Raw genomic sequence first — 57,671 nt, 5'->3', positions numbered from 1 at the left:
GGAGAAGCAGATTGATGAAACTGTACAAAAAGACGGCAACCGTTTTAACGGCCTTGGCACTAACAGCGTGCAACTCTACAACCGTGCCCTCGGCCACGATTAAAACCGTTACCGTTGCGGAAATCCCCCCCGTCTCTTCCGAGCTGCTGCTCGTTCACGAACGCCCCGAGCGTCTGAGTGGCGGCTCTCCCGAACAACTTTTAAACCACGCCGTCCGCTATGGCGAATACTGCCAAAAACTGGAAAAACAAATTTCTGGCTGGCAGACATGGTACAAGAAAGGCCGTCTGAAAAATGACTGATTTTGCCGACCGCGCATCCGAACGCGAAGCCATCTTTCTCGCAGCATCCCTGGCAAAGCATCAACCGCCGTCTGAAACCACCGCCAGCCTCAGTCATTGTGAAGATTGCGGTGCGCCGATACCAAAAGCAAGACAACAGGCAGTCAAAGGCTGTACGCGCTGCGTTGTCTGCCAAGAATATTTTGAACACGGATGGCCTTAAAAATGGAAAAAACCTTTATTCACATCGAGTTTTGGCAACTTGTCGGCTTTTTACTCTCATTCCTCGGCATCTGTTTCACCTTCGGCAAAATGCTGCTGGCTCAATTCCGCGAGCAGCAGGACGAACGCCAAAAACAGCAGGAACGCCTACAGGGGAAAGTCGAAATCATGGAAAACAAACTGGCGGAATTCAATGCCGGCCTGCCGCTCACATACGTCCTGCGCGAAGACTACATCCGTAATCAAGTCGTCCTCGAAGCCAAACTCGACAACGTCGCAGAAAAACTCACTGAAATCTATAAAATGGAAAGCGTAAAAAAATGATTAGCCAGGAACTGATCGCCAAACAACGGCGCGAGGGTATGCGTTGGAACATTATCAACACCCTTAATAAAGCCCGACCGCACACAACAAGCGAAACCTTCTTGTTGGACATCATGAACGCGATTTACCCGCAAACCACCGCACTGGAGCTGCGCCAACAACTTGATTATCTGGCTGACCGCAAAATGGTAGACCTCAATAAAGCCCCGCACGGCCTGTGGTTTGCCGACTTGACCAGTTTAGGTGTCGATATTGCCGAATATACGGTGGAGTGCCGTGCCGGTATTGCGCGGCCTGAGAAAGTATGGAGCTAGGCATGGCACAACGCAGCAGCATTGAAAAACTCCCCGAAGCCGTCCGACATGAATTTGAACGGAAGCTGGTAGAAAACGGTTTTTCAGACTACCAAGCCATTGCCGAATGGCTGCAAGACCAAGGCTATGAAATCAGCCGCTCAGCCGCCCATCGCTACGGCCAAAAAGTGCAACGTCGTTTTGCTGCCATCAAATCCAGCACCGAAGCCGCGCGACTGATTGCCGAAGGCGCAGCCGATGAAGGCGATACCCGTAGCGAAGCCCTGATGGCCATGCTGCAAACCGAACTGTTCGACGCATTGGTAGCCATAGGCGAGATGGACAGCGAAGAATTAAACGCGCTCGACCGTTTCGGCGTGATGGCCGAGGGTGCGAAGAAAATTAGCGGTCTGATTTCCGCCAGCACACGCCTGAAAGAGTATCAGGCCAAGGTCAAAGCCAAAGTACAGGCGGCCGCCGAAGATGTAGCCAAGCAGGCCAAGAAAGGTGGCTTGTCTGAAGAATCGGTCGAGGCCATCCGCAAGCATATTTTAGGGATTGCATCATGACGCCGTCTGAAATCCGAAATACCCGCCCATCAGAAGACCGTACCCCTACGGTCTTATTGCCGTATCAGCAGGCTTGGTGCGCCGACCAGTCGCCTGTGAAGCTGTGCGAAAAATCGCGCCGTATCGGTTTGAGCTGGGGAGAAGCTGCCGATACCGCCTTGCTGGCCGCATCCGCTAAAGGCATGGACGCATGGTACATCGGCTATAACAAAGACATGGCCTTGGAGTTTATCCGCGACTGTGCAGGCTGGGCGAAGCATTACCAGCTGGCGGCAGGCGAAATCGAAGAAACCGAGGAAGTGTTTGTCGAAGGCGACGACCGCCAGGCCGTGTTAGCCTTCGTTATCCGCTTTGCTTCCGGCTTTCGCATTACCGCCTTATCCAGCCGGCCGTCCAACCTACGCGGTAAACAAGGCCGCGTGATTATTGATGAGGCGGCGTTCCACGAGCAGCTCGGCGAATTGCTTAAAGCGGCAATGGCCTTGCTGATGTGGGGCGGCCAGGTGCATATCATCTCTACGCATGACGGCGTAGACAACCCGTTCAACGAGTTGATTAACGATGTGCGTGCAGGGAAAAAACCTTATTCCGTCCACCGCATTACCTTTGACGAAGCGGTCGAACAAGGCTTGTACCGCCGCATCTGTCTGCGTTTGGGCAAGGATTGGACACCCCAAGGCGAAGCCTCGTGGTGTAAGGAAATCCGCGATTTCTACGGCGAAGATGCCAGCGAAGAGTTGGACTGTATCCCGAAAAACGGCGGCGGCAAATGGCTGAACCGTGCCTTAATCGAAAGCCGTATGACCCCATACACGCCGGTTATCCGCTACGACCAGACCGACGACTTCGGCCTGCTGCCCGAACCGCGCCGTGCTGCCGAAGTAGCAGACTGGATAGCCGATACCCTGCAGCTGCTGCTTGACGGTTTGGACAAAACCCTCGTTTCTTTTGTAGGCGAAGACTTTGCCCGCTCGGGCGACCGCACCGTGATTGTGCCGCTCTTACAAAGCAAAGACCTGATTTTAAAACCGCCGTTTGTTTTGGAGCTGGGCAATATGCCGTTTGCCCAGCAGGAGCAAATTATGCAGCACCTGTTGGCCAAGCTACCCAATCTGCGCGGCGCGGCTTTGGATGCGCGAGGCAACGGTCAATCTTTGGCCGAAGCCATGCGCGATGCGTTCGGCGCAGAAGTGGTGGAAGCCGTGATGCTGTCGGAAAACTGGTACCGCACCCATACCGCTCCGTTCAAAGCCGCCCTCGAAGACGGCACACTCGACGGCCTGCCGCGAGATGAAGACATCCTCACCGATTTACGTGCGTTCGAATTAGTCAAAGGCGTGCCTCGTATTCCGGACACCCGAACCAAAGGTCAAGACGGCAAAAAACGCCACGGCGACGCAGCGATTGCCTTTGTCCTTGCCCATTACGCCAGCCGCGAACTCAATGCCGGACCGGTACGCGTGGCCAGCCGCCGCGTGCGCCGAATTAGCAGAACAACGCATGGCTTTTAGGCCGTCTGAAAAGAGAATCCCATGAAAAAACCGCATTTCAAACTCAAAACCAATCATGGCAACATCACCTTCAAACCCGATGACCTGACCGGCCATATCGCCGTCTCACATCAATTTTTAGGCGGTTTCGGCGGTTGGTTGCCTAATCCTGACCCGATTTTGCGCAAGATGGGCAAGCAAATCCATGTTTACCGCGAATTGTTGCGCGACGAGCTGGTCGGCAGCTTCGTGCGCCGCCGCAAAACCGCTGTGGCACGGCTGGATTGGAAACTCAGCGGCGATGAAGTCGAAGATCGTGTGTTGGATTTTGTCGAAAATTGGCTGGCCGCTGATGTCGATGTTTATAAGATCTGCAAAGACATCATGAATGCCGCATTTTTCGGCTATCAGCCTATCGAAATTATCTGGCAAAAAGGCAGTCAATGGCTGCCGTCTGAAATTGTGGCCAAGCCGCAGGAATGGTTCGGATTCAATGATGAGCGTGAGTTGGTTTTTACCGAAAACGGCTTGAGCCAAGAGCCGCTACCGCCTTATAAATTTCTGTGTCCGCGCCATGATGACGACTATCTTAACCCTTATGGCCTAGGTGATTTGGGTTTGGTGTTTTGGCTGGTAACTTTCAAACGCGGCGGCATGAAATTTTGGGTAAGTTTCACCGAAAAATACGGCGCACCTTGGCTTATTGGCAAAGAGCCTCGCTCCAATACCCATAGCGACACCGAAAAGCTGCTCGACGCATTAGAAGCCTTAATAAGCAATTCGGTCGGCACGATTCCGAATGATTCCAGTGTCGAAATCCACGAAGCCAGCGGCAAGTCATCATCAGTAGATGCATTCGACAAGCTGCTGAAAGAGTGCAAGTCCGGCATTAACATTGCCTTGCTTGGCCAAGACCAAACCACCGACAAAGAAACCAACCATGCCAGTGCCAGCGCGGGCTTGGAAATTGCCGACGATATCCGTGACGGCGACCGCCGTATTGTTGAAGCGGCGTTTAAAGAATTGATTGAATGGGTGGTGGAACTGAATTTCGGCGATGTGGCTTGTCCGAAATTCGAGCTGTTTGAAAACGAGGAGGCAGGCACGAAAGAGCGTGCCGAGCGCGACAGTATGCTGTCCGGCGCGGGTGTGAAATTCACTCCTCAATATTGGAAACGCACTTACGGTTTGGAAGACGGCGATATCGTTGAAGAAGATGCCATTATCCCGACCGCTGCTGACTTTGCCGAAGGTGGGGATGGCACAGAAACCGATGCAGGCTTGATTTTAGATACGCTTGCGCCCAATGCAGACCATCTGAACCAACAAGGCCGCGACCTGACTGCCTTATTGGTGCAGGATTTGCAGCGCGGCGAAACCGAAGACAATATTCTCGACCGCTTGGCCGAGCAGTTCCCGAATATGGATGACACCGCCTTGCAAAACGAGCTGGCGCGTGTGATTTTCCTGTCCGGTTTGGTCGGCCGCACTGAAGCGGCGCAGGAGATGAGCTGATGAATCCGGAAGACATCAAGGCAATTTTCGGCCTAGAGCCGGAAGCAGCGGTCGAATATTTGAAGCAGAAAGGTGTGGCCGTTTCGTGGGACTGGCAGGACATGCTGGACGATGCCCACGCCACCGCCTTTACCGTGGCCAAAACCGCTGGCATGGACGTGGCCAACGACATTTATCACGCAGTCGTCAAAGCTGCAGAGACCGGCCAAACACTGGAGCAGTTTCAGAAAACACTTACACCGGTATTGCAAAGCAAAGGTTGGTGGGGACGCACCCAAGCAACCAATCCGGACACCGGCGAAGCCCAAACTGTTCAGCTCGGTAGCCCGCACCGCCTGAAAACCATCTATCTGACCAATATGCAGTCAGCCTACATGGCTGGACGCTACGCTGAAATGATGGATTCTGTCGACACCCACCCGTATTGGCAATACGTCGCTATAAACGACAGCCGCACCCGTGACAGCCACCGTAGAATGCACGGCCGTGTCTATGCAGCAGCCGACCCGGTTTGGGACACCATGTATCCGCCGTTAGATTTCCGCTGCCGCTGCCGCGTGCGTCCATTATCACGCGCCGCAGGCGAAAGCCGTGCCTTACCCAGTCCGACACTTGAGACTCAAACCGTCGACATCGGTAGCAACGAATACACCGGAGAAGCCCGCTACGCCCAACGCACCGGCTTGCGGATTGACGGAAAGTTTGTCGCCCCTAGCGCAGGCTTCAATGCCAACCAAGGAAAAGCCATGCTCTCGCGAATGGCTTCCGTAGCCGTCCAGAAAGCACAATCCGTTCATCCCGATATTGCACGCGTAGCCTTAAAAACCATGATGACCAACAGCAAATTCAAATCCTCATTATCTGCTGTCGATTTGGCATGGGTATTAAAATTAATCAAAGGTTAGATATGCTTGAAATTAATCTTGATACTTCATCACTAGATCGCGGCTTGAGCCAGCTTCTACAAAACGTAAGCCATCCGCGCAAAATGATGAAAGCCATCGCGACCGAAATGACTTCATTAACCGAAGAAAACTTCGAAAGCGAAAGTTTCGGTGGCAACAGATGGAAACAAAGCCAACGCGCAGCTCAAGGCGGGCAGACTCTGCAACTGACCGGCCAACTTGCAGCCAGCATCTCCACACAAGTAGGCAACGACTTTGCACGTATCGGAAGCAACAAACCATATGCGGCAATCCACCACTTGGGTGGCTCCGCAGGCAGAAACCATAGCGTCCAACTTCCAGCCCGACCCTATCTACCAATCAACGGCAGTGGTCAACTTCAAAACGGAGCAGATAAACGCATCCTTGATATTGCAATCGAGTCACTCAGCTCAGGCCTGTAAACAAAAAAAGACGAGCAAATTATACTCGTCTTTTTATTGCACTCTATGAAACTACTTTTCACAAAACCAATCCCACCAAATCCCGCTCCATCCAAAATAATCCCAATTATCTCAGAGACTCTATATATTTATCTCATTGGGTTTCATCAGGCCGTCTGAAACGGTCTGTTTTTTAATTCATGTTTTATTGTGATAATTGTTGACGATTTTTGTATGTTTATGTAACTATTGCGCACCGCTATTTATTAGAGCAAAGAGGAGAATATGAGCATACTCGCCGCTATCCGCCCTAAAGAGCCTTTGCGCCATCTGCGCTGGTTTGACATGCTGATTGTGACTGCTATCCTGTTCGGTCAATTTGCCTACCGTTCTACCCAACTTTATATCGCCAGCCTGATGCCGCAAGTGGAAACAGCCGCTGTTGCCGAAGAAGTGCGCGATACTGCGGTAACCGGCGTGGCTTATTCGGAAAACATGAGCCTGCAGTTGACTCTGCTTGCTATTGCTCTGATCTACCTCATTATCCGCCGTTTCGACTTCAAACAGTTGCCGATTCGCTTTAATTTAGGCGTATTGTTTTGGACGCCTGTGATTTTTATCCTGATGGGTCTGACCGCCGATGCGGTAACTTCATTAAGTGGCGGCTACAATTACTTTACCACTGAAATCTTCCAATACATCAAACCATTATCCATTTTTGACAAATTCGCCGCCCTTGCGCCGATGGCCATCCTCTACGGCCTTTTAAACGGCTTTTATGAGGAATTCTGCTTCCTCGGCCTTTTAACCTGCGTGGAAGACAAATACAAATGGCAGGCATTGGCCTACTCGACCTTGGTGCGCATCTCCTTCCATACTTACCAAGGTATGCTTTGGGCGACCGTTATCGGAGTTGTTTTCGGCTTGATGTACTACTTCTTCTACAAATACAAAGTCAAAAACCTGCTGCCGTTTTTCCTGATTCACGCCTTGGCAGATATCTTCGGCTCCGGCTTCATCTATTTGATTTGCGCTTAATGGCAATGATTGACCGAATAAACAAGGCCGTCTGAAACATCATCTTCAGACGGCCTTTTATCATCTATCGGCTTACTTAATCAACGTAATTGCCACATCCGCATCTTCAGTTGCAACGGCCTCAATCACGACATCGCCGCCAAATCGCAACACCGATCCTGCGCCGACCGTATGTTTTTCAGTCTGATTCAGCGTCACGTCAAAGCTTCCTTTTCCAACGGCAAAAATCAACGTTTTAAAACCCGGATGATCGTGCGGCTTGATCTGCTCCCCTTTCTTCATGTCTTTCTTAACAACCATGTAATTTTCGCCGCTGAAAATCTTACCGTTTTCGGAAGAAACCTCTCCCAAAGGCGCGGCAGAAACGGCAACGGAAAACAAAGCGGACAGCAATACGGCAGAAATATTGGAAACTTTCATGACAAGCCTTTCTTAAAAACAGAACCCCCATTCTATAAAAAACCATTTCATTATTCAATAATAATTCTTATTTCTAATAAAAAGGCCGTCTGAAACCCAACGATATTGTTCAGACGGCCTGATTGACCTGTATAATATTTTCTTATTAATAAAACCGCTTTACACACCCATCAAATGGAAACCGTCAGAAAAGATCCGCTCGGCTCGGCATGGATGGTTATTGCCGCGCTCGGCTTTACCGTCATGAACCTCTCCGTCAAAGCCGCCTCTACACATTTCGGCTTTTCCAGCGGCGAGCTGGTCTTTTGGCGCATGCTGGTCTCCACCCTGTTCTTAGGCATCATGGCCAAAGCGCAAGGCAACACGTTTTCCACACCGCATTGGAAAACCCATCTCAACCGCAGCGTCATCGGCACGCTTGCCATGATGTGCACGTTTTATTCCGTCATGCACCTGCCGCTGGCAACAGGCGTCACGCTCAACTACACGTCCTCCATCTGGCTGGCCATTTTTTCATTTTTCATTTTAAAAGAAAGAATTACGCTTTATACCCAAGCCATTTTGGTTATGGGCTTTATCGGCGTTATCCTCTTACTCAACCCATCTTTTCAAGGCGGACAGGAATTTGCCGCACTGGTCAGTTTGGCAGGAGGCGCCATGTCGGGCTGGGCATATTTGCAGGTGCGCGAGCTCTCGCTTTTGGGCGAACCGGGCTGGCGCGTGGTGTTTTACCTCTCGCTTACCGGCCTGATTATGGGCGCAGTCTGGAGCACCATCACAGGCTGGCATCCGCTGACCATCTCTTCCCTACCCTATCTGGCCAGCATCGGCATCTCCGCCATGATTGCCCAACTAGCCATGACCCGCGCCTACAAGGTCGGCAAGAAATTTACCGTTGCCTCGCTTTCCTATCTGACCGTCGTTTTCTCCGCCCTATCCGGCATACTGCTTTTCGGCGATAAAATCACTTGGCAGGAAGCCGCCGGCATGGTTATCATTGTTGCAGGCGGCGTGTTCAGCAGTTTTACTCCGGCCTCAATCAAAAAATTTCTGATGAAGCAATAATTTAACAAGGAGAACACCATGATTTCCATCCGCGAACAATCTTACGGCTTAAACGTAGCGCTGTACAACGAGTTCACTTTGGACGATTTCCGCCAATTGGAAGAAGCCTTATTGGCCGCAAAACAAAAAATCCATCTGCCCGACATCCTGCTGGATTTATCCATGCTGAAAGACTTCACCATCGATATGGCGGTCGAACAAATCAAATTCCTCAACCAACATGAAACCGACTTTGGCCGCGTTGCCGTCATTACCGACGACATTTGGATCAAACTCGGCGCGCGCCTTTCCAGCCTCCTGACCAACCAACATCCCAAATATTTCAGCGACGCTGCCGAAGCACAGGCTTGGTTGTTGGCAAGCAATTTGAAATAAAGACAAGGCCGTCTGAACACATTACCTAAGCAAATTCAAAGCTGCTTAGGCTCAAAATCAACGGTATCACAATATTTTTCAAAGCATAAAAAAGGCCGTCTGAAACCTTGTAATCTACAAAGCTTCAGACGGCCTTTCATCGTTTTTATTCAAAAACTTACATAACACTCAATACATCAATGCCCAACAACTCCAAGCCTTGTTTCAGCGTGTCGCCGGTCAGCTTCGCCAGTTGCAGGCGGCTGTTACGAGTTGCACCTTCTGATTTCAGGATTGGGCAGGCCTCATAGAAGCGGCTGAACAAGGTAGCGATTTGATAGAGGTAGGCAGCGAGGTAGTGCGGATACGTGGTATCTGCCACGCTTTGCAATACGTCTTCAAATTTCAGCAACTCGGCGGCCAGTTGTTTTTCCAAAGGTTCGGTCAAAACAGTTGGCGCGGTTGCGTCCCATTCGCCTGCTTTGCGGAACACGCTTTGTACGCGTGTGTAGGCATATTGCAGATAGGGGGCGGTGTTGCCCTCAAACGAGAGCATGGCGTCCCAATCGAACACATAATCGCTGGTGCGGTTTTTGCTCAAATCAGCATATTTGACTGCGCCGATGCCGACGGTTTTGCCAATTTTTCCTGCTTCGTCTGTGCCCAATTCAGGATTTTTCTCTTTCACCAAAGCAGTGGCGCGTTCAACGGCTTCGGTCAGCAGGTCAACCAGTTTTACTGTGTCGCCACTGCGCGTTTTGAACGGTTTGCCGTCTTTGCCCATCATGGTGCCGAAGCCGATAAACTCGGCTTTTACATCTTCCGGCAGATAGCCTGCTTTGCGGGAAGTGGTAAAGAGTTGCTCAAAGTGCAGGGCTTGGCGGTGGTCGACGACGTACAGCAGGCGGTCGGCATGAAGCGTGCCGACGCGGTAGCGCAAACACGCCAAGTCGGTGGAAGCATAAAGGAAGCCGCCGCCTTGTTTTTGCACGATAAATGCGGCAGGTTCGCCGTCTTTGTTTTTGAACTCGTCCAAGAACACGACTTTCGCGCCGTCGTCTTCGACTGCCAAACCTTTTTCGACCAAATCATCGACCACAGGCTGCAAATCGTCGTTGTATTTAGATTCGCCTGCCACGTCTTCAGGGCGCAGTTTCAAGCCCAGCGTGTCATAAACGGCTTGGGCGTGCGAGAGCGAAATATCGACAAACTGTTTCCACAATGCCAATACGGTTTCATCGCCGCCTTGCAGCTTCACAACGTATTCGCGTGCGGTGTCGGCGAAGGCAGGATCTTCGTCAAAGCGCACTTTGGCGGCGCGGTAAAACTGCTCCAAATCCGCCAGCTCAAACGCGGCATTGTCTTTTTGCTGCTCAACCAAATAAGCGACCAACATGCCAAACTGCGTACCCCAGTCGCCGACGTGGTTTTGACGGACGACAGTGTTGCCCATAAATTCCAACACACGCGAAATGCTGTCGCCGATGATGCTGGAACGCAGGTGGCCGACGTGCATTTCTTTGGCCAGATTAGGCGAAGAATAGTCGATGACGACGGTTTGCGGTTTGTCGGTTTTTGCTATGCCGAAACGCGCGTCGTTCAAGGCCGTCTGAATGTTTTGGACGAGGAATTCAGGACGTAGGCGCAGGTTGATAAAGCCCGGGCCAGCGACTTCCGCGCTTTCAATCACGGCATTGTCAGCCAATGCTTCGGCCACTTTTTGCGCCAACTCGCGCGGATTTTGTTTGGCTTTTTTCGCCGCACCCATTACGCCGTTGATTTGGAAATCGCCGAAGTCGGGATTTTTCGCCGCCTGCAATACGACGGGGCTGTCGGACAAACCGGCAGCGGCAAAGGCTGCTTGGGCTTCACGTTCGACGGTTTGGTATAAATTCATGTTGTCGGTCTCTATCAATTCAAATCAGGCGGTATTTTAAAAGAATTTCAGGCTTTAAAACAGGGCAAGCTGCAATACTTTTCCAGCAGCTTGTTATATGATTGCATTCTGATTCAACGATTTTGCTGTAAAGGCCGTCTGAAAGGAAAAGCCATGAACCCCAAAAATACGCTTTGTCTGATTGTCGATATTCAAGAACGCCTGCTGCCCGCCCTCTCAGGCGCGGACGAAATGTTGGAACGCTGCCGCCTGCTGATTCAAGGCTTGACGGCTTTGGACGTACCCTTTGCCGTAACCGAACAATATCCGAAAGGTTTGGGCAACACCGTATCCGCCGTATCGCTGCTGTTGCCCGAAGGCACGCCTGTTGTCGAGAAAACCCGATTCTCGGCGTTTTTACCTGAAATTCAGGAAATCTTACGCAAAAACGACATCAAAAACGTTATTTTAATTGGAGCGGAAGCGCATATCTGTATGCTTCAGACGGCCTTGGATTTGAAAGCGCAAGGTTACGCCGTATCCCTGCCTTTTGAATGCACCGCCTCGCGCACAACGGCCAACCGCGACAATGGTTTGGCGCAACTGAGCCGTCAGGGCATTACCGTTTCCAATGTCGAAAGTATTTTGTTCCAACTGCTCGGCGATGCCAAACATCCGGCCTTTAAGACTATCTCCAAACTGATTCAATAACAGGCCGTCTGAAATGCAATACACCATCCGCCCTGCCCTGCGCCAAGACTTGCCCGCCATCGTCGATATTTACAACAACACCGTGGCCACGCGCCAATCCACCGCCGATTTGTCGCCGACCACGGTTGCCGAACGCGAAATGTGGTTTGCCGCACACACGGACAAACGCCCGATCTACGCCCTTTACGATACCGACGGCACCGTATTGGCCTGGGGCAGTTTCAGCGACTACCATCCGCGCTACGCCTACCACATCAGCGCGGAAGTCAGCATTTATGTCCGCCACGATATGCGCGGCGCAGGCGTGGGCAAAATCCTGTTGCGGCATATGCTCGAACGCGCGCCGTCCTTAGGCATCCACAACGTCATCGCGCTTGTGTTCGGCCACAACTATCCGAGCCTAAACCTGTTTCACCGTTTCGGATTTGAAGAATGGGGGCGGCTGCCGCAAGTCTGCGATTTGGACACCATGTTGGCAGACGTCGTGATTTTGGGCAAAAGGATTGTCGATTGATGACGACAAAGGCCGTCTGAAAACTGAATTCAGACGGCCTTTTGACGGCAAAACCTTTATTGCGGTTTCTTCGCCAGCATGGTGACGAATTTAAACTGAATCGGATTGCCGAATTCGTCTTTCGCGTGCATCGATCCCAGCTCTTCCTTGTATTCCACCAATTCCCAATCCTTATAGTATTCGCGCAACTCGCCCTTGCCAAACTTGAACGGGAATGGCATCGGGCAAGGGAAATCTTCCGTATCCATCGCAGACACGATCAGGTTGTAGCCGCCGGGGTTGGTATGTTCCTTCATGTTGGCAATCACGTCAGGAACGTAACGCGGCATCAAGAACATAAACACCACGGTCGCCACCATATAATCGAAGTTTTCCTGAATATTGGCGGCGTTGAGGTCGTATTCAAACGCGCGGACATTCAACTCTTCGATACGCGCCAGCTCTTCCACGTTTTGAACCGCATGGGGATTATTATCGACAGCGGTAACGTCAAAACCTTTCAAACCTAAATACAGCGCATTACGGCCCTGACCGCAGCCCATATCCAAAACCTTGCCGACGGGCACGATGCCTTCGGCGGCACGGACGGCCGAATGTGTCGCACTCATGCCGTATTTCTTATTGAAATAGTCCGCCGCCTCGCAGTAAAACGACAGTTGGATTTCCGTATCTTGCGTTTGCGGCGCGATAAAGTGCCATGCTTGCGGATGGATAATCCAATCATCGCTTTCAGGCGTCAGCTCGTGCGTGGCCGTAACATTGCCCGCCTCGTCCACTTCATTGAAGTTCAGACGGCCTTGGAGGACATTGAGGCAGCCCCAAGTACCGGCGGCGGTATTGTGTTTGGACAACAAGGCTTCGGGAATTTCGTCCGCCGTCCACACCGGCATCTGTTTGTAACAAAACAATTCTTGCTGTTCGCTCATCATATTTCCTTTCTATTTTGACGGTTTCAACACGGCTTCTGCCAAGGCTTTCTGAATGGCAATAAAGTGCAGGCAATTTTGAGATATTTTAAAACTCTTTGATAATTGACCATCTTTCCAATCTAGAACTCTAAGCGCTGTATTAAGCCTTCTTCAGGTTCTTGGCTTCGGAAAATCAGCCATAACCTTAACACATCAACCATAACTCCACGAGGCAAAGTGAGATAAAGTGATTCCTCTTCTTGAGCAAAGAGAAAATAAAAATTCACTTGATCGTTCATCACCTCAACACCCCAAGTATTGGAAGAAATATCCGCTTCTTGAATCGTCTCATCTGTTAAGATTGACAATGAATGATCCAAAAAAGAGAAATAATTTGGACCACCCATTGGATCATTCAAATAGCCGGTTAATGGATTTAATTGGTGATTTTCTTCCAAATAGCAAGCCGGAATAATATGCCCTTTATGTTGAATATACGTAAAAATAAGTTTCATCTTTACTCCTGTTCAGCACTTGGGAAAGCCGTGACGACAGGATAGGTATAACCTTCTACACGTACGCCTGAATTTGAAATGCCAACCCACATACCTTCAGCTTTACGAATAGAATCTAAATCATCTACTTGATTCATATAAGCAGAATTAATTTCCACTTTGATACGATCTGCCGTCCACGTTTGAGGAAACATCAAGGTCTCCCCATTATTGTTAGTTTTAGTCATATATTGATTAGTTTCACTATCAAAAGCGGAAATTTGTGCAAGATATACGCCATTTGGATAAGTATATAATATCCGATCAACACGTATATTGCCTAAGGCGGAATGGCCACCGATCATGACTGTCATAAAATACCTCTAATCTACACTGAAAAATAAACTTCATTACTTATATTGGGTTCAGATATTAAGAAATTATACCAATTAGTTAAAATGGTTTTAAATTGCTCAAACTCAAGATAATCATCAGGGTACTCTTCATCACCCCAATAAATAGTTACTTTATCTAACAAAATTAGTGCGCCTAAAGTTTGCCCCCACATATCATATTCAAGAATTTCTTTTTTAGATATTTTATCAATCTCTTCAAGACCATTTTTTATCCACTTTTGCAAATGGCTTATACCTAATCCTTCATCATCAATCAAAAAATTAACTATATTTAAAGCCTCATCTACATTCAACATTGAGCAACGAGGTCTCAAAACCCCATCCTTCCATGCAGACGATATATACCAATAAAACTTAAAATCCATAATTAGCTCATATTTCATTAGCGGGTAAACTGTTACTTTAGGTCCCTTATAATCTATCACTAGGTGTAGTCAATTCCCACATGACCTTTCCATTTTTCGAATTCGTATTTATTTGCTTGCTCGTTGATGTAATGATCTTTTTGGCGATTAGAAATCCTTTCATTCAATCCTTTATTTCGATCTCCTCCTAGATTAGCCATATCTTCCGATTAATTAACCGCATTTATAGTTTTGGATTTCGATATTCCTCTAGCCTTAACTAACGCTAATCCTGCACCACTTAACGAGTAATAAGTACAGGGTATTTTACACGCGCAAACCGTATTTGCCGATATTTCAGACGGCCTTATGTTATGATACCGCCTTATTCGACAAAGACATGCCCATGGATAAACCCGTTTACCTCTACACAGACGGCGCATGCAAAGGCAACCCCGGCGCAGGCGGCTGGGGGGTATTTATGCGCTACGGCACACACGAAAAAGAACTGTTCGGCGGCGAAGCCGAAACCACCAACAACCGCATGGAGCTGACCGCCGTCATCGAAGGCCTGAAGTCCCTAAAACGACGCTGCCAAGTCGTCATCTGCACCGACTCGCAATATGTCAAAAACGGCATGGAAAGCTGGATACACGGCTGGAAAAAAAACGGCTGGAAAACCGCCGCCAAAAAACCGGTCAAAAACGACGATTTATGGAAAGAGCTGGATAGTTTGGTTCAACAGCACGATGTCCACTGGACGTGGGTAAAAGGCCATGCCGGACACCCTGAAAACGAAAAAGCCGACGAGCTCGCCAATCAAGGGGTGGCAAAATTTGCATAACACTTCACCCATGACTGTACTCAAATATCTCAAACCATTCTTTTGGATTGCTATCATTGCATTGATTTGTGTGACGCCAAGAGCACTTATGTTCGCCTATTCGCCCTTTCATGATGTCTATGATTATTTTAACTTTGGATTGTGCGATCACATTGAGAGTGCCGAAGAATGTGACGACTTAATCACGCCCGCCTATTTATTTTGGTGGTTTATACCTAAACCGTGGTTTTTCACATTCATCACACTGACTGCCATTTACCTCGTTCTAAAAATCCTGATTGAAATCATCCGATTCCTATTCAGACTGAGAAAGAAAAACCCATGACCTGCCCCATCTGCACTGCCGACAACGAAGATATTTTGCTGCAAACGCCAAACCTGCGCGTTATCGCCGTTCACAACGAAGCCGGCGCACCGGCATTCTGCCGCGTTATTTGGAATGACCATGTTTCCGAGATGACCGACCTTTCCCCTGCCGAACGCAACGAAATCATGGAAATGGTGTATCAGGTTGAAGCCGCAATGCGCCAAGTCTTCCGCCCGGCCAAAATCAATCTGGCCAGCCTCGGCAATGTTGTGCCCCATCTGCATTGGCACGTCATCGCCCGCTTTGAAAACGACGCCAACTTTCCTGCGCCGATTTGGGCCGCGTCCGTACGCGAACACGGCATGACCCTGCCCGAAAATTGGCCGCAACAAATCAAAAACTTAATCGCTTAAACTTTCAGACGGCCTGTAAGGTCCGACACGCCAAGTTCAGGCCGTCTGAACATATAACGAAAGGAAAACCTCAATGACTTCCACCACGCGCCGCCATTTCCTGCGCACCTGCTCTGCCGCGGCAGGCGCAGGGTTGTTGCAAGCCTGCGGTACAGGCACGACCACCACGCCGCAAACCAAAACCACTTCCACCACCGCGAAAGCCCAAACCGTGCAACCTAAGCAACCCCATCCGCCACGTTCCGGCGACAACCTCCTGCGCGTTGTTGCGCCGTCAGGCTTCGCCGAAGACCCCAACCGCGTGACCACCGGCCTGACCCGCCTCTACAATGCAGGCTTTACCGTGACCAACCAACAGGCAGGCAGCCGCCGTTACCAACGCTTTGCCGGCAGCGACGCCCAACGCGCCGCCGACTTCCAAGACGTTGCCGGCGGCCGCGTCGAAACGCCTAAAGTCTTGATGGGTCTGCGCGGCGGCTACGGCGCGGCACGTATCCTGCCGCAAATCGACTTCGCCTCACTCGGTGCCAGAATGCGCGAACGCGGCACATTGTTCTTCGGCTTCAGCGACGTTTGCGCCGTCCAACTCGCCCTGTTGGCCAAAGGCAATATGATGAGCTTTGCCGGCCCAATGGTGTACAGCGAATTCGGCAAAGCTGACCCCAGCGTCTTTACCATGGATTCTTTCATCCGCGGCACGACCAACAACGTCAACATCGTTGATGTTCCGACCATCCAACGCGCCGATGTCAACGTCGAAGGCACATTGTGGGGCGGCAACCTGAGCGTTCTCGCCTCCCTTGCCGGTACGCCTTATATGCCTGATATTCAAGGCGGCATCCTCTTTATCGAAGACGTCAGCGAGCAACCCTACCGCATCGAGCGCATGCTCAACACGCTTTATCTGTCAGGTGTTTTACAAAAACAACGCGCCATCATCTTCGGCGATTTCCGCATGGGTACCATCCGCGACGTGTACGACTCCAGCTACGATTTCTCCGCCGTCGTCAACCACATTTCGCGTACTGCCAAGATTCCTGTGTTGACCGGCTTCCCATTCGGCCACATCACCAACAAAACCACTTTCCCGTTGGGCGCGCATGCCAAAGTCCGCAGTACCGGCAACGGCGGTTATTCCGTCACCTTCAGCGGCTACCCTACGCTGAACCCGTCCGCGCTGACCCTCAACAACCTGCTGCCGCCTCCTGTTCCGACTTACGACAGCAGCACTATTTACCGCGACAGCATCACTGAAGAAGTCACCGAATAAGGCTTGTTCAAATCAAAAGGCCGTCTGAAACCCAGTTTCAGACGGCCTTTTGATCTTAAGTCTTAACCATAACGTCGTTGGAAATCTTTCATAAAGTCGGCTAACGCGTTCACACCTTCAAGCGGCATCGCATTGTAAATGCTGGCACGCATACCGCCGACGGTTTTATAACCCTTGAGCAGGCACAAGCCCTGTAACTCGGCTTCCAACACAAAGCGGCGGTCCAAGTCTTCGCTTGCGGTTTTGAAGACCACGTTCATTTTGGAGCGCGCATCAGGATGGATATCGTTAATGTAAAAACCGCCGCTGCCGTCTATCGTCTCATACAAGGTTTGCGCCTTTATTCGATTGACCGCTTCAATTTTTTTCACACCGCCCTGCGTTTGCAGCCAGCGGAACACCAAGCCCGACATATAAATCGCATAAGTGGACGGCGTGTTGTACATACCGTCGCGGTTGATGTGCGAACGGTAGTTGAACACATCAGGAATATCGTTCGGACAACGCTCCAGCAAATCCTCGCGGATAATGACCACTGTCGCACCGGCAGGGCCGATATTTTTTTGCGCGCCGGCATAAATTAAGCCGTAATCGGATACATCAAACTCACGCGACAAAATCTCGCTCGACATATCGCACACCAGCGGCGGCAGGCCGTCTGAAAGTTTGGGGACGTTTTGATACTGCAAGCCGTTTACGGTTTCATTAATCGCAAAATGAACAAACGCAGAATTCGGGTTGACATCCCAATCCTCAACCACAGGAAGGTTTTTATAGGCATATTGCTCGCCGCCATGCGCAGCCAAACGGATTTCGGCATTGCTCAAACGGCTCATCTGCTCATAGGCAATACGGCTCCAGTTGCCCGTTACCACCGCATCGGCAGTCGCAAAACCGTGCGCCAAATTCATGGCCACCATATTGAATTGCGTGGTCGCACCGCCCTGTAAAAACAGGATTTTATAATTGGACGGAATATTTAAAAGCTGGCGCAAGTCTTGTTCGGCATGATGCAGAATACTCAAAAACATATCCGAACGGTGGCTCATCGCCATCACGGGGAAACCCGTGCCGTTGTAGTCGAGCATCTCCTGTTGCGCGGTACGCAATACCGCTTCCGGCAATACGGCAGGACCTGCGGAAAAATTGTAAATCGGGTGTGCGGACATGGCTGCCTTCTTTCTTATTCGGTGGGTATGAAGAAATTGTAGAACCGCCTTGCACATTGTGCAAGCACGAAAAATTAGGAAATTCAAAGCGGTCTGAAAACAAAGCAACACCAATTATTTGTTTTAAAAAATAATTTAAGAAACACCACACCAAAATTTGTCAACAATTTCCTTTTCAGACGGCCTCAACCCTATCCTTTACATTTAAGCAATCACTTCAAAAAATCCACGCCAAATCAACACTTTTCTTTTATCTTGAAAACAGTTATAATAGGCCAATTTTTCAAATCACACGAAAAATGGCCGCGCGGCCATTTTTTTGTTTATGTACTTCTGGAGAAGCATGGATATTCAAAGCATTCTTGATAAAACCCTGCCCGGCTTGGGCTACGAGCTGGTCGATTTCGAACTGACCGCACAAGGCGATTTGCGCGTTTTCATCGATAAAGAAGGCGGCATCACCGTCGAAGACTGCGCCACTGTCAGCAACCATCTGAGCCGCGTGTTTATGGTTGAAGACATCGACTACAAACGTTTGGAAATCTCCAGCCCGGGCCTTGACCGTCCGTTGAAAAAAGCCGCCGACTTCGTACGCTTTGCCGGCCAGAACGCCAAAATCAAAACACGCCTGCCGATTGATGGTCAGAAAAACTTCATCGGCCGTATCGAATCTTGCGAAAACGACATCGTTACCGTCTCTTTCGACGGCAAAACTGCCCAAATCGAATTGAGCAATATCGACAAAGCCCGTTTGCGCCCCGAATTTAAATTTTAAAAACCGATTACTTGGAGATTCTAGAAAATGAGTCGCGAAATGTTACAGCTGGCCGAAGCGCTGGCAAGTGAAAAAAACGTTGAAACGGAAGTCGTATTCAAAGCCCTTGAATTCGCCCTCTCTACTGCCGCCAAGAAAAAAGCCGACCGCGAGCACATGGACGTGCGCGTCGAAATCGACCGCGATACTGGCGAATACCAAACCTTCCGTCGCTGGCTGATTGTTGCCGATGAAGACTACACCTACCCCGACGTAGAAAAAACCATCGAGGAAATCCAAGAAGAAATCCCCGGCACCACCATCCAAATCGGCGAATACTACGAAGAGCAGCTGCCAAACGAAGGCTTCGGCCGCCAAGCCGCGCAAACCGCCAAACAAATCATTCTGCAACGCATCCGTGATGCGGAGCGCGAGCAAAACCTGAACGAGTTCCTCGCTTCTAAAGAAGACATCGTTTCCGGTACGGTAAAACGCGTCGAGCGCCACGGCATCATCGTTGAAGTCGTCGCAGGCAAACTTGACGCCCTGATTCCGCGCGAAGAAATGATTCCGCGCGAAAACTTCCGCAGCGGCGACCGCATCCGCGCCCTCTTCCTGCGTGTGGACGAAATCGGCAATACCGGCCGCAAACAAGTCATTTTGAGCCGTACCAGCGGCGACTTCTTGGCCAAACTCTACGCCAACGAAGTGCCTGAAATTGCAGACGGCCTGTTGGAAATCCGCGAAGTAGCACGCGACCCCGGCCAACGCGCCAAAGTTGCCGTTAAAGCCAACGACCAACGCATCGATCCGCAAGGTACCTGTATCGGCGTGCGCGGTTCGCGTGTCAACGCCGTGAGCAACGAATTGTCCGGCGAACGCATCGACATCGTTTTGTGGTCTCCCGAGCCAGCCCAATTCGTGATGAACGCGCTGTCTCCTGCCGAAGTGAGCCGCATCGTGATTGACGAAGACAAACACGCCGTTGACGTGATTGTTGATGAAAACCAACTGGCGCTGGCCATCGGCCGCGGCGGTCAAAACGTCCGTCTGGCTTCCATCCTGACCGGCTGGCAGCTGAACATCATGACCGTTGAAGAAGCCGACGAGCGCAATGCCGCCGAAGACGCCGTTATCCGCAACCTCTTCACTACCCACTTGAACATCGACGACGAAACCGCCGATATTTTGGTTGAAGAAGGTTTTGCCACATTGGAAGAAGTGGCTTACGTTCCGGCGGCAGAATTGCTCGCCATCGAAGGCTTTGACGAAGAAATCGTTGAAACCCTGCGCAACCGCGCACGCGACGCCATCCTGACCATGACCATCGCCGCAGAAGAAAAACTGGGTGAAGTGTCTGAAGACATGCGCAATTTGGACGGCGTAGATTCCGACATGTTGCGCAAACTGGCCGAAGCCGGCGTTACCCAACGCGATGATCTGGCCGAATTGTCTGTTGACGAATTGGTCGAAATTACCGGTGTTGACGAAGAAGAAGCCAAAAAAGTGATTTTGGCTGCACGCGAACACTGGTTTACTGAAGAAAACAACTAAGGGGGTACTGAATGAGTAATACAACCGTAGCGCAATTTGCCGCCGAACTAAACCGCCCCGTCGATGATTTGCTTAAACAATTGAAAGAAGCCGGGGTCAATAAAAACAGCGGCAATGACAGCATAACCACTGACGACAAACAATTGCTGACCGCTTACCTGCAAAAGAAAAACGGCAGCAACAGCGGCACCATCAGCATCCGCCGCAAAAAAACCGAAGTCAGCACCGTTGACGGCGTAAAAGTGGAAACACGCCGCCGCAGCCGTGCCGTTACTATTCCTTCTTCCGAAGAATTGGCAGCGGAAGCCAAAGCCAAAGTAGCAGCGGAAAACCAAAAAGCCGAAGCAGAAAAAGCAGCCGCCCAAGCTGCCGAAGAAAAAGCCAAAGCTGAAGCAGAAGCTGCCGCAAAAGCCGAAGCCCGTGCCAAAGCAGAGGCCGAAGCAGCCAGACTGAAAGCCGCCAAAGCCGCACCAAAAGCGGAAGGCAAACCTGCCGAAGCCCAAAAAGAAGAAGCCAAACCGGTTGAAGCCGTAGAAGCTAAGGCCGAAGCAAAAGTTGAGGCTAAAGCAGACAACAAGCCGTCTGAAAGATCCGTTAAAGCTGAAAAAACAGCCGAAGCCAAGAAACCTGCCAAAGCCAAACAAGACAAAGGCGGCAAAGGCAAAGAAGCGAAAAAGGCAGCCAAACCTGCCGCTCCTGCCGTACCGCAACCTGTTGTCAGCAAGGAAGAACAGGCTCAACGCGATGAAGAAGCCCGTCGTGCCGCCGCCCTGCGTGCACATCAAGAAGCCTTGTTGAAAGAAAAACAAGAGCGTCAAGCACGCCGTGAAGCCATAAAACAACAGGCCGAGAAAGACTCAAAACCTACTAAAGAAGCCAAATCAGGCGAACGCAATAAACCTGCCGAGAAAGCCAAAGCAGCATCCGGCGAAGGCAAATCCGAACACAACGCGCGCGGTAAAAAAGAAGACCGTCGTGAGCGTGATGAAGAAAACCAAGGCCGTAACGCTAAAGGCAAAGGCGGCAAAGGTGGGCGCGACCGCAACAATGCTCGCAATGGCGACGACGAGCGCGTACGCGGCGGCAAAAAAGGCAAAAAACTCAAACTTGAGCCAAACCAACACGCCTTCCAAGCGCCGACCGAACCTGTCGTACACGAAGTTTTGGTACCTGAAACCATTACCGTTGCCGATTTGGCACACAAAATGGCCGTTAAAGGCGTCGAAGTGGTTAAAGCCCTGATGAAAATGGGCATGATGGTAACCATCAACCAATCCATCGACCAAGACACTGCCCTGATTGTGGTGGAAGAACTCGGCCACATCGGTAAACCTGCTGCCGCCGACGACCCTGAAGCATTCTTGGATGAAGGCGTTGAAGCAGTAGAAGCCGAAGCATTGCCGCGTCCTCCGGTTGTGACCGTAATGGGTCACGTTGACCACGGTAAAACTTCCCTGCTGGACTACATCCGCCGCGCCAAAGTGGTACAAGGCGAAGCGGGCGGTATTACCCAACACATCGGCGCATACCACGTTGAAACCCCACGCGGCGTGATTACCTTCTTGGATACTCCGGGTCACGAAGCGTTTACCGCTATGCGCGCGCGCGGTGCGAAAGCAACCGATATCGTGATTCTTGTGGTTGCAGCCGACGACGGCGTAATGCCGCAAACCATCGAGGCAATTGCCCACGCCAAAGCCGCGGGCGTACCGATGGTGGTTGCCGTCAACAAAATCGATAAAGAAGCCGCCAACCCAGAACGTATCCGCCAAGAGCTGACTGCGCACGAAGTCGTGCCTGACGAATGGGGCGGCGATGTACAGTTCATCGACGTTTCCGCTAAAAAAGGCCTGAACATCGATGCATTGCTCGAAGCCGTCTTGCTCGAAGCCGAAGTTTTGGAACTGACTGCCCCAGTCGATGCACCTGCAAAAGGCATCATCGTTGAAGCTCGTTTGGACAAAGGCCGCGGCGCAGTTGCCACATTATTGGTTCAAAGCGGTACGCTGAAAAAAGGCGATATGCTGCTGGCCGGTACTGCATTCGGTAAAATCCGTGCAATGGTTGACGAAAACGGCAAAGCCATCAATGAAGCCGGCCCTTCTATCCCTGTCGAAATCCTCGGCTTATCCGACGTACCGAACGCAGGCGAAGATGCAATGGTATTGGCCGACGAGAAAAAAGCGCGCGAAATCGCCCTCTTCCGTCAAGGCAAATACCGCGATGTACGCTTGGCCAAACAACAGGCAGCGAAACTGGAAAACATGTTCAACAACATGGGCGAAAACCAAGCCCAATCCTTGTCTGTCATCATCAAAGCAGACGTACAAGGTTCTTACGAAGCTTTGGCGGGCAGCCTGAAAAAACTGTCCACAGACGAAGTGAAAGTGAACGTGTTGCACAGCGGCGTTGGCGGCATTACCGAATCTGATGTCAACTTGGCCATCGCTTCCGGCGCATTCATCATCGGCTTTAACGTCCGTGCAGATGCTTCCGCACGCAAACTGGCTGAGAATGAAAACGTGGAAATCCGTTACTACAACATCATTTACGATGCCATCGACGATGTGAAAGCCGCCATGAGCGGTATGCTCTCTCCGGAAGAGAAAGAGCAAGTAACCGGCACGGTCGAAATCCGTCAGGTTATCTCCGTTTCCAAAGTCGGCAATATTGCAGGCTGTATGGTTACCGACGGTGTGGTCAAACGCGATTCCCATGTCCGCCTCATCCGCAACAACGTGGTTATCCATACCGGCGAGCTGTCTTCTTTGAAGCGCTACAAAGACGACGTCAAAGAAGTCCGCATGGGCTTCGAGTGTGGTCTGATGCTCAAAGGCTACAACGAGATTATGGAAGGCGACCAACTCGAATGTTTCGACATCGTCGAAGTTGCCCGTACTCTGTAATCAGACAGGCCGTCTGAAAAATCAGAAGCAAGTTTTGCAATGCGAAACCTGCTTCTTTTTTTCAGACGGCCTTTTTACAACCATTCATAGTTTGAAACTATTGAAATTGATGTGTGGTATATAAGAAACAAAACAGCCGCACAAGGCAAAGCCATTTGGCAAAAGAATAGACGGCAAACTAAGCCTGATAAAGCTCTCTACATATTGTCATATCTTAACGTTCCAGTTGTTTTTATCAAATTTCGGCACTAGTATATACAGCCTAAACACAATACAAATTAAGCAATACCGGCCATATGCCGGATACGTTTACTTCCTTGTTACTCTCATCAATATCTAAAGAAAATATCATGACAATCGAAAAAGCAATGCGCATCCGCAATGCTCAATTTGAATTACGACATTTAGAGCAATTACAGCCATCTCCCCTTGCACAAGCAACAACAGGCACTTCGGGAGATGACGTTTATTATGTAACCCGCAGCGACGATACAATCATTGAAAACCCAAATGGTGGAGATGATACGGTTTACAGCAACGTCAGCTATACCCTTCCAAACCACGTTGAAAATCTTGTTTTGACCGGTACAGCCAACATCTTCGGCGCAGGCAACAACAGCAACAACATCCTCATCGGCAATGAAGGCCGCAACCGCCTCAACAGCGGCCGCGGCGACGACATCGTTTACGGCGGTGGCGGCAACGATTTCATCAACGGCGGCGAAGGCAACGACCATCTTTTCGGTGAAACAGGCAATGACACCCTCAACGGCGAAGCAGGCAACGATGTGCTTGAAGGTGGAGAAGGTGACGACACCTATCTTTTCTCTACCAAAAGCGAGCAAGACACCATCATCGACAATCAAGGCCATAACAGCATCCGCTTTCATACTGATCTGAGCCTTAACGATTTAACCGTTGAAGTCCGAAACAATGAAACCGGCGGTCATGACTGGCTGATTGCCGTGAAAAACAGCAACGCCGTTTTAACCATCAAAAACCAATACACTCAAAACGGTACAACACCGGCAGTCTCCCAATTCATCATCGGCACACAAAAACTGGATGTAAACAGCTTTGCCAAATATTTTGACATTTCCCTGACAGAGCATACCGAAAGCGGTAAGACCATCGATGGCAGTGATGACAATGACCACCTGATCGGCACATCCGGCGATGATATTATCGACGGCAAGGCTGGTGCCGACATTATGGAAGGCGGAGACGGCAATGACACTTACTACGTTGATGATGTAAAAGACGTGGTGATTGAACAAGCTGGCAGCGGCGAAGATACCGTATTCAGCAGCATTTCCCATACTGCCGCTACCCACGTCGAAAATGTTACCTTGACCGGCTCGGCCAATATTTTTGCCGCCGGCAACAACAGCAATAACATCCTGACCGGTAACGAAGGCCGCAACCGCCTCAACAGTGGACGCGGTGATGATACCGTTTACGGCATGGGTGGCAACGACAACCTCAACGGCGGAGACGGCAACGATTATCTGGACGGTGGCGACGGTAACGATATCATCAATGGTGATGCAGGCGACGACATTTTGGTAGGCGGCAACGGTAAAGACATTCTGAAAGGCGGCGCCGGAAACGATACCTATATCTACGGCGACAACGATACCATTATCGATAACCAAGGCATCAATACCCTCAAGTTTTCAGACGGCCTGAACAATGCCAAGCTCCACCTGAAGACCATTCAGAACGATGATGGCAGCCAAAGTTGGGAAATCACTTCGGAACAAGGTTCAGCCCTGATTCAAAACCAAATCGGCGCTGATGGCAGTATTTCCATCGACCGTTTCCAGTTCAACGACCAAACCTATATTGCCGCGCAGTTCCAACAAGCCTTCCAAGCGCTGAAAGACGAAACCATTAAATTTGTCGGCACAAACGGCGACGATACCTTGCATGGCAATGCAGACAACAATGAAATCAACGGCGGCAATGACGGCCAAGACACCCTCTATGGCCACGACGGCGATGACATCTTGCGCGAACACAGCGCAACCTATTACGGCAACAAACCCGCTTCCGACGATAAACTTTATGGTGGCAACGGCAATGACAAACTCTATGCCCATGTAGGCGCCGACTTACTCGACGGCGGCTCAGGCAATGATTATCTGGAAGGCGGCGAACACAATGATACCTATGTTTTCGGAAAAGGTTACGGTCATGACACCATTTTCGACTACAACTTCGGTTTCGACAGCGAGGCCGGCCTGCACACGCTCAACGCCAACATCATAAAATTTACCGGCGGCATTACCCCTGATGACCTTGAAATTACCGTTGAAAAAAGTTACGACAAAACCGGGATTGCCGACATGCCCGACAGCAACCAATTTGTATCCAATCCCCTGCTGGATGGCGATACTTGGCATATCCGCATTAAAGGCACAGATGATGTTTTGACCATCAAAAACCAAAGCGGCATTTATGGTGCGATTTCCGAGTTTCAGTTTGACGGCAATACCTCATACAGCACCGGCGAGCTGATCAACCACTTCAAACTGTCTATCCCGCACATGATCGGTAACACAAACATCGTCCAATACACAGGCCAACCCGTTGAGGAACTCAACCGGGATGTGTACAACAACTTCAACCACACCATCCATGCCGATAGCGACAACAGCGATTTAGATTTGTCGCGTTACACTTCTGTTGTCGAATACAGGGGCAACCGCAGTGATGAAACCATTACTTTGGGCCGAGGCATCAACATCGTTGATACGGCCGGCGGCAACGATACCATTACCGACCCCGGTTCCGAGCGTACGGTGATTATGTTCGGCAGAAACAGCGGCAACGACACCTTTAATCCGTATGGTGGCAGCGATACCCAAGTCCTTTTCAAAGAAGGGATTACGCTGAAAGATTTACAGTTAAAAACCGGCGATGATTGGGTCTTAACCATCAAAGATACAGGCGACACCCTGACCATCCATGACATTGCCAACAATAATGTCGACAGCTTTGTATTCGGAAACGGTAAGAGCTACACCGCCGACGAAATCAGCAAAGCTCTGATTACTGAAAATACACAAAACAACGGTATCCTGTAAAACTCAAAGGCCGTCTGAAACCTTAATTCAGACGGCCTTAGTCCTTTGCTGATTTATTTATCGTTCTGTTATATAATTATTCTCATTCGAATCCACAAGAAAGAATAAAAATGGATGCCTTAAATCTCCTCACCACGCGTCGTTCTTCCAAAAAACTGGCTGCTCCGGCACCCAATGCCGAGCAACTGGAACAAATGCTGCAAGCGGCAACACAAGTACCTGATCACGGCAATATGCGCCCTTACCGCTTTACTGTGATTCAAAGCGAGGCCGGCTTACAACGTTTCCGTGAGCTTTTGAGCAAGACCGTTACCGAACTCAACTTCGGCGATGATGCCATGAAAAAGGCCGAACGCGTCGGCAACATGGCGCCTATGATTATCGGCGTTACATTCGCGCCGAACCGTGAAGTGGCAAAACCCAAACCTGAATGGGAACAAATGCTGACTGCCGGCTGCGCCGCCTATGCTTTACAACTGGCTGCTTCTGCTCAAGGCTTCGACAATGTTTGGATTACGGGCATGTGGGTCAACAGCCCATTGTTGCGCGAAGCATTTGAGTGTGCCGACAAAGACAAAATCATTGGCCTGATGATGATTGGTTCGCCGACTGAAGAAGGCAGCGGCCCGAAAAATACCAACTTGGAATGTTTTACAACTTATTGGTAAAACCTGAAAATACTCAGGCCGTCTGAAAAACCTGATTTAATGGTTTTTCAGACGGCCTTTCTATATCTATTATCGAAGCATCAAGCCGGATTCATAAACGCTTCAATTTCTTCCAAAGAAATATCCGCCGTCGCGCCATGACGTGAAGCCACCAATGCACCCAGCGCACAAGCAAAAGCAATGGCTTCTTGAGGAGGCGCATTATTGAGCAGCTTATAAGTCAAACCACCAAGAAAGCTGTCGCCGGAGCCGACAGTATCCACCACTTTGACGCGGAAACCGCAATGACGGTACAACTCGCCGTCCTTATACAAAACCGCGCCATGACTACCCAAAGTCACACACAAGATTTTGACACCTGTCAGCTTAACAAGGTAGCTGATATTTTGTTCGATACTGTGATAAGGAGAACCGTAAGCCGCAGCCAACTCATACAGCTCATCATCATTGAGTTTGACCATATTGGACTGTTTCATGGTCTCCAGCAAGCGGGCAATATCATAATGCGGCTTACGCAGATTAACATCAAAAATTTTGAATTTGGCTTCTTTCAGCAAAACAGCCAAACTTTTACGCGAAACCTCGTCACGGGTTGCCAAGCTGCCAAAAACGAAAGCATCGGATTCTGCCACACGTTTGATTGCCGCATCATCAACCGCAATCCTATCCCACGCGCAAGGATAGACAATCTCATAAGACGCACTGCCAGACTTGTCCAAGTGTACTTTCACCAAGCTGGTCGCGCATTCGTGGCAAACCTGCAAATAATCAGTATTGACGTTTTTGCTTTGGACCTGGCGCAGCAATTCCTCGCCATCGGCATCATCACCGCGACGGCTAATGATGGCAGCATCGATACCCAAAGACTGCAAACGGACAGCAACATTTAGGGGTGCACCACCCAATACCTTCCCGTTTGGAAAATCGTCCCACAGCACTTCGCCGAAACTGGTTACTTTCATTCTTGGCCTTCCTTTTTTGAGGTTGATTGGCAGGGTCTGCACACCCGACAGATTTTTTGCAAATCATGTACTTGTAGTAAAACTCCAGCATCGGGGGCAAAAGTATTATGTTTTAAAATGTTGGGACTGACAAGCAATTAAGGGAATATCAGACAATAAACTTGATTCATCACAAAATTATATTGTTCCTATTTTTTCTTTTTCTTTCACATTTATCCCCACTCATGTCATTAAAACAAAATATTCTGAAATTTAAATACAAAAGGCCGTCTGAAAACTGATTCAAACAATTTTCAGACGGCCTTTATTGAAGTATTGCAGCGATTAAACTACAACTTCTTCTTTTTTCTTCACTTCTTTAGCAATGTTCTCACGACTCAAGCCAAACATCAGCAAGAGCGGGCTGGCAACCAATACGGAAGAGTAAATACCGAACACGATACCTATGGTCAGCGCCATAGAGAAACCGTGCAAGGCTGCACCGCCGAACACCAGCATAGAAACAACCATTGCCTCGGTCGAACCGTGGGTAATAATGGTACGGCTCATGGTCGCGGTAATTGCGTTGTCGATGACTTCCGGCACAGTGTGGCCGCGCATATGCGGCTTACGGAAGTTTTCACGAATACGGTCAAACACCACCACGGATTCGTTTACGGAATAACCCAAAACTGCCAAAATACCTGCCAAGACAGTCAATGAGAATTCCCATTGGAAGAAGGCGAAACAGCCGAGAATAATTACGATATCGTGCATATTCGCAATAATCGCGGATACTGCAAAACGCCACTCAAAACGCATGGACAAGTAAATAATAATACCTGCCACCACGAAGCCCAATGCCATCAAACCATTGGTAACCAATTCTTCACCGACTTGAGGGCCGATGAATTCGACTTGGCGCAAGGTAACATCAGGATTGTCTTTTTTCAGCAAATCCATTACTTGGTTGGACAGCTGTGCAGACGTTACGCCTTCTTTGTTCGGCAGGCGAATCATGATGTGTTTGTTCGTACCCAATGCCTGAACCTGTACATCACCCATTTTCAGCGTATCGAGGCGTTCGCGTGTTTTATTCACATCCACACCCTGCTGATATTGGACTTCCATCACCGTACCGCCGGTAAATTCGACGGAGAAATTCAGGCCTTTGGTTACCAAAAAGAACACGGCGGCGATAAACGTAACCAACGAAATAAAGGTCGTCAGTTTGCCGTAGCTCATAAACGGAATATCGCGTTTGATTTTAAATAATTCCATGTTTTACTCCTTGCCTTCTGCCATTTCAGCTTTCGGCTTCCATACCGCACCAATGGAAATATTCCGCAATTTGCGACGGCGGCCGTACCACAGGTTAACCAAAGCACGGAACACGACCACAGATGAATACATCGAGGTCAGAATACCGATACAGTGTACAACGGCAAAACCGCGTACCGGGCCGGAACCGAAGACCAACAAAGCGATACCGGCAATCAGAGAGGTCAAGTTGGAGTCGACAATGGTTGCCCAAGCGTGTTGGAAACCGAGGTTGATGGCCTGCTGCGGTGCGACACCGGCACGCAGTTCCTCACGGATACGCTCGTTAATCAATACGTTGGAGTCAATCGCCATACCCAGTGTCAATGCCAACGCGGCAATACCCGGCAAGGTCAGCGTTGCCTGCATAGCAGACAAAATACCCACCAAAAACAAGATATTGGTACTCAAGGCAATGGTAGAGAAGAAACCCATCAAGCGATAGTAAATCACCATGAATGCAGCAACAGCGGCAAAGCCCCACAAGGTAGAGTGGAAACCTTTTTCAATGTTTTCTTTACCCAAAGACGGGCCGATGGTACGTTCTTCGACAATCTGCATCGGCGCGGCCAGCGAACCGGCACGCAGCAACAATGAAGTATCGTTGGCTTCGGCTGTCGTCATGCTGCCGGAAATCTCCACGCGGCCGCCGGTAATGGCGGCTCGGATGACAGGCGCGGTCACGACTTCGGATTTACCTTGGTCGATCAACACCATAGCCATACGTTTACCCACATTGGCCGAAGTCAATTCGCCAAAAATGCTGCCGCCCGCACTATCCAGGCTCAGGCTCACGGCAGGCGCGCCCATTTGGTCAAAGCTAGGTTGCGCATCGTTGATGTTGTCGCCGGTCAGTTCAACTTGTTTGTTGACCAAGATAGTTTCCGGATGATCGCCACCGCTTGACAGCAACTCATAACCAGTCGGTACATTGCCGTTCAACGCTTCTTGCAGTTTGATCGGATCGTCTTCCACCATACGCACTTCCAAAGTCGCGGTACGGCCGATAATGTCTTTGGCTTTGGCAGTATCTTGCACGCCCGGCAGCTGTACGACAATACGGTCAAGGCCGGATTGTTGGATAACCGGTTCGGCTACGCCCAATTCGTTCACACGGTTGTGCAACGTATTGATGTTTTGTTTAACTGCATCAGAACGTACTTTATTGATTGCCTCTTCAGACAAAGTCAGCACGATATTGTTGCCATCCGGCAGCAGCGTGGCTTCAGGGAACAATTTTTGCAACTGAGGCAAGGCTTTTTGTACATCGGCAGCATCTTGCAAAGGCACGGTCAGACCGTTTTCAGTCTGATGCACCGTGCCGGTACGGATTTTTTCGCGGCGCAATTCGCGGCGGATATCGCCGGAATAACGTTCAAACGTTTTCTGCATCGCGGCTTTCATGTCCACCTGCATGGTGAAATGCACGCCGCCACGCAAGTCCAGACCTAGGAACATCGGATTGGCTTTGATTTTCGCCATCCACTCAGGACTGTCTGCCAACAGGTTTAGCGCGGTAATATAGCCCTCGCCCAAAGTATTTTCGATGACGTCGCGCGCTTTCAATTGCGTTTCGGTATCTTTGAAACGCACTTTCAGCGAGTTGTCGACGATGAACATACCATCAGTCTGAATACCTGCCTGTTTCAGCGCGGCATCCACTTTAGACTGGGTTTGATCGTTGATCACGATGGCTTGTCGGTTGGTCGATACCTGTACGGCAGGCGTTTCACCGAAAAGGTTGGGCAGCGAGTAAACAGCCGCAACCACAATCGTGAACGCAATCAGCAGGTATTTCCATAAAGGATAACGGTTCATGGTAAGCCTTTGCTTTATTTATAAAGGCAAACAGCCGCGCTCGGAAAATGAGGCGGCTTTTTGCAAAAAAACGGATTATTCGGCTTTCGCGGCAATCGCGTTGCGCTCAACTTCCACTTCGATTTTCGCACCTTGACCGATGTCGACAGTGTAGAATTGCTCGCCGACTTTGGTCACGCGGCCTTTGAATCCTGCCGCCAAAACGACTTTATCGCCGACTTTCAAAGCGGCCAACATCGCTTGGTGCGCTTTGAATTTCTTTTGTTGAGGACGCATAATCAGGAAGTAGAACACCACCATGATCAGCACTAAAGGGGCAAATTGAGCCACTGCTTGATTCATAATATATCCGTTCTTTCAAGTTTTAGATTAAGTAAAAAACTGCACACTGCAATCAAACACATTGGTTGGACTGCAAAATTGAGCTATTCTAAAGGCCGTCTGAAAAATTTCCAAGCATTTCCGTATTTATTAACCATATTTAGCAGTCTTTACGACTTGTCCGACACATACTGTTCCATGTTCAAAAAAATCCTTTGGCGCATCAGCACCCGCCTACGCCGTTTGTTTGGCAAAAACGCCCGCACCGTATGGATTTCGCATCCGATATTCCTACAGCACCAGCCGGGGCCCAACCATCCCGACAGGCCCGAACGCATCAGCGCCATTCAAACCGCCTTAAAACAAGAAGGCATTTGGCGTCGCCTGCAAACCACCGAAGCACCGGAAATCAAAGATGCGCAGCTGGCATTGGTCCACTCGCGCAACTATCTGCACGAGTTGGAAGCCGCCCAGCCGCTCCCCGGCAAAATCCATCGTATCGATGACGATACGGTCATCTGCCACGACTCACTCCAAGCCGCCCGTTTTGCGGCCGGAGCCGTTGTTAAAGCAGTCGATATGGTGATGAACAAAAAGGCTTGGCATGCTTTTTGCGCCATCCGCCCACCCGGCCACCATGCCCACAGCAACAGCGCCAGCGGATTCTGCCTCGTTAACAACACCGCCGTCGGCGTGATGCACGCCATTGCCCAATACCGCTTGCAACGCATCGCCATCATCGATTTCGACGTCCACTTCGGCGATGGTACGGCGGAGATTCTCCAAGACGATCCGCGCGTGATGTTTTTCAACCTGTTTGAAACCGACATCTTTCCCTTCCCTCAGGCGGAACAATACGCCGGCAATAAGAATATGCTGCATACGCCCCTCAAACCGGGCACAGGCAGCCGTATCTTCCGTACGACCATCCGCGAACAATGGCTGCCCAAGCTCACGGCCTTCCGCCCCGAGTTGGTGTTGCTTTCGGCAGGTTTTGACGGGCATAAACAAGACGAAACAGGCCGTCTGAACCTGCATGAAGCCGATTTTGCCTGGCTGACACACAAAATCGTCCAAGCAACAGCAAGCTGTCAAGGACGTATCGTTTCCGTGCTGGAGGGTGGATATACCTTGGAATCCATGTCTAAATCTGCCGCCGCCCACATCCGCGTATTGGCGGGCTTAAGCAAGGCCGACTACGTCATCGCCTACCAAAAGCATCTGAAGCGCGGCAAAAGTAATAATCCTACACCATAACGCATTCAAACTATTGCCAAGTCCGTCTGAAAACAGATTATCCATTTCAGACGGCCTTTTTTTTCATTTACAAACTTTAATTTGAGCAAAGACAAACCATTTCCATATTGTCAGTAGTAAAATAACAAACATAAAACATATCAATAAAAATATTTCACACGCCACACTGCTTCCCTTTCCCCAATTGACCGTCTTTTTCAGACGGCCTCCACTTTAAAAAAGGAGCGTTACAATGAAAGCAGCACGTTTTTATAACAAAGGCGACATCCGCATCGAAGACATTCCAGAGCCAACCGTAGCTCCGGGTACTGTCGGCATTAATGTTGCGTGGTGCGGTATCTGCGGTACCGACCTGCACGAATTCATGGAAGGTCCGATTTTCATTCCGCCTTGCGGCCATCCACACCCAATCTCCGGCGAGTCAGCCCCTGTAACCATGGGTCACGAGTTCTCCGGCGTGGTTTATGCCGTAGGCGAAGGCGTGGACGACATCAAAGTCGGCCAACACGTTGTTGTCGAACCCTACATCATCCGCGACGACGTACCGACCGGCGAAGGCAGCAACTACCATCTCTCCAAAGACATGAACTTCATCGGCTTGGGTGGCTGCGGTGGCGGCTTGTCTGAGAAAATCGCCGTCAAACGCCGTTGGGTACACCCTATTTCCGACAAAATCCCATTGGACCAAGCTGCTTTGATTGAGCCTCTGTCTGTCGGCCACCATGCTTATGTACGCAGTGGCGCGAAAGAAGGCGATGTCGCATTGGTTGGCGGCGCAGGCCCAATCGGTTTGCTGTTGGCTGCCGTACTGAAAGCCAAAGGCATCAAAGTCATCATCACCGAATTGAGCAAAGCACGTAAAGACAAAGCACGCGAAGCCGGTGTGGCCGACTACATCCTCGACCCATCCGAAGTCGATGTCGTTGAAGAAGTGAAAAAACTGACCAACGGCGAAGGCGTAGACGTTGCATTCGAATGCACCAGCGTCAACAAAGTGCTGGACACCATGGTCGAAGCCTGCCGTCCGACTGCGAAAGTCGTCATCGTATCCATTTGGAGCCACCCCGCTACTATCAACGTCCACAGCGTTGTGATGAAAGAGCTGGACGTGCGCGGCACTATCGCCTACTGCAACGACCACGCCGAAACCATCAAATTGGTTGAAGAAGGCAAAATCAACCTTGAGCCTTTCATTACCCAACGCATCAAACTGGACGAATTGATTTCCGAAGGCTTCGAGCGCTTGATCCACAATAACGAATCCGCAGTAAAAATCATCGTCAATCCTAATCTTTAATCCTAAAGCTTAAAGAATAAACAGGCCGTCTGAAACTTTTCAGACGGCCTATTTACTTGATAAATTCCCGAATGGCCCAATCCTCTGCCAACCATTCACTTTATCAAGAGCAAAATCTCATGAATCCAAAATACGCCCCACTCTTTCAAACATACACCCTCAATAACGGCGTAACCATCAAAAACCGCCTTGCCGTCGCCCCCATGACCCATTTCGGCTCACAAGCCGACGGTTTAATCAGCGATCAAGAGCGCACCTTCCTCAGCAACCGCGCAGGCGATATGGGCATGTTTATCACTGCCGCCACTTTGGTTCAAAAAGACGGCAAAGCCTTTCACGGCCAACCTGAAGCCACAGGCGAACACTGCCTCGACAGCCTGAAAGAAACCGCACAAATCCTGCAACAACAAGGCGCAAAAGCGATTTTGCAAATCCATCACGGCGGCTCCAAAGCCATTGATGACCTTTTGGACGGTCTCGACAAAATCAGCGCTTCCACCAACGAAGCCGAACACGCACGCGAAGCAACGGCGGAAGAAGTCGAAGCACTCATCGCCTCTTATGCGCAAGCCGCCGATTTGGCGCTTCGCGCCGGTTTTGACGGCGTGGAAATCCACGGCACGAACGGCTATCTGATCCAACAGTTTTACTCTGCCCAAAGCAACCGCCGCAACGACCAATGGGGCGGCAGCTTGGAAAACAGAATGCGCTTCCCGCTGGCCGTTATCGATGCCGTGGTTGCCGTCCGTGAAAAACACCAGCGCGACGACTTCATTATCGGCTACCGCTTCTCCCCCGAAGAGCCTGGCGACGACGGCTTAACCATGACCGAAACCGGCGCACTGATTGACGCATTGGTACAAAAACCGCTGCAATATCTGCACGTTTCCCTGTGGGAATTTGATAAAAAAATCCGCCGCGGCGGCGATACCGCGCAAACCCGCATGCAGTTCATCCACGAACGCATCAACGGCAAACTGCCGCTTATCGGCGTGGGCAACCTGTTTACCGCCGATCAAATTTTGGCCGCCTATGAAACCGGCTGGGCAGAATTTATCGCCTTGGGCAAAACCGTGATGATTAATCCGCACATCGCCACGCAAATCCGTGAAGGCCGCGAAGATGAAATCGAAACGCAACTCGACCCGACACGCGCCGACCATTACGGCCTCCCCGACACCTTGTGGGGATTTGCCTCCAACGGTACGCAATCATGGCTGCCGCCGGTAAAAGGCGCGGAATGGAAACCGATGGATATTTAATCATCGATTCATAGCATAAGGCCGTCTGAAACTTTTCAGACGGCCTTTGGTTTGGTGCAAACATTGAATTATCAAGCATTTTTTTGTACAATTCCGCATCTTTCAATCTATTGCAGGGCGTGTTGCACACGCCCTTATTTTAGCCTGTTTTCCAACACCCATATCCTTCAGGCCGTCTGAAAAAGCGGCCTGAACCTTTTTGCAAAGAAAACCATGTCCCAAGAAATCCTCGACCAAGTGCGCCGCCGCCGCACGTTTGCCATCATCTCCCACCCTGACGCAGGTAAAACCACGCTGACCGAAAAACTGTTGCTGTTTTCAGGTGCGATTCAAAGCGCGGGTACGGTAAAAGGCAAGAAAACCGGCAAATTCGCCACCTCCGACTGGATGGAAATCGAGAAGCAGCGCGGCATTTCCGTGGCATCCAGCGTGATGCAGTTTGACTACAAAGACCACACCGTCAACCTCTTGGACACGCCGGGACACCAAGACTTCTCCGAAGACACCTACCGCGTTTTGACCGCCGTTGACAGCGCCTTGATGGTCATCGACGCGGCAAAAGGCGTGGAAGCGCAAACCATCAAACTCTTGAACGTCTGCCGCCTGCGCAATACGCCGATTGTTACGTTCATGAACAAATACGACCGCGAAGTGCGCGACTCTTTGGAATTGCTGGACGAGGTGGAAAACATCCTGCAAATCCGCTGCGCGCCCGTCACTTGGCCAATCGGCATGGGCAAAAACTTCAAAGGCGTGTACCACATCCTGAACGATGAAATCTATCTCTTTGAAGCGGGCGGCGAGCGCCTGCCGCACGAGTTCGACATCATCAAAGGCATCGACAATCCCGAATTGGAACAACGCTTTCCGTTGGAAATCCAACAGTTGCGCGACGAAATCGAATTGGTGCAGGCGGCTTCCAACGAGTTCAATCTCGACGAATTTCTCGCCGGCGAACTCACACCCGTGTTCTTCGGCTCGGCGATTAACAACTTCGGTATTCAGGAAATCCTCAATTCATTGATTGAATGGGCGCCCGCGCCGAAACCGCGCGACGCGACCGTACGCATGGTCGAGCCGGACGAGCCGAAGTTTTCCGGTTTTATCTTTAAAATCCAAGCCAATATGGACCCGAAACACCGCGACCGCATCGCCTTCTTGCGCGTCTGCTCCGGTAAATTCGAGCGCGGCATGAAGATGAAACACCTGCGCATCAACCGCGAAATCGCCGCCTCCAGCGTGGTAACCTTCATGTCGCACGACCGCGAGCTGGTGGAAGAAGCCTACGCCGGCGACATCATCGGCATCCCGAACCACGGTAACATCCAAATCGGCGACAGCTTCTCCGAAGGCGAACAACTGGCATTTACCGGCATCCCCTTCTTCGCACCCGAACTGTTCCGCAGCGTCCGCATCAAAAACCCGCTGAAAATCAAGCAACTGCAAAAAGGCTTGCAACAGCTCGGCGAAGAAGGCGCGGTGCAGGTCTTCAAACCGATGAGCGGCGCAGATTTGATTTTGGGCGCGGTCGGCGTGTTGCAGTTTGAAGTCGTTACCTCGCGGCTGGCCAACGAATACGGCGTAGAAGCCGTGTTCGACAACGCATCCATCTGGTCGGCGCGCTGGGTATCGTGCGACGACAAGAAAAAACTGGCGGAATTTGAAAAAGCCAACGCAGGCAATCTGGCGATAGACGCAGGCGGCAACCTCGCCTACCTCGCCCCTAACCGCGTCAACTTAAATCTGACGCAGGAACGTTGGCCGGACATCGTGTTCCACGAAACGCGCGAGCATTCGGTTAAACTGTAAAACGCAAAGGCCGTCTGAAACTTTCAGACGGCCTTTTTTTCATTCGATATCAACCCAATAAATCCCAAGCAAACTTCCCAATGGTCAGGCACAGCAGCAACATAAATCCGTAACGCAGCTCAAATATTGTCTTATTTTAGCTTTTAGCACCTCACCAAACATTTTCGGAATAAATGTTGACTTTAACCTTAAGTCAAAGTTTATACTTTGTGCTCCTTCAGTTATCACATAGGCGAAAAACATGAAAAAACTTATGACTTTTATCACACTTAGCGCTGTTGCAATTTCAAATTATGCCCAAGCTAATGAACAACCGCATCAAGCACACATGAATATGCCAATGTCGACAGGTTCTGCAATGCAACAAGAATTAATGCAAGGTATGAATCAAATGAATCAAGACATGATGGCAGCTGCGCAATATAAAGATCCTGATGTTGCTTTTGCAGCAGGTATGTTGCCACACCATATTGGCGCAGTAAAAATGGCGGAAGTTGAATTAAAATACGGAAAGGATCCTGAGATGCGTAAGCTTGCTGAGGATATTATTAACGCACAACAAGCGGAAATTGAACAAATGCAAAAATGGCTTAAAGCACACAACAAAAAAAGCTCCGTAAAATGATCTGACCCCAAAAGTTAGACTGATTTAGTTCAAGGACTGAGTTCTGTAATTCACAGAGCTCAGTCCTTTTAGTTTCCCCTGAATGCGCTCATGGTTGTAATAATGAATGTACTCATGAATCGTTTTTTCCAGTTGTTAGAACGTCTCAAATCATTTACCGTAATAACATTCCATTTTTAATCGTCCAATTGATGACCTTTGCCGAAGCGTTGGCCGCTCAAAAATCATAGCCGTAAAAGCGGACGAACACAAAAGCCAGCAGGCTGCCCGTCCCCGGCCCGAACACGCCCTCGTAAAAACCGATTAACGCGCCGAAAAATAAGCCCCATAAGGTTTCGCGGCGCGTCAGCTTTTCAGTGCGTACCGTCTGCCCCAAGTCTTTTTTCAAAAAAGTGTACAGACACATGGCAATCATGATGACCAACATCGCCGGTTTCATGTATTGCATAGGGAAATACACCACTGTTTTCGCGCCCAAATATGAAGCGGCAAATGCCAACGCCGCGGCAGGCAGCAGCATTTTCCACGGCACAGGAATTCGGCGCAGATATTGTCCCGTCGCAGTCAACGTGCCGCAGCAGGAAGCAAATTTATTGACACCCATCACCGAGGCCACAGGCGTAGCGTTTGGCAATAGGTTGAATAATCCGGGAATCTGCAACAGCCCGCCGCCGCCAACCGCTGCATCCATCAGCCCGGCGGCAAAGCCGACCAACACCAGATAATAAAAAAACGAATCTGCAAGCATAATGTCCATCTCTAAAAAGCAAAGCGATTTTGCGCGTGTTTGCCTGTCCTGACAACCTACAAGGCCGTCTGAAAACCATACGTTCAGACGGCCTTTTGTTATTTGGCAATGTTTACAGCTTATTGCTTACGCTTGTCCCACCATGCAAACAAGTTGCCCAAAACCGTTCCCGATACAGAGTGCCAAACGCAGGCAACGGCGGCGGCAACGGCAGACTCGGCATTACCGGGGAAGAATTTAGCACTCAAACCGGTGGCAAGTCCGGCATTTTGTACGCCAACTTCGATGGCAAGGGTGCGTTTTTTGGCGGTGTTCATGCCGGTCAGCGCACCGCTGTAATAGCCGAGGATGTAGCCGCCGATGTTGTGGGCAGCGATGGCGAGTACCATCACGAAAGCGGATTCAGCAAAGCGGTGGCCATGAACGGCAGCAACGCCACCAACGATACAGGCAAACGCGACAACAGCAACGGCTGGCATAATCGCGCGCACGTCTTCAAACCAATGTTTTTTATGCAGCAATATATTGGCGGCAGAGCCGATAACGACAGGCAACAGGGTAACGAGCAGCATAAATTTGAACATGCCCCAGCCGTCCATTTCGACGGTTTGTCCGACCAAATAAGTCATCCACAACGGCGTCATCACAGGCGCAAGGACGGTGGAGACGGTGGTCATACCGACTGAAAAGGCGACATCGCCTTTAGCCAAAAAACTCATGATATTGGATGAAACGCCGCCCGGGCAGGTGCCGACCAAAACCAAACCCAGTGTCAATCCGGGCGAAAGGTCAAAGGCTTTGGCAATGCCGATGGCGAGCAAGGGCATAATCGTATATTGGGCGATTGCGCCGATAAAAATATCGAGCGGACGTTGCGCCAGAATTTGATAATCTTCTTTGCCCAAAGTCATGCCCATACCGAGCATGATGATGCCGAGTACGACGACTTGCGTATCGCCTTTTACCCATGAGAAAGTGGCAGGCTCAATAAAGGCGATGATGGAGGCAAGGACGATAATCAGGGCGGTGAAGCGGGTCATTTGCCGACTGATAGCGGTCAGAAAGTTCATGTTTTACTCCTTTGTATGTTCTTATCATGACAATAATTGCCATAATTTAACACATGTTAACTCTTTAGCGCAATAACAGTCACGAAACAGGAAGCCCACCTCCAATAATGTTTAAAAATAAACTCAACCGGTTCCATCCCATATCGACACAAAGGCCGTCTGAAAGTTTTCAGACGGCCTTGTTTTATCTGTTCGTTATCGATTTATTCGATATTTTGAACCTGTTCGCGCATTTGTTCGATTAAGACTTTCAGTTCAACCGAAGCTTGCGTGCATTCGGCAGCGATGGCTTTGCTGCCCAAAGTATTAGCTTCACGGTTTAATTCTTGCATCAAGAAATCCAAACGTTTACCTGCACTGCCCTTGCCTTCGGTAACAATGCGGCGCACTTCGGCGATATGGGTGCGCAAACGGCTGAATTCCTCATCCACATCGGATTTCTGGATGAACAAAGCAAATTCCTGTTGCAAGCGGTCGTTGTCGATATTGCCGACGGCTTCTGCCAAACGGGCTTTGACTTTATCCATATGCGCTTGCAGAAGGCTTGGGAACAATTCGTTCAAAGCATCCACAATCTCTTCCATGCCGTCCAGACGTTGCAGCAGGTGCTCACCCAGTTTTTTGCCCTCGCGTTTGCGGGCGGCTGTAAACTCTTTCAACGCGCCAGTCAATAAATCTTTGACACCTTTCGCCAAGGCCTCGGAGTCTTCGCCCTGGCCTGCCAAAACGCCGGGGAAACGCAAAACGTCGGCCACGCTCAATTTAGCAAAATCATGTTCCTTGCGCCAAGTTTTGTTCAAATGCGCCAGTTGGGCAACCAAATCCTGATTGACTTCCAAAGTTTGTCCGCCCGAGGAGGCATCCTGCAGCTGGATGCGGCATTCCAATTTACCGCGCGCCACAGCTGCGGCAATCTGTTCGCGCAACGCGCCTTCCAAATAGCGCAATTCTTCCGGCATACGGAATTGGACATCCAAATAACGATGGTTGACTGCGCGGATTTCCAAATTAACCCGCTTGCCGCCGCATTCGCCTGCGGCATTGGCAAAGCCGGTCATGCTGTGGATTTGAATATTTCGTCTTGTAGCCATGGTTTTACTCCGTTTCCAAATACGAGTGAAAGTATGGACACTATAACACACCCGACCGACGATTTTCAGACGGCCTTTGATGCCAAATTCCTCTATAATTCAAGGCAACCTATTTTTCATTCCGCCCAAAAGGATCATCATGAGCGACTATACCCGAACCGGCCGCGCCGCCGACAGCCTGCGCGACATCAAAATTACCCCCAATTTCCTCCCCCATGCCGACGGCTCCTGCCTTATCGAGTGTGGCAACACCAAAGTGATTTGCACTGCCTCCATCGACGAAAATGTCCCACCGTTCCTGCGCGGTAAAGAACAAGGCTGGGTAACGGCCGAATACGGTATGTTGCCGGCTTCCACTGCCTCCCGTATGCGCCGCGAAGCCGCCGCGGGCAAACAGTCCGGCCGCACACAAGAAATCCAACGCCTGATCGGCCGCTCGCTGCGTGCCGTCGTCGATATGGAAAAACTCGGCGAACGCCAAATCCTGATTGACTGCGATGTTATCCAAGCCGACGGCGGCACGCGTACCGCCTCTATTACCGGCGCCTACGTTGCCCTGCAAATCGCTGTGGACAAACTCCTTTCAGACGGCCTTATCAGCGAAAACCCGATCCGTGAAGCCGTTGCCGCCGTTTCCGCCGGCGTGGTGGGCGGTGTACCGCTTTTGGACTTAGACTATCCCGAAGACTCAGGCTGCGACAGCGACGTCAACATCATCATGACCGCATCCGGCAAAATCATCGAAATCCAAGGTACAGCCGAAGGCGCACCGTTCAGCATCGAAGAATTGGGCAAACTCATTGCCCTCGCGCATAAAGGCATTGCCGAATTGGTTCAACACCAAAAGGCCGCCCTTTTGTCCCAATAAGCAGCAAGGCCGTCTGAAAGATTTCAGGCGGCCTTTTTTAACCCCGTCCATTTATGCGCATTTACTCAAAAAAGCGCGTCCCATCCTTGAATTTCATGTAAAAAATAGTAATAATAACCCTTTTTCCAGCAAACCAAGCTGCCTGACAACCCCCACAAGAAAGCACGAAACATGGCGTTAATCGTACATAAATACGGCGGCACATCAGTAGGCTCGCCCGAACGCATCAAAAACGTAGCCAAACGTGTCGCCAAAGCCCGCGCCGAAGGACACGACATCGTAGTCGTCGTATCCGCCATGAGCGGCGAAACCAACCGACTGGTCGCACTGGCGCACGAAATGCAAGAGCATCCCGATCCGCGCGAACTCGACGTCGTTCTCGCTACCGGCGAACAAGTGACCATCGGCCTGCTGGCCATGGCCCTGAAAGACATCGGCGTTGACGCCAAGAGCTACACCGGCTGGCAGGTTGCCCTCCAAACCGACACTTCCCACACCAAAGCCCGCATCGAAAGCATCGACGACGAAAAAATGCGTGCCGACCTCGCCGAAGGTAAAGTTGTTATCGTAGCCGGTTTCCAAGGCATCAGCAGCGAAGGCAATATCTCAACCCTCGGCCGCGGCGGCTCCGACACCTCCGCCGTTGCACTTGCCGCAGCCCTCAAAGCCGACGAATGCCAAATTTATACCGACGTAGACGGCGTTTACACCACCGACCCGCGCGTCGTACCCGAAGCACGCCGCATGGACACGATCACATTCGAAGAAATGATCGAATTGGCCAGCCTCGGCTCAAAAGTTTTACAAATCCGCTCCGTAGAATTCGCCGGAAAATACAAAGTGCGCCTGCGCGTACTCAGCAGCCTGCAAGAAGGCGGCGACGGCACCCTGATTACCTTTGAAGAGGACGACAACATGGAAAGAGCAGCCGTAACCGGTATCGCATTCGACAAAAACCAAGCCCGTATCAACGTACGCGGCGTACCCGACAAACCTGGCGTTGCCTACCAAATCCTCGGCGCAGTTGCCGATGCCAACATCGAAGTCGACATGATCATCCAAAATGTCGGCAGCGAAGGCACAACCGACTTCTCCTTCACCGTTCCACGCGGCGACTACAAACAAACCATCGAACTCCTGCAGCAACGCCAAGACAGCATCGGCGCCGCCTACATCGACGGCGACGACACCGTATGCAAAGTCTCCGCTGTCGGCTTGGGCATGCGTTCACACGTCGGCGTAGCCGCCAAAATCTTCCGCACCCTCGCAGAAGAAGGCATCAACATCCAAATGATTTCAACTTCCGAAATCAAAGTATCCGTCCTGATTGACGAAAAATACATGGAACTGGCTACCCGCGTTCTGCATAAAGCATTCGACTTAGACAACTAATTCCAGCCTGTTAAAAAGAGGCCGTCTGAAACGATAAAGTTTCAGACGGCCTCTTTTTATTTCCATTACATCAATCAATAATATATTAATGAAAAATCTACTTTAGCTCAAAACAGCGTAGCCTGGCTTATTATTACCCTTGTTAATTTCATTATATATTCAATATTTTACAACCATCCACCTTCGCCGTTTAATTCCAAAAACATACCACTTAACCTAATTTGAGAAAAATAAACAAATCTGTAATAAAATAGAACAAAAGTACAAACAATTATCTACGCTCATCAATAAAAACAAATTTCCCCCAATTTTCTCCTAACTTAAGAAGGAATCCTAATATGAACGTATTAAACAAATTCGGTATGCTGATCTTGTCTGCTTCCCTGCTGGCAGCCTGCGGCGACTCCGGCAATAAAGGCAGCAGCGACAAACCAGCCGAACAAGTCGCTCAAAGCAAATCTAGCCCGGCCAATAAATACGAAAAAGCCCTGAGCGAATTCCCGGAAGCAGATCCTAAACTGGCCGAACCTATCGTCATTTCCGATAAAAAATCTCCGGACGGTCTTGCCGAATTACAAAAATTCATTCATTTCACCACCGGTGAAGAAGCACAAAACATCGGCAAAATGGGACAAGAATTGCAACAACTGGCCAGCCAAGGTAAAGAAGCCGAGACTTTAGAGCAGATGAAAAAATTGACTGATGCACTGGAGCAATTCCATCAGAGCGCAGCTGCCCTCGATATCAAAGATCCTGAAATCAAAGCAGTTTTAGACCGAACTATACAAGTCAGCAGTGCTGCCAACAACCTGATGATTTATGCAGGTAAGCATGCTTCTGAGCTGACTATCAACGGCAAAGATAAAGATTCACTCAAATTTGCCAATGATTTCCAAGAAAAATCTCAAAAATTGCAAGAAACCCTACGTGCAGCCAATCAAGAAGTACAAAAAGCTGCCGAAGCTTTAGGCAAAAAATACGCCCAATAAGCCTATTGTTTCCGATAAATCGGTGGTATCGGCAACATCGATACCACCTTTCCAAACCCTAAGTCAGGTTGAATACAATGAATAATCTAAACCCTTCACTCCCCTGCCCACACTGCCATGCCCCAATCCAAGGCGGATTGGTTAAAGGTTTGGCCGCAGTCAAAGAATGTCCTTCCTGCCATAAAAAGTCAAATTCAAAAAGCCGCCTGTTGGCGAATATTTCAAAGCTTTGCTGAAACCTTTCGCTATTTTTGTAGTAGTTGTCTGTATCGTAGCGGCAATACTGATTAGCCTGTTTGGTACATTCCCCCCATATATCAGTACGGCATTAATTATAGGCTTTCTTGTCTACTACATTATCCCGATTCAAAACAAACTTTCATCTTTTGAAAAAGACGAATAAACATATACGTTGCCCATCCAATCTACTTTACCGGATGGGCAATACCTTATACGGCCCAATAAAAAAATAATGAAATCGTCCCCATTTTCTTGTCCTCATTATTCCAATCCGATTCAAGATAGTGCATTCAAAGGACTGAAAAGCATTAAAGAATGCCCGACCTGCCACAAAAAAGTCCGCTATAAGTAGCCGACTGCAAAAGAAATCCGCCAAGCGACATGGAAAAAGAGCGTTATTTTCCTTGCCCTGCTGACCTTATACCTTGCCTTTCTAATTGCACTATTTCGCGCAGATATTCCTTTTACGTATCTCATCTTTCCTATCATGCTCTATTTGGTTGCAGTCTTCCAGCCTGCCATCATCAAGCTTTCTTCATTTGAGAAAGACAAATAGTCTGCTTTCAGACGGCCATCGCCTTCAATGACAAGGTTTGGCCGATACCGATTCTAATCCTTATCCCCGATATTCTATCCAAGGCTTTTATTACATGAAACGTCCAGTCCCTGTTACCATCGCCACCGTTCTCTATTTCATCCTAACTACCCTTGTCTGCTTTACCACTGTTGCTCTTGCGATTTATTCGGGCGATTTACTGATAGAGGTTGCAGCCTTGGCATTCCCTTTCCTGCCTTGGTGGCTGTCTATGCCCCTATACTTCATCCTCCTTTCCTTACCGGTATTTATTGCTGTCGGCCTGCTTTCAGGCAACCGTTCTGCCCGTTGGCTGGCTGTTGTGCTGGCAGCCGCTTCACTGATCATGGTGTATAGCGATATGGCGAGCTATAGTTCTCAACAAATCATTATTCAATCCATTCTCCACCCTGTTTTGCTGCTCCTCATCTTCAATCCGGTATCCAACCGCTATTTCGCCAATGCGGCCTCAAAAACCGAATCCTAAACCATCGGATTTTGACTTCAAAAAAACTTAAGGCCGTCTGAAACCCTTGCCCTTACGCAAATCTTTTTCAGACGGCCTAAAATAGAATGGCCTTTTCAGACTGTCTTTTCCTAAGGCAGCCCTTCATACAAGCAATAATGCGTTTCCCTTAGCAGCTTTAAATACCAAACTGTAAGCAAACAAACCCATGAAATCAGTTTTTCCTATTTTCTTTATCCTGCTCAACTTATTCTTCATCCTCTATTTGCGACGCAAGCTATCTATATGGATTCGTTTGGCACTTTACTTGTCTATCGGTGGACTGTTTTATTTATGGATGTCCAACAAATCTGCCCTAACCTCCCTATTTGCACACACCCTGTCATTACAGCCATTCGACGTATTTCATGAGACAATCGGTTTTTCATTATTGGTTACAGTCTTCCTCAATCTGTTTGACTTGCTTGCCGTACCTTCGATTGTCCGTTTCCCCAACTTAATCCTCAAAAATCCCCAACACCACCATCAGTCTGTTCAATGGTATCTTGCCAATACTTCCCTTTTTGAACGCTTTTTCCACTATTTCTACTCTTTCTGCTGTTGCCTCATGTTTTATGGTATATGGCACGAAGCCTTCCGATAATCAATCTAAAAAACAAAGGGACATCAACAAAATGTCCCTTTGTTTATATTCAGACGGCCTTGAATATCTTCAACACTCAATCCTTCCCTTCTCTCGAAAAATGCTCAATCTCGAATCCACTCTGACGATACGCTCGGAAACGGTCTCGGGCTTCGGCCAAATCTTCTAAGCTGTTGCCCACAATTTCAAGGATACGGTTTGGAATGGCCGGAGCTTGGCTCCAGAAATCGGCAGACAGGTTTAAAACCGTGCAATCCTGCGGAATATTCGGCAATGCATTTCCAAACGCAAGCAATACCGGCGTTTCAGACGGCATGGGGTCGGTAGGCAGCCAAACTTCATGCGGAATAAAGCTTTCGGGAATCTGCTGCCATAAATCAACGTCTAGTTGCTGCACTGCCGCAACAGAATCCGACCACACCAAAATCTGCCCGCCATCGCGTATGGCGCGCGCAATCAGGCGGCAGGCAAAGGCGGCAGGCTGGGCGACGTGTGTATAAAAAGTGGCTTTAGGCATGGCGTATTCTTTCGTTTGAGCAATGGTTTTGCCGTTTTCAGACGGCCTTTTTGGTTTTCAACAATCTCAAGGCATTGCCCAACACCAGCAGCGAGCTGAAACTCATGCCGAGTGCGGCGATCCACGGCGTCACGTAACCAAACACGGCCAGCGGAACGGCAACCAGATTGTATGCGCTCGCCCAAGTCAGGTTTTGGCGGATGATTTGATGGGTGCGGCGTGCCTGTTCCATCATCACGGGCAAAACGTTCAAATCATCATTGAGCAAAACCACATCGGCCCCGTCTCGCGCCACATCGGCACTCGTGGCCACGGCAGCCGACACATCGGCTTGGGCAAGGACGGGGGCATCGTTGATCCCGTCGCCGATCATCATGACTTTACGTCCTTGTTTTTGCAGATTTTCTACATAAGCCAGCTTGTCTTCCGGCGTGGCTTCGGCACGATAGGCATCCAAACCCAGCTCTTGCGCAACTTGGGCTACGGCAGCTTGACGGTCGCCGCTTAAAAGGTGCAGACGGATGCCGTGTTGTTTCAGGTTTTGCAACATTTCAGCGGCGCTGTCTTTGATTTGGTCTTCCAGCAAAAAGGCCGTCTGAAAACCGCTTTGATTGCCCAAGAAAATAATGCTGCCTGTGTGGTCGATATGGGCAAATGTTTCAGGCAGATTACCGGCGATTTCCGAAACAAACGCCGCTTTGCCCAAAGCCCAAACTTGGGTTTCGCCATCAAATTCGATTTGTGCGCTGACGCCGTGTCCAATACGATTGACCCGTTGCTGCACTTTCACATCAAGCGCGGATACAGGGCCGTCTGAAAGCGTATGGTTCAAAATGGCACGGGCGATGGGGTGTTCGGATTGCTGTTCCAATGCTTGGGCGATAGCAAGGGCTTGGGCTTCGTTCAGACGGCCTGCAGATAATATACGGCTGACGGAAAGCTGTCCTTTGGTCAGCGTACCGGTTTTATCGAACACGACATCGTCAATTTGGGCAAGCGTTTCCAGGCTTTGTTTGCCGCTGATGAGAATGCCGTCTTTGGCCAGCGCACCGGTAGAAGCGGCCAGCGCGGTCGGTGTGGCAAGCGACAAGGCACAGGGGCAGGTGATGACCAGCAGGGCAACGGTAATCCATAAGGCTGTGTGCGCGTCGGCATACCAAGCCCAGCCGATAAAAACGGGAATAGCAAGCAAGAGTTCGCCAAACACAAAACTGGACGCGTATTTTTCGGCCAACTCGGCGGCACGCGGTTTTTGCGCCAGCGCACGGTCGAGCAGTTTGACGATATGGGACAGGCGCGTGTTGCCGCCGGTATGGTCGGTACGGATGATTAAAGGGCTACTGGTGTTGAGCGTGCCGGCGGTTACTTTTTCAGACGGCCTTTTCAAGATGGGCAGGCTTTCGCCGGTCAACATGGCTTCGTTAACTTCGCTCTCGCCGGACAAAACCGTACCGTCCACCGGAATGACTTCGCCGGGTTTCACAACAATCGTATCGCCGATATTGAGGCGGACGACTGCGGCTTCCTCGATGACTTCGCTTTCCGGATAAGAAGGCAAACGATGGCAAAATGCCGGAACCAGCTTGACCAACCGCTCCGCCGCATCGCCTGCTTTGCGTCGGGCAATCTGTTCCATAAAACGCCCGCCCAACAGGAAAAACAGCAGCATGGCGATGGATTCGAAATACATGCCCTGCCCTGCGTTGGTGATCAGGCTGTAAATACCCGCGATAAAGGTCATCACAATGGCAATGGCAATCGGCGTATCCATGCCGACACGGCGGTTTTTCCAGTCGCGCCATGCGCCGCGGTAAAACGGCAACGCGCTGTAAAACACAACGGGCAACACCATCAAAAAGCCGCCCCAATGCAGGATTTCCAAATAAAGCGGCTCGATGTCGCCGCCGTAAAAATAAGTCGGCAGGGCAAACATCATCGTCTGCATCATGCCCAGACCGGCCACGGCCAATCTGACGATAAACTGTTTGCGTTCCTTCTGCGCCTGCACTTCGATTTTTTGCGCATCATAAGGCGCGGCGGTATAACCGGTTTGGCGGATTTTCAGCAAAATATCCGACAATTCGATATGGGAGCCGTCCCACACCACTCGGCAGCGGTGGGTGCTGTAATTCAAATCCACGCGCACCACGCCCTTCATGCGCAACAACTGCTGCTCAATCAGCCACACGCACGCGGCGCAGGTAATGCCGCCCAGCATCAACACCGCCTCGCGTTCATCCCCTGCGCCGACCTCGACAAAATCCGCCTGCACTTCGGGCAAATCGTATAGCTTTAATTGCGACAACACTTCCGGTGGCGGCAATTCGGATTTTTCCGCGTCTGCGGTACGCTGTTTGTAATAATTGCCCAAACCTGCATCGATGATACTCTGCGCCACTGCTTGACAACCGGCACAGCAGGTTTCGTGTTCTTCGTCTTCAAAACGAACCGTCAGATGCAGATGCTCCGGGACTTCAAGTCCGCAATGGAAACAGTTTTTTTGGGGATGTGTGGAAGATGTCATAATGTGTTCGATTTATTTTTCAGACGGCCTGAAACAATCGTTTCAGGGTGTTACATTTTAGCAAAAAGCGTTTTTCCGCCTCATTTCATTTACTTTTGAATCAATAGACTGTCGAATTTTATAAAAAACATGGAAAACAAAGTATTGACCGTTTATCAAATGATGAACGGTAACATATAAATACCGTTTATCTTTAAAAACTTCCAATTATTTTAATGTAGAAATGGAACTTTTTTAAAAACTCCAATACATTTTTTATTGACCTCAATCCATTTAAGCAGCATACTTTAGGCATTCCGCGCAGACGGAAATAAAAAACACACATTTACTTATAACACTAACTTATTGGGAAACCTCACCATGATTGATCGCCTTATGCCTATCTTCGCCGTTATCGGCATTTTGTCCAGCACCGTATACCTGAGCCTCGCCGCTTGGATGCTTTACGAAAGCGTGTTCAAAAAGAAAAGCCCTCTGTCGGCATAATCCTCAGATTTAGAATTTTACGGTAAGGCCGTCTGAACATTCAGACGGCCTTGTTTCATTCCATACTATCAAGCACTTGGCTGTACGGCCAATTCAATCATCGCTTCGCGCAAACCGTCCAATCCCAAACTTTCGGCAACGGAAACATTCACACCGACGGCATGCCCGGAATTGTCGCGCAAAATGCCTGCTTCACGCATACCCGACGGCAGCAAATCGATTTTGTTGTACACCACCAATTGCGGAATTTCATGCGCGCCGATTTCTTCCAAAACTTCGTTGACATCGTCCATCTGCCGTTCAAAATCAGGATTGGAGGCATCAACGACATGCAGTAGCACATCCGCCATCGCCGTCTCTTCCAAGGTAGCGGAAAACGCCGACACCAGCTTGTGCGGCAAATCGCGGACGAAGCCGACGGTATCGGTCAAAATCACGCTCGCCTCGTACGATAGGAAAAGCCGACGCGCAGTGGTATCCAAAGTGGCGAACAACTGGTCTTTCGCCAATACGTCCGCTTTGGTCAAGCGGTTGAACAGGCTGGATTTTCCGGCATTGGTATAGCCGACGATGGCAAAGGTTTTCAGACGGCCGCTCATGCGCGATTTGCGGCGCGTGGCGCGTTGTTTGCGGACATCGGCAAGCTGTTTTTTCAATGCCGTGATTTTTTGTCCGATTAAACGACGGTCGGTTTCCAACTGGGTTTCGCCCGGCCCTTTCAAGCCGATACCGCCTTTTTGGCTTTGCAAATGTCCATAACCGCGTACCAGCCGTCCGCTCAAGTGGTTCAGCTGAGCCAGCTCCACCTGCAACTTACCTTCCTGCGATTGGGCGCGTTTGGCAAAAATCGCCAAAATCAAACCCACTCTGTCGAGGACGCGGCATTGAAGCTCTTTTTCCAGATTACGCTCTTGTGTCGGCGTGAGTTCGTGATTGAACACGACCAACCCGACATCATACTGCTCGACCACTGCCGCCAACTCTTCCGCCTTGCCCGTACCGACAAACAAAGCCGGATGCGGTTTGTCACGGCGTGAAGTTTCGATAGAAACCAAATCACCGCCGGCCGCGCTCACCAATTCTGCCGCTTCGGTCAAGGCTGTCTGAAAGCCGCGCTCGCGCGTTTCGTTTGCGCCGGAATAGTCCGCCGTCAACATCACACCGACCAAGAGGACGCGTTCGGGCTTTTCCAAAGATTTATCGACGGAAAACAGATTGCGCTTGCTCAAAAAATTTCCTTTCAGACGACCTTATGGCCGGGGCAAAGTGCTGATTAACGATTTTTCAAAATATCGGCAAAATATTCGGTCACTTCTGCCAAACGTCCGCCTTGCGCGGCATAAGGCTGCATGACGGCCACCAGCTGCTCCAATACTTCGCGCGTTTCGGTTTGCGCGTGTTCGCGGTAGAGCCACATATTTTGCATGGTCACCGTGGTCAATTCCTCGCGTACATTCAGCAAGAGCAAGTGTCGGCAAGACTCATAGCCTTGACGCAAATCGCCGGCCGCATAAGCGGTAACCGACAATTCATAATCGATATCCAACTGATAAACATTGCTTTGGACAAAAAGAATATCGTCTTTGGGGAACGGGATACGTTTCGCCATCAGGCCGATCGCATGGGAAATGCGGTATTTCCCTTCCTGACGCAGCATGGTTTGCGCAAGGTAGAGGCACTCGGCGCGGCGCGGGTTGTAATCGTAGCCTGCCAACCAAGTCGCCAAGGCTTCATCGCGTTTGCCCATTAATTTGTAGCACTCGCCCAGCTGTTGGTAAGAAACCGTCACTTCCTCTATCCAACCGCCCAACTCGATGCGTTTTTTAAACCATTCGCTTGCACGCTCGGGCATATCGGAATCCCAATAAGAACGCGCCGCATAAAAGGCGTAACGCGGTTTCAGGTCTTCATCTTCGGGGCTATAAAACGCTTTTTCCAAAGAAACGGCGTCAAGCAGGTACTTGTTCGCCATATTGCTGCGTGCGCCGAAACGGCCGCTGAGAACCGTATAGTCGCCATGAAGCGTGGCTTCGCTGGTATCTTGTTTGTCGGTTTCGATAAATTCGTGCAACACGCCGCGCCAATAGAATGTACCGTCATTACGCAACAACAGCGGACGGTAGTAAACCACGCTGCCCATGGCATTTCGCATGCTGAGGCGGTAGCGGTCGGCGGTCAGCTCGGGCAATTCCAATTTGCCTTCAAAGCGGTCGTCCGCATCAAAAATCAACACATAATCGGTTTTGCCTTTTGCGTGTTTCAACGCCTGATTGCGGTTGTATGCAAAATTTTGCCAACCATCATGATGAATCTCGCCTGCGATGCCCTTTGCATCGAAAAAGCGGCGGATCACGCCGGCAGTATCATCGGTCGAGCCAGTGTCGCTGATGACATAGTAGTCAAGTTTGATGTGGTCGGTGATGTTGGCCAGTGTTTCTTCGATGATTGCCGCTTCGTTTTTGACAATCATATTCAAGCAGATGGTTTGGGACATTTTCAATAGCCGCATTGGTTTGGAAAGGTATTATTTTACTTTAGCATTTTGTTTTTTGCACACAAAATACTCAGGCCGTCTGAAGATTGCCTTTCAGACGGTCTGAAGTTTAATTTTGCCTTATCTTTTTTCCTGACGGCGTATCAGATACACCGCCAACAGTGCAAACAAAACCGTCGGCAATGCACCGGCCAAAAACGGCGGCACGCCGTACAACTGGCTGGTAAAGCCGAAGAGCCGTCCGGCAAAGTGGAACAGCAAACCGAGACAGATACCGCCGAAAAGTTTCAAGCCCATATTGCCGTGGCGCGTGGTTTGCGGCGTAAAGGCGAAGGCAACAAGCGCCATCACCCATGCGGCAACGGGATACACCAGCTTGCGCCACCATGCGATGGCATAGACTTGGGTATTTTGGTTGTTTTTTTCCAGATGGTCGATGTAGGTGGTCAATTCGCCGACAGACATTTGGTCGGGCTTAACGAGTAATACGTCCATCAGGTTGCGCTTGACGGAAATCGGCCAGTTTTCCTCTGCGGCAGTAGAAACCTCGACTTTATCTTCGCCCAATATGCTGCGGCGGATGTTTTTCAACTGCCAGCTGCCGTCGGGATTCAAAACCGCTGATTCGGCTTCTGCTGCTTGAGTCAGTTCGTTTTTATCGTTGCGCTGCCAAATTTTGATGCCTAAAAGCGTATGGTCGGGCAACATTTCGCGCACGTTGATGATGCTGTTTTTTTCTTTTAGCCAAAGGCCGGTATTACCGGTGCTGATTTTGCCGTTGATGGCGGCAGCTTTGATGTTTTCAGCTTTTTGGCTCAGCGTGGGGGCAACCCATTCGCCGAGCGCAACGGTGGCAATAGCGAAAATCAAACCAAACTGCGACAGAATCAACAGCAGCTTTTTGGTGCTCATGCCGCTGGCTTTGATAACGGTCAGCTCACTGCCGGAAGCCAGTTGGCTGAGGGAAATCAGGCCGCCGATCAAAACGGCAAGCGGCATCAGTTCATATGCGCGCGCAGGCATCTGCATTAAAACATACTGCCCCAATTTTGCGCCGTTATAGCTGCCTTTTCCAAGATCGCCGACTTCGTTGATGATTTCAAAAAAGCTGTACAAAGCGAGGAAGGCAAGGAGGGCGTAAACCGCCATAACCGCCATTTGACGGATGATGTAACGTGAAATCAGGTTCATTTTCCGCCTTTCAATGTCAGACTTTTGGCAACCGCCTGCCAAAAGGGTTGGCTGGGCATACTGCGTACGCGCAGCAGGACAACGGCAATCACAAACATGATGATGTGCATAGGCAGCAGTCCGAGCCAGAAATGGATTTTGCCGTCTTCCACGGCATTGCGCAGAAATGTCAGCCCGTTTTGGTAAACCAAAAACAAACCGATGGCAATCAAGATATTGTAGGTGTGGCCACTGCGCGGATTGAAATAGGAAAGCGGCACGGCAAGCAGACACAGCAACAAAACGCTGACGGTCAAGGAAATACGCCACATCAATTCCGCTTGGTGTTGGGGATTGCTGCTACCAATCAGTTGGGATGTCGGGATGGTACGGCGGTGTGAAACAGGGTCGATGAGTTTGGGCGTGGTGCTGATAATCAGGCTGAGGTGTTGGAAAGAAACGCGGTTGTAATCGGCTTTGCCGGGCGTACCGCTGTAACGGTAGCCATCGCGCAATTCAAGCGTGCGTTTGTTGTCGGTCAGCGAAAAATTGCCCTCTTTGGCAAAAACGATGTTGTCGTTGCCGTTTTTATCCTGCTCGCGCAGGAACAGGTTTTTCATGATGCCGGATTCGGTATCGAAGGTTTCGACAAAATAAACCCTGCCGTTGCGCTTGCCCAAGTTATTGAACTCGCCGGCTTCCACCAAAGACAATTCCTGCTTCTGCTTCAAAATTTCGGCATATTCACGACTGCGCAACTCTGCCCACGGCATCACCCAAAGCTGCATGACGGCAATCAAAATGGCAAACGGCACGGCAAACTGCATGACCGGGCGTATCCATTGTTTCAATGCCAATCCGCAAGAGAGCCAAACCGACATCTCGCTGTCGCGCCAATAGCGGGTCAATACGGTCAATGTACTGATAAATGCGGTCAACACCAGCAAAAGCGGGGTCATGCCGATTACCCAGAAGCCAACTAAGGCCAACACGGCATCGATGGCGACACGCCCGTCGGCTGCGCGGCCAAGCAGGTTGATGGCCTGCGTCGACACCAATACCGCCAAGAGGACGACAAAGATGCCGACGGCGGTAAAGGAAAGTTCTTTAATAAAGTTTCTTTGGTAAATCATAAGATTGAGCGTGGTATACGGTTTATGGGAAACCTATATTTATTAATAAGGCTTCAGACGGCATGACACAAATGGAGTACAATGATTTTCATCTGTTCGGACGGTTGGTCAACAGGCCGTCTGAACAACCGACAACCGTTCCAATCAGGAGAATAAACGTGAAATTTAGCACAAAAGCCGAAACTTTGCAGGCTCAACAGGCAGGTGCGCAATTATTTGTCTGCGCCGAAGCATCGCAACTGAACAACCCGACTGCCCTCGCCCTCTTCGCTTCCCTTGAAGAAGGTCAAAATTTCGCCGACACCAAAATCCCGACGGACAACGGTTTGCAAGCCATTGCCGTCGCCCGCCTCGAAAAAACCGACCGCGCCGCATTGAACAAAGCTGCAGCCGAAGCCGCCAAATGGGCGCAAAATCAAGAAACAGTCAATGTGGACGTTCACGCCTTTGAAAAAGCGCAAGCCGCCGCCGTTGCCGAAGCGTTTGCGATTGCGTTCGGCAATGCTGCCTACCGTTTCGACCGCTATAAAAAAGAAGCCAAACCGGCCAAATTTGCAGAAGCCGCGTTCCACAGCGCACACGAAGCCGCCGTCAAAGAAGCCCTGCGCGTTGCCGAAGCGCAAGTTTACGGACAAAGCCTCTGCCGTGACTTGGGCAATGCCGCGCCCAACGAGTGCACACCTGAATTCCTCGCGCGTACTGCCAAAGCTGAAGCCGAAAAATTGGGCGCACACGCTAAAATCATTGAAAAAGACTACATCAAAGAAAACATGGGTTCATTTTGGTCTGTTGCCAAAGGCAGCGTCGAAGACCCATATTTGGTCGAACTGAGCTATTTCGGTGCGGCCGACAAAGAAGCCGCGCCTGTGGTATTGGTCGGCAAAGGCATTACCTTCGACACCGGCGGCATCTCCCTCAAACCCGGCCTGAACATGGACGAAATGAAGTTTGACATGTGCGGCGCGGCAACCGTCATCAGCACCTTCTGCGCCGCCGTCAAACTGCAACTGCCGATCAACCTGATTGCCATCGTCGCTACTTGTGAAAACATGCCTTCCGGCGCGGCAAACAAACCGGGCGACGTTGTGAAAAGCATGAAAGGTTTGACCATCGAAGTGTTGAACACCGATGCCGAAGGCCGTCTGATTTTGTGCGACGCGCTCACTTACGCCGAACAATTCAAACCCAAAGCCGTCATCGACGTCGCTACCCTGACCGGCGCGTGCATCATCGCCCTGGGACATGACGTCAGCGGCGTAATGGGCAACAATCAAGATTTGGTCGACAGCCTGCTGGCCGCTTCCCGCAACGTGGACGACAAAGCATGGCAACTGCCGCTCTTTGAGACCTACAAAGACCAACTCAAATCCAACTTTGCCGACATTCCAAACATCGGCACGCCGGGTGCAGGCACGATTACCGCCGCCACATTCCTGTCTTACTTTACCGAAGACTATCCATGGGCACACCTCGACATCGCAGGTACCGCATGGAAATCCGGCGGTGAAAAAGGCGCGACCGGCCGCCCTGTTCCATTATTGTTGAACTATCTGCGCAACGTGAAATAAATCTTGGGGGAAGCCTGCGGGGTTAATCGTTTCAACCCCGCAGGCCGTCTGAAAACGGAATCCGCATTATCTGACTCAACCTGACAAACGGAGAACCGCCATGAAACCACTATTTGCCGCATTATCTGTCGCCCTTCTGCTCGGCACATCTCTAAACGCCCAAGCCGCCGAACAAACCACCCCCACCGACCGCAGCATCCAAGTGTACAAAAAAGCCGACTTAGCAGAATGGAACCGCGAAAACGCAGCCGGAGGCCAAGGCCCCTTGCTCGGCAACTTTGCCTTCACGCGCCATCAAACCGCCGACCAAGATGCATTCAAAGAAATCGGCTGGCTCACATTACCGCCGGGCGCTTCCATCGGCCAACACAAACATACCGGCAATGAAGACGTTTACATCATCGTATCCGGCAAAGGCCTGTTTACCGACAGCGAAGGCAAACAAACCGAAGTCGGCGCAGGAGACATTACCATCGCCCGCCCCGGCCAGTCCCACGCACTCAAAAATATCGGCAAAAAGCCGTTGGTATTCTTGGATTTGATTGCAGAGACTGCTGGCGCTAAAGCCGCTGAAACCAAGTAAATTTTCAATGAAAACAAATAATCTGCCGTGATTTAGAACCAGGCAGCAGAACGATTGTTCCGTTTTCATTTAAACCCGTATACAAACCAAAGGCCGTCTGAAAACCACGCTTCGTTTTCAGACGGCCTTTTTTCTCAAAAATCTTATCATATTAATAATGAAATGTTATATAATAACATCCTTTCGAAATATGATGAGAAACTAAAATGACACAAACCACACTCAAACCCATTGTTTTATCTATTCTTTTAATCAGCACCCCCATCCTCTCCCAAGCGCATGAAACCGAGCAGTCGGTTGACTTGGAAGAGGTTACCGTCGTCGGTAAAAGCCGTCCGCGTGCAACGTCGGGGCTGCTGCACGCTTCGACCGCCTCCGACAAAATCATCTCCGGCGATACCTTGCGCCAAAAAGCTGTCAACTTGGGCGATACTTTGGACGGCGTACCGGGCATTCATGCCTCGCAATACGGCGGCGGCGCATCCGCTCCCGTTATTCGCGGTCAAACAGGCAGACGGATTAAAGTGTTGAACCATCACGGCGAAACGGGCGACATGGCGGACTTCTCGCCAGACCATGCCCTGATGGTGGACAGCGCCTTGTCGCAACAGGTCGAAATCCTGCGCGGCCCGGTTACGCTCTTATACAGCTCGGGCAATGTGGCGGGGTTGGTCGATGTTGCCGACGGAAAAATCCCCGAAAAAATGCCTGAAAACGGCGTATCGGGCGAAGCCGGATTGCGTTTGAGCAGCGGCAATTTGGAAAAACTGACATCCGCAGGCATCAATATCGGCTTGAGCAAAAACTTCGTGCTACATACCGAAGGCTTGTACCGCAAATCGGGCGATTACGCCGTACCGCGCTATCACAAAGAAGAAGGCCGTCTGAAACGCCTGCCCGACAGCCATGCCGATTCGCAAACAGGCAGCATCGGGCTGTCTTGGGTAGGCGCAAAAGGCTTTATCGGCGTGGCGTACAGCGACCGCCGAGACCAATACGGCCTGCCTGCCCACAGCCACGAATACGATGGTTGCAGCGCCGACATCATCTGGCAAAGTAGTTTGATTAACAAAGGCTATTTGCGGCCTTATCCGCACTTGTTGACCGAAGAAGACGTCGATTACGACAATCCGGGCTTGAGCTGCGGTCTCACGACGGTGACGGTGCACACGCACACACCCACAGCGGCAGACCGTGGATAGACCTGCGCAACAAACGCTACGAACTTCGCGCCGAATGGAAGCAGCCGCTCCCCGGTTTTGAAGCCCTGCGCGTGCACCTGAACCGCAACGACTACCACCATGACGAAAAAGCAGGCGATGCAGTAGAA

The 57,671-nt window shown here is 50.3% G+C and carries 55 protein-coding genes and 3 pseudogenes (2 of these 58 cut by a window edge); 37 read left to right on the top strand and 21 right to left on the bottom strand.

The genetic code is table 11. From position 1 onward, the window contains the following. The 11 genes from O3661_RS05680 to O3661_RS05630 all read left to right on the top strand — a co-directional run. Positions 1–103: the 3' end of a hypothetical protein gene (locus O3661_RS05680; RefSeq protein WP_070646916.1), read on the top strand. It extends 293 nt beyond the left edge of the window; 103 of the gene's 396 nt are visible here — the last part of the coding sequence; its start codon lies off the left edge, out of view; the stop codon is at positions 101–103. Beyond that, positions 84–302, top strand: a complete 219-nt coding sequence (locus tag O3661_RS05675) for a hypothetical protein (protein ID WP_049322366.1) — start codon at positions 84–86, stop codon at positions 300–302. Before O3661_RS05680 ends, O3661_RS05675 begins: the two co-directional genes overlap by 20 nt. Next, positions 295–504: a TraR/DksA family transcriptional regulator gene (locus O3661_RS05670; RefSeq protein WP_049332755.1), complete on the top strand. Its 210-nt coding sequence runs from the start codon at positions 295–297 to the stop codon at positions 502–504. The genes O3661_RS05675 and O3661_RS05670 overlap by 8 nt, the downstream gene beginning before the upstream one ends. Before the next feature lie 2 nt (positions 505–506). Beyond that, complete coding sequence (locus tag O3661_RS05665; RefSeq protein WP_013448349.1) at positions 507–827, top strand: hypothetical protein; 321 nt, start codon at positions 507–509, stop codon at positions 825–827. Further along, the gene (locus O3661_RS05660) at positions 824–1,141 is read left to right on the top strand and encodes a hypothetical protein (RefSeq protein WP_049322364.1); all 318 of its coding nucleotides are present in this window, start codon (positions 824–826) and stop codon (positions 1,139–1,141) included. The genes O3661_RS05665 and O3661_RS05660 overlap by 4 nt, the downstream gene beginning before the upstream one ends. A gap of 2 nt (positions 1,142–1,143) precedes the next feature. Next, positions 1,144–1,689 carry a DUF3486 family protein gene (locus tag O3661_RS05655; protein ID WP_049322363.1) on the top strand — a complete coding sequence of 182 codons (546 nt, stop codon included), beginning with the start codon at positions 1,144–1,146 and terminating at the stop codon, positions 1,687–1,689. Continuing rightward, entirely contained in the window at positions 1,686–3,200 is a 1,515-nt protein-coding gene (locus O3661_RS05650) for a terminase large subunit domain-containing protein (RefSeq protein WP_049332751.1), read from the top strand. The genes O3661_RS05655 and O3661_RS05650 overlap by 4 nt, the downstream gene beginning before the upstream one ends. A 21-nt stretch (positions 3,201–3,221) precedes the next feature. Continuing rightward, positions 3,222–4,694, top strand: coding sequence for a DUF935 domain-containing protein (locus O3661_RS05645; protein ID WP_371492607.1), 1,473 nt, complete (start codon positions 3,222–3,224; stop codon positions 4,692–4,694). Further along, positions 4,694–5,599, top strand: coding sequence for a phage minor head protein (locus tag O3661_RS05640; protein WP_371492605.1), 906 nt, complete (start codon positions 4,694–4,696; stop codon positions 5,597–5,599). Before O3661_RS05645 ends, O3661_RS05640 begins: the two co-directional genes overlap by 1 nt. Positions 5,600–5,601: 2 nt before the next feature. Beyond that, positions 5,602–6,042 (top strand): phage virion morphogenesis protein, encoded by a 441-nt coding sequence (locus O3661_RS05635; RefSeq protein ID WP_049322359.1) that lies wholly within the window; start codon positions 5,602–5,604, stop codon positions 6,040–6,042. 264 nt (positions 6,043–6,306) lie between these two features. Beyond that, positions 6,307–7,059, top strand: coding sequence for a type II CAAX prenyl endopeptidase Rce1 family protein (locus O3661_RS05630; RefSeq protein WP_371492604.1), 753 nt, complete (start codon positions 6,307–6,309; stop codon positions 7,057–7,059). A gap of 72 nt (positions 7,060–7,131) precedes the next feature. Here O3661_RS05630 and O3661_RS05625 read toward each other — a convergent pair whose 3' ends face one another. Next, complete coding sequence (locus O3661_RS05625; RefSeq protein ID WP_371492602.1) at positions 7,132–7,479, bottom strand: hypothetical protein; 348 nt, start codon at positions 7,477–7,479, stop codon at positions 7,132–7,134. 174 nt (positions 7,480–7,653) lie between these two features. Between O3661_RS05625 and O3661_RS05620 the strand changes: the two genes are divergently transcribed. Together O3661_RS05620 and O3661_RS05615 are read left to right on the top strand one after the other, a co-directional pair. After that, the gene (locus O3661_RS05620; RefSeq protein ID WP_371492600.1) at positions 7,654–8,544 is read left to right on the top strand and encodes a DMT family transporter; all 891 of its coding nucleotides are present in this window, start codon (positions 7,654–7,656) and stop codon (positions 8,542–8,544) included. Between the two features lie 18 nt (positions 8,545–8,562). Beyond that, a complete protein-coding gene (locus O3661_RS05615; protein ID WP_063067994.1) occupies positions 8,563–8,919 on the top strand; it encodes an STAS/SEC14 domain-containing protein in 357 nt (118 codons plus the stop codon). A 157-nt stretch (positions 8,920–9,076) separates the two neighbouring features. Here the strand turns inward: O3661_RS05615 and argS are convergent, their stop codons facing one another. Next, positions 9,077–10,795, bottom strand: coding sequence for an arginine--tRNA ligase (argS, locus tag O3661_RS05610; RefSeq protein ID WP_371492598.1), 1,719 nt, complete (start codon positions 10,793–10,795; stop codon positions 9,077–9,079). Positions 10,796–10,948: 153 nt separating this feature from the next. On the opposite strand from argS, the gene O3661_RS05605 reads away from it, so the two are divergent. After that, positions 10,949–11,485 carry an isochorismatase family protein gene (locus O3661_RS05605; protein ID WP_371492597.1) on the top strand — a complete coding sequence of 179 codons (537 nt, stop codon included), beginning with the start codon at positions 10,949–10,951 and terminating at the stop codon, positions 11,483–11,485. Between the two features lie 13 nt (positions 11,486–11,498). Beyond that, on the top strand, positions 11,499–11,999 hold the full coding sequence (locus tag O3661_RS05600) for an N-acetyltransferase family protein (protein WP_371492596.1): 501 nt from the start codon (positions 11,499–11,501) through the stop codon (positions 11,997–11,999). 56 nt (positions 12,000–12,055) lie between these two features. Here O3661_RS05600 and tehB read toward each other — a convergent pair whose 3' ends face one another. The 4 genes from tehB to O3661_RS05580 form a co-directional block, all read right to left on the bottom strand. After that, positions 12,056–12,925: an SAM-dependent methyltransferase TehB gene (tehB, locus tag O3661_RS05595; RefSeq protein ID WP_371492595.1), complete on the bottom strand. Its 870-nt coding sequence runs from the start codon at positions 12,923–12,925 to the stop codon at positions 12,056–12,058. Between the two features lie 122 nt (positions 12,926–13,047). Beyond that, a complete protein-coding gene (locus O3661_RS05590; RefSeq protein WP_371492593.1) occupies positions 13,048–13,422 on the bottom strand; it encodes a DUF5376 family protein in 375 nt (124 codons plus the stop codon). A gap of 2 nt (positions 13,423–13,424) precedes the next feature. After that, the gene (locus tag O3661_RS05585) at positions 13,425–13,775 is read right to left on the bottom strand and encodes an EndoU domain-containing protein (protein WP_107810231.1); all 351 of its coding nucleotides are present in this window, start codon (positions 13,773–13,775) and stop codon (positions 13,425–13,427) included. Positions 13,776–13,789: 14 nt separating this feature from the next. Continuing rightward, a complete protein-coding gene (locus O3661_RS05580) occupies positions 13,790–14,182 on the bottom strand; it encodes a hypothetical protein (protein WP_371492592.1) in 393 nt (130 codons plus the stop codon). A gap of 385 nt (positions 14,183–14,567) precedes the next feature. Between O3661_RS05580 and rnhA the strand changes: the two genes are divergently transcribed. From rnhA to O3661_RS05565, 3 genes are all read left to right on the top strand, one after another. Beyond that, positions 14,568–15,005: a ribonuclease HI gene (gene rnhA, locus O3661_RS05575; RefSeq protein ID WP_371492591.1), complete on the top strand. Its 438-nt coding sequence runs from the start codon at positions 14,568–14,570 to the stop codon at positions 15,003–15,005. A 321-nt stretch (positions 15,006–15,326) separates the two neighbouring features. After that, positions 15,327–15,725, top strand: a complete 399-nt coding sequence (locus O3661_RS05570) for an HIT family protein (RefSeq protein ID WP_371492590.1) — start codon at positions 15,327–15,329, stop codon at positions 15,723–15,725. A 73-nt stretch (positions 15,726–15,798) separates the two neighbouring features. Next, a complete protein-coding gene (locus O3661_RS05565) occupies positions 15,799–16,995 on the top strand; it encodes an LD-carboxypeptidase (protein ID WP_371492589.1) in 1,197 nt (398 codons plus the stop codon). Between the two features lie 62 nt (positions 16,996–17,057). Here O3661_RS05565 and serC read toward each other — a convergent pair whose 3' ends face one another. Then, entirely contained in the window at positions 17,058–18,164 is a 1,107-nt protein-coding gene (serC, locus tag O3661_RS05560) for a phosphoserine transaminase (protein WP_371492587.1), read from the bottom strand. Positions 18,165–18,507: 343 nt separating this feature from the next. Between serC and rimP the strand changes: the two genes are divergently transcribed. From rimP to O3661_RS05535, 5 genes are all read left to right on the top strand, one after another. Further along, positions 18,508–18,939 carry a ribosome maturation factor RimP gene (gene rimP, locus O3661_RS05555; protein ID WP_003685973.1) on the top strand — a complete coding sequence of 144 codons (432 nt, stop codon included), beginning with the start codon at positions 18,508–18,510 and terminating at the stop codon, positions 18,937–18,939. Positions 18,940–18,966: 27 nt separating this feature from the next. Continuing rightward, positions 18,967–20,472: a transcription termination factor NusA gene (nusA, locus tag O3661_RS05550; RefSeq protein WP_036493524.1), complete on the top strand. Its 1,506-nt coding sequence runs from the start codon at positions 18,967–18,969 to the stop codon at positions 20,470–20,472. 11 nt (positions 20,473–20,483) lie between these two features. Then, a complete protein-coding gene (gene infB / locus O3661_RS05545) occupies positions 20,484–23,378 on the top strand; it encodes a translation initiation factor IF-2 (protein ID WP_371492586.1) in 2,895 nt (964 codons plus the stop codon). A gap of 350 nt (positions 23,379–23,728) precedes the next feature. Further along, positions 23,729–26,467, top strand: a complete 2,739-nt coding sequence (locus O3661_RS05540) for a calcium-binding protein (RefSeq protein WP_371492585.1) — start codon at positions 23,729–23,731, stop codon at positions 26,465–26,467. Positions 26,468–26,577: 110 nt separating this feature from the next. Further along, entirely contained in the window at positions 26,578–27,135 is a 558-nt protein-coding gene (locus O3661_RS05535; RefSeq protein ID WP_070504488.1) for a nitroreductase family protein, read from the top strand. An 80-nt stretch (positions 27,136–27,215) separates the two neighbouring features. Here the strand turns inward: O3661_RS05535 and O3661_RS05530 are convergent, their stop codons facing one another. The 4 genes from O3661_RS05530 to yajC all read right to left on the bottom strand — a co-directional run bounded on the left by O3661_RS05530 (position 27,216) and on the right by yajC (position 31,556). Next, complete coding sequence (locus tag O3661_RS05530; RefSeq protein ID WP_371492584.1) at positions 27,216–28,097, bottom strand: carbohydrate kinase; 882 nt, start codon at positions 28,095–28,097, stop codon at positions 27,216–27,218. A gap of 324 nt (positions 28,098–28,421) precedes the next feature. Beyond that, the gene (gene secF / locus O3661_RS05525) at positions 28,422–29,357 is read right to left on the bottom strand and encodes a protein translocase subunit SecF (RefSeq protein WP_003686183.1); all 936 of its coding nucleotides are present in this window, start codon (positions 29,355–29,357) and stop codon (positions 28,422–28,424) included. 3 nt (positions 29,358–29,360) lie between these two features. Beyond that, complete coding sequence (gene secD / locus O3661_RS05520; protein WP_070504494.1) at positions 29,361–31,214, bottom strand: protein translocase subunit SecD; 1,854 nt, start codon at positions 31,212–31,214, stop codon at positions 29,361–29,363. Positions 31,215–31,289: 75 nt separating this feature from the next. Continuing rightward, on the bottom strand, positions 31,290–31,556 hold the full coding sequence (gene yajC / locus O3661_RS05515; RefSeq protein WP_003675720.1) for a preprotein translocase subunit YajC: 267 nt from the start codon (positions 31,554–31,556) through the stop codon (positions 31,290–31,292). 177 nt (positions 31,557–31,733) lie between these two features. Here yajC and O3661_RS05510 point away from each other — a divergent pair, with 177 nt between their 5' ends. The 5 genes from O3661_RS05510 to O3661_RS05490 all read left to right on the top strand — a co-directional run bounded on the left by O3661_RS05510 (position 31,734) and on the right by O3661_RS05490 (position 37,785). After that, positions 31,734–32,792 (top strand): histone deacetylase family protein, encoded by a 1,059-nt coding sequence (locus O3661_RS05510; RefSeq protein ID WP_371492582.1) that lies wholly within the window; start codon positions 31,734–31,736, stop codon positions 32,790–32,792. Between the two features lie 232 nt (positions 32,793–33,024). Beyond that, entirely contained in the window at positions 33,025–34,089 is a 1,065-nt protein-coding gene (locus O3661_RS05505; protein WP_003745670.1) for a 2,3-butanediol dehydrogenase, read from the top strand. A 119-nt stretch (positions 34,090–34,208) separates the two neighbouring features. Continuing rightward, positions 34,209–35,351, top strand: a complete 1,143-nt coding sequence (locus O3661_RS05500; RefSeq protein WP_371492581.1) for an NADH-dependent flavin oxidoreductase — start codon at positions 34,209–34,211, stop codon at positions 35,349–35,351. 213 nt (positions 35,352–35,564) lie between these two features. Beyond that, the gene (locus tag O3661_RS05495; RefSeq protein ID WP_311476252.1) at positions 35,565–37,160 is read left to right on the top strand and encodes a peptide chain release factor 3; all 1,596 of its coding nucleotides are present in this window, start codon (positions 35,565–35,567) and stop codon (positions 37,158–37,160) included. Between the two features lie 241 nt (positions 37,161–37,401). Next, the gene (locus O3661_RS05490) at positions 37,402–37,785 is read left to right on the top strand and encodes a DUF305 domain-containing protein (protein WP_249552180.1); all 384 of its coding nucleotides are present in this window, start codon (positions 37,402–37,404) and stop codon (positions 37,783–37,785) included. A 24-nt stretch (positions 37,786–37,809) separates the two neighbouring features. Here O3661_RS05490 and O3661_RS05485 read toward each other — a convergent pair. The 4 genes and pseudogenes from O3661_RS05485 to O3661_RS05470 form a co-directional block, all read right to left on the bottom strand. After that, a pseudogene (locus O3661_RS05485) lies at positions 37,810–37,980 on the bottom strand (IS3 family transposase); the annotation flags it as partial. Positions 37,981–38,005: 25 nt separating this feature from the next. Continuing rightward, a pseudogene (locus tag O3661_RS05480) lies at positions 38,006–38,533 on the bottom strand (sulfite exporter TauE/SafE family protein); the annotation flags it as partial. A 119-nt stretch (positions 38,534–38,652) separates the two neighbouring features. Continuing rightward, on the bottom strand, positions 38,653–39,603 hold the full coding sequence (locus O3661_RS05475; RefSeq protein ID WP_107696963.1) for a bile acid:sodium symporter family protein: 951 nt from the start codon (positions 39,601–39,603) through the stop codon (positions 38,653–38,655). Positions 39,604–39,806: 203 nt separating this feature from the next. Continuing rightward, positions 39,807–40,694 (bottom strand): YicC/YloC family endoribonuclease, encoded by an 888-nt coding sequence (locus O3661_RS05470; protein ID WP_371492580.1) that lies wholly within the window; start codon positions 40,692–40,694, stop codon positions 39,807–39,809. A 139-nt stretch (positions 40,695–40,833) separates the two neighbouring features. Between O3661_RS05470 and rph the strand changes: the two genes are divergently transcribed. The 5 genes from rph to O3661_RS05445 all read left to right on the top strand — a co-directional run bounded on the left by rph (position 40,834) and on the right by O3661_RS05445 (position 45,866). Next, positions 40,834–41,562, top strand: a complete 729-nt coding sequence (rph, locus tag O3661_RS05465; protein ID WP_371492579.1) for a ribonuclease PH — start codon at positions 40,834–40,836, stop codon at positions 41,560–41,562. A 171-nt stretch (positions 41,563–41,733) separates the two neighbouring features. Then, entirely contained in the window at positions 41,734–42,954 is a 1,221-nt protein-coding gene (locus tag O3661_RS05460) for an aspartate kinase (protein WP_371492578.1), read from the top strand. 338 nt (positions 42,955–43,292) lie between these two features. Then, positions 43,293–43,943 (top strand): hypothetical protein, encoded by a 651-nt coding sequence (locus O3661_RS05455; RefSeq protein WP_371492576.1) that lies wholly within the window; start codon positions 43,293–43,295, stop codon positions 43,941–43,943. Between the two features lie 890 nt (positions 43,944–44,833). Then, positions 44,834–45,244: a hypothetical protein gene (locus tag O3661_RS05450; protein WP_371492575.1), complete on the top strand. Its 411-nt coding sequence runs from the start codon at positions 44,834–44,836 to the stop codon at positions 45,242–45,244. A gap of 187 nt (positions 45,245–45,431) precedes the next feature. Then, complete coding sequence (locus tag O3661_RS05445; protein ID WP_141761502.1) at positions 45,432–45,866, top strand: hypothetical protein; 435 nt, start codon at positions 45,432–45,434, stop codon at positions 45,864–45,866. 76 nt (positions 45,867–45,942) lie between these two features. Here O3661_RS05445 and O3661_RS05440 read toward each other — a convergent pair whose 3' ends face one another. Then, positions 45,943–46,383, bottom strand: a complete 441-nt coding sequence (locus tag O3661_RS05440; RefSeq protein WP_371492574.1) for a DNA polymerase III subunit chi — start codon at positions 46,381–46,383, stop codon at positions 45,943–45,945. 37 nt (positions 46,384–46,420) lie between these two features. Beyond that, on the bottom strand, positions 46,421–48,907 hold the full coding sequence (locus tag O3661_RS05435; RefSeq protein WP_371492573.1) for a heavy metal translocating P-type ATPase: 2,487 nt from the start codon (positions 48,905–48,907) through the stop codon (positions 46,421–46,423). A gap of 360 nt (positions 48,908–49,267) precedes the next feature. Between O3661_RS05435 and O3661_RS05430 the strand changes: the two genes are divergently transcribed. Continuing rightward, positions 49,268–49,393, top strand: a complete 126-nt coding sequence (locus O3661_RS05430; protein ID WP_003678791.1) for a hypothetical protein — start codon at positions 49,268–49,270, stop codon at positions 49,391–49,393. Between the two features lie 68 nt (positions 49,394–49,461). Here O3661_RS05430 and hflX read toward each other — a convergent pair whose 3' ends face one another. The 4 genes from hflX to lptF form a co-directional block, all read right to left on the bottom strand. Then, the gene (hflX, locus tag O3661_RS05425) at positions 49,462–50,622 is read right to left on the bottom strand and encodes a GTPase HflX (protein WP_371492572.1); all 1,161 of its coding nucleotides are present in this window, start codon (positions 50,620–50,622) and stop codon (positions 49,462–49,464) included. A gap of 44 nt (positions 50,623–50,666) precedes the next feature. Beyond that, complete coding sequence (locus O3661_RS05420) at positions 50,667–51,887, bottom strand: glycosyltransferase (RefSeq protein WP_371492570.1); 1,221 nt, start codon at positions 51,885–51,887, stop codon at positions 50,667–50,669. 120 nt (positions 51,888–52,007) lie between these two features. Next, positions 52,008–53,078 carry an LPS export ABC transporter permease LptG gene (lptG, locus tag O3661_RS05415; RefSeq protein WP_003745632.1) on the bottom strand — a complete coding sequence of 357 codons (1,071 nt, stop codon included), beginning with the start codon at positions 53,076–53,078 and terminating at the stop codon, positions 52,008–52,010. Continuing rightward, positions 53,075–54,190 (bottom strand): LPS export ABC transporter permease LptF, encoded by a 1,116-nt coding sequence (gene lptF, locus O3661_RS05410; RefSeq protein WP_371492569.1) that lies wholly within the window; start codon positions 54,188–54,190, stop codon positions 53,075–53,077. Before lptF ends, lptG begins: the two co-directional genes overlap by 4 nt. A 158-nt stretch (positions 54,191–54,348) precedes the next feature. Between lptF and O3661_RS05405 the strand changes: the two genes are divergently transcribed. From O3661_RS05405 to znuD, 3 genes and pseudogenes are all read left to right on the top strand, one after another. After that, complete coding sequence (locus O3661_RS05405) at positions 54,349–55,758, top strand: leucyl aminopeptidase (protein WP_371492568.1); 1,410 nt, start codon at positions 54,349–54,351, stop codon at positions 55,756–55,758. Positions 55,759–55,858: 100 nt separating this feature from the next. Next, positions 55,859–56,341, top strand: coding sequence for a cupin domain-containing protein (locus tag O3661_RS05400; protein WP_070649483.1), 483 nt, complete (start codon positions 55,859–55,861; stop codon positions 56,339–56,341). 206 nt (positions 56,342–56,547) lie between these two features. Continuing rightward, positions 56,548–57,671 (top strand): annotated as a pseudogene (gene znuD, locus O3661_RS05395) (TonB-dependent zinc receptor ZnuD); it runs 1,164 nt beyond the window's last position.

Origin of the sequence: Neisseria sp. 20925_1_37 (genome assembly GCF_041433255.1) — a bacterium.
Taxonomy (GTDB): domain Bacteria; phylum Pseudomonadota; class Gammaproteobacteria; order Burkholderiales; family Neisseriaceae; genus Neisseria; species Neisseria flavescens_D.
This window is presented reverse-complemented; position numbering and strand designations above follow the sequence as displayed.

Excerpts from the sequence above, each read along its gene's own strand:
- O3661_RS05670 (WP_049332755.1), top strand. The coding sequence starts at position 295 with ATGACTGATTTTGCCGACCGCGCATCCGAACGCGAAGCCATCTTTCTC.
- O3661_RS05665 (WP_013448349.1), top strand. The coding sequence starts at position 507 with ATGGAAAAAACCTTTATTCACATCGAGTTTTGGCAACTTGTCGGCTTT.
- O3661_RS05660 (WP_049322364.1), top strand. The coding sequence starts at position 824 with ATGATTAGCCAGGAACTGATCGCCAAACAACGGCGCGAGGGTATGCGT.
- O3661_RS05655 (WP_049322363.1), top strand. The coding sequence starts at position 1,144 with ATGGCACAACGCAGCAGCATTGAAAAACTCCCCGAAGCCGTCCGACAT.
- O3661_RS05650 (WP_049332751.1), top strand. The coding sequence starts at position 1,686 with ATGACGCCGTCTGAAATCCGAAATACCCGCCCATCAGAAGACCGTACC.
- O3661_RS05645 (WP_371492607.1), top strand. The coding sequence starts at position 3,222 with ATGAAAAAACCGCATTTCAAACTCAAAACCAATCATGGCAACATCACC.
- O3661_RS05640 (WP_371492605.1), top strand. The coding sequence starts at position 4,694 with ATGAATCCGGAAGACATCAAGGCAATTTTCGGCCTAGAGCCGGAAGCA.
- O3661_RS05635 (WP_049322359.1), top strand. The coding sequence starts at position 5,602 with ATGCTTGAAATTAATCTTGATACTTCATCACTAGATCGCGGCTTGAGC.
- O3661_RS05630 (WP_371492604.1), top strand. The coding sequence starts at position 6,307 with ATGAGCATACTCGCCGCTATCCGCCCTAAAGAGCCTTTGCGCCATCTG.
- O3661_RS05625 (WP_371492602.1), bottom strand. The coding sequence starts at position 7,479 with ATGAAAGTTTCCAATATTTCTGCCGTATTGCTGTCCGCTTTGTTTTCC.
- O3661_RS05620 (WP_371492600.1), top strand. The coding sequence starts at position 7,654 with ATGGAAACCGTCAGAAAAGATCCGCTCGGCTCGGCATGGATGGTTATT.
- O3661_RS05615 (WP_063067994.1), top strand. The coding sequence starts at position 8,563 with ATGATTTCCATCCGCGAACAATCTTACGGCTTAAACGTAGCGCTGTAC.
- argS (WP_371492598.1), bottom strand. The coding sequence starts at position 10,795 with ATGAATTTATACCAAACCGTCGAACGTGAAGCCCAAGCAGCCTTTGCC.
- O3661_RS05605 (WP_371492597.1), top strand. The coding sequence starts at position 10,949 with ATGAACCCCAAAAATACGCTTTGTCTGATTGTCGATATTCAAGAACGC.
- O3661_RS05600 (WP_371492596.1), top strand. The coding sequence starts at position 11,499 with ATGCAATACACCATCCGCCCTGCCCTGCGCCAAGACTTGCCCGCCATC.
- tehB (WP_371492595.1), bottom strand. The coding sequence starts at position 12,925 with ATGAGCGAACAGCAAGAATTGTTTTGTTACAAACAGATGCCGGTGTGG.
- O3661_RS05590 (WP_371492593.1), bottom strand. The coding sequence starts at position 13,422 with ATGAAACTTATTTTTACGTATATTCAACATAAAGGGCATATTATTCCG.
- O3661_RS05585 (WP_107810231.1), bottom strand. The coding sequence starts at position 13,775 with ATGACAGTCATGATCGGTGGCCATTCCGCCTTAGGCAATATACGTGTT.
- O3661_RS05580 (WP_371492592.1), bottom strand. The coding sequence starts at position 14,182 with ATGGATTTTAAGTTTTATTGGTATATATCGTCTGCATGGAAGGATGGG.
- rnhA (WP_371492591.1), top strand. The coding sequence starts at position 14,568 with ATGGATAAACCCGTTTACCTCTACACAGACGGCGCATGCAAAGGCAAC.
- O3661_RS05570 (WP_371492590.1), top strand. The coding sequence starts at position 15,327 with ATGACCTGCCCCATCTGCACTGCCGACAACGAAGATATTTTGCTGCAA.
- O3661_RS05565 (WP_371492589.1), top strand. The coding sequence starts at position 15,799 with ATGACTTCCACCACGCGCCGCCATTTCCTGCGCACCTGCTCTGCCGCG.
- serC (WP_371492587.1), bottom strand. The coding sequence starts at position 18,164 with ATGTCCGCACACCCGATTTACAATTTTTCCGCAGGTCCTGCCGTATTG.
- rimP (WP_003685973.1), top strand. The coding sequence starts at position 18,508 with ATGGATATTCAAAGCATTCTTGATAAAACCCTGCCCGGCTTGGGCTAC.
- nusA (WP_036493524.1), top strand. The coding sequence starts at position 18,967 with ATGAGTCGCGAAATGTTACAGCTGGCCGAAGCGCTGGCAAGTGAAAAA.
- infB (WP_371492586.1), top strand. The coding sequence starts at position 20,484 with ATGAGTAATACAACCGTAGCGCAATTTGCCGCCGAACTAAACCGCCCC.
- O3661_RS05540 (WP_371492585.1), top strand. The coding sequence starts at position 23,729 with ATGACAATCGAAAAAGCAATGCGCATCCGCAATGCTCAATTTGAATTA.
- O3661_RS05535 (WP_070504488.1), top strand. The coding sequence starts at position 26,578 with ATGGATGCCTTAAATCTCCTCACCACGCGTCGTTCTTCCAAAAAACTG.
- O3661_RS05530 (WP_371492584.1), bottom strand. The coding sequence starts at position 28,097 with ATGAAAGTAACCAGTTTCGGCGAAGTGCTGTGGGACGATTTTCCAAAC.
- secF (WP_003686183.1), bottom strand. The coding sequence starts at position 29,357 with ATGGAATTATTTAAAATCAAACGCGATATTCCGTTTATGAGCTACGGC.
- secD (WP_070504494.1), bottom strand. The coding sequence starts at position 31,214 with ATGAACCGTTATCCTTTATGGAAATACCTGCTGATTGCGTTCACGATT.
- yajC (WP_003675720.1), bottom strand. The coding sequence starts at position 31,556 with ATGAATCAAGCAGTGGCTCAATTTGCCCCTTTAGTGCTGATCATGGTG.
- O3661_RS05510 (WP_371492582.1), top strand. The coding sequence starts at position 31,734 with ATGTTCAAAAAAATCCTTTGGCGCATCAGCACCCGCCTACGCCGTTTG.
- O3661_RS05505 (WP_003745670.1), top strand. The coding sequence starts at position 33,025 with ATGAAAGCAGCACGTTTTTATAACAAAGGCGACATCCGCATCGAAGAC.
- O3661_RS05500 (WP_371492581.1), top strand. The coding sequence starts at position 34,209 with ATGAATCCAAAATACGCCCCACTCTTTCAAACATACACCCTCAATAAC.
- O3661_RS05495 (WP_311476252.1), top strand. The coding sequence starts at position 35,565 with ATGTCCCAAGAAATCCTCGACCAAGTGCGCCGCCGCCGCACGTTTGCC.
- O3661_RS05490 (WP_249552180.1), top strand. The coding sequence starts at position 37,402 with ATGAAAAAACTTATGACTTTTATCACACTTAGCGCTGTTGCAATTTCA.
- O3661_RS05475 (WP_107696963.1), bottom strand. The coding sequence starts at position 39,603 with ATGAACTTTCTGACCGCTATCAGTCGGCAAATGACCCGCTTCACCGCC.
- O3661_RS05470 (WP_371492580.1), bottom strand. The coding sequence starts at position 40,694 with ATGGCTACAAGACGAAATATTCAAATCCACAGCATGACCGGCTTTGCC.
- rph (WP_371492579.1), top strand. The coding sequence starts at position 40,834 with ATGAGCGACTATACCCGAACCGGCCGCGCCGCCGACAGCCTGCGCGAC.
- O3661_RS05460 (WP_371492578.1), top strand. The coding sequence starts at position 41,734 with ATGGCGTTAATCGTACATAAATACGGCGGCACATCAGTAGGCTCGCCC.
- O3661_RS05455 (WP_371492576.1), top strand. The coding sequence starts at position 43,293 with ATGAACGTATTAAACAAATTCGGTATGCTGATCTTGTCTGCTTCCCTG.
- O3661_RS05450 (WP_371492575.1), top strand. The coding sequence starts at position 44,834 with ATGAAACGTCCAGTCCCTGTTACCATCGCCACCGTTCTCTATTTCATC.
- O3661_RS05445 (WP_141761502.1), top strand. The coding sequence starts at position 45,432 with ATGAAATCAGTTTTTCCTATTTTCTTTATCCTGCTCAACTTATTCTTC.
- O3661_RS05440 (WP_371492574.1), bottom strand. The coding sequence starts at position 46,383 with ATGCCTAAAGCCACTTTTTATACACACGTCGCCCAGCCTGCCGCCTTT.
- O3661_RS05435 (WP_371492573.1), bottom strand. The coding sequence starts at position 48,907 with ATGACATCTTCCACACATCCCCAAAAAAACTGTTTCCATTGCGGACTT.
- O3661_RS05430 (WP_003678791.1), top strand. The coding sequence starts at position 49,268 with ATGATTGATCGCCTTATGCCTATCTTCGCCGTTATCGGCATTTTGTCC.
- O3661_RS05420 (WP_371492570.1), bottom strand. The coding sequence starts at position 51,887 with ATGTCCCAAACCATCTGCTTGAATATGATTGTCAAAAACGAAGCGGCA.
- lptG (WP_003745632.1), bottom strand. The coding sequence starts at position 53,078 with ATGAACCTGATTTCACGTTACATCATCCGTCAAATGGCGGTTATGGCG.
- lptF (WP_371492569.1), bottom strand. The coding sequence starts at position 54,190 with ATGATTTACCAAAGAAACTTTATTAAAGAACTTTCCTTTACCGCCGTC.
- O3661_RS05400 (WP_070649483.1), top strand. The coding sequence starts at position 55,859 with ATGAAACCACTATTTGCCGCATTATCTGTCGCCCTTCTGCTCGGCACA.